Genomic DNA, 52305 nt, shown 5'->3' on the forward strand with positions numbered 1-52305 from the left:
CGGTAGCCTGTAATGTTGCCTTACGGTGAGGTCGCACAAAAAAACAGCCGGTCACAAACCGGCTGTTTTGATGTTGATGCGCGAAACCTGTCAGGATTGGCTGCTTGGCTTGGTGACGCGCCCGCTGCCTGGTTCGTCAGCAGCATTTTTCTTGTCGGGGCACATTTCGGCAAAGTGCGTGGAAGTCTGCTGCAGTATCTGCAAATGGATCGAAGCCCGGTCAACCCCGGTGCGGTCCAGGTAGACGGGCTGCGCAGGCGAAGTGGCAGCGGACGCAGACGCCGACGCAGCGCTCATCGCTTTGCGGCTATCCATCTGCATGGTTTTTTCCGGCATGGTCAGTGCGATCAGGTTGGCGCAAAATGCGCTGCTGACCATCATGGTGGACAACAGGATGCCCAATAAAGCGGATCTCTTTAACATGATTATTCAGTCTTTACATTATTTATAGTAATAATATGCGAATTCTTAGCCGAGTTGCGCAGCTTCTTTGATTTTTACTGCGGAATTCAGCGCCAGCAGGTGATTTGCCGCCGGTTTAGCCAACTGTTCCTGCTTCAGGCTCGCTGATTTTTCCGATGCCGTAAGCCGCTTTGCCACCAGTATCACCGTCTGCACATTGACATCCTGCTCCGCCATGGCCTGTTTCTCTTCAGGCGAAGGCCGTTTTGCCGATATGACAACTGTATGCACAGTGCCATCCGTCATGATAGCAGGTGTTGAGGCAGAATTACGAGCAGTTGATGCCAATCCCAGCGATGCCACCGTGGCAGCAGCAAGCAGCGCGCCGAGCACCAGATTGAAGGTTCTGGCTTGAAACGATGACTGCAGGGTAGGGCTGGCTTTCATGTTCATCTCCGGTGTGATTGTAGTGCCGATGTCAGCACTGTAGGGAAGTCTTCCCCTTGTCGCTAACACAATGCGATGAAATGCCTGAATCACGGGATAAACCCGGCAAAAGCAGGTCTGGAATGCAGACAAAATCCCGGCCTCTGATGGCTTTCCTTATAATGAAAGCCAATTTTTCCAGGGAAGAACATGTTTGGATCCAACCCCGGCCCGTTGCGGGTCATCCCTTTGATAGCGGGCTTGATGGCCGTTGCCCACTTTCAGGCCGCGTTTGCGCAGGCACGGCCTGCGTGGGGCACGCCTCCAGCGACGCCCGTGCACAACATAGTGACCAGCTATTTCGGCAGCAAAGTCAATGATCCTTACCGTTACCTGGAGCAGATGCAGGACCCGGAAGTAAAAGGCTGGATGCAGGCGCAGGCGGACTTTACCAGCGAGGTCTTGTCGCATATATCGGGCCGCGCTGCCTTGCAGCAGAGGCTGACCGAGCTTGGCAATGCATCCGAAACCATTGGTACCGTGGTGGAGGTCCAGGGAGAGCAGTTCTACCTGCTGGCAGAGCCGGGGCGCAACAGCCGCCGCCTGTTTGCACGCAATGCCGCCACCGGAGCGCAGAAACTGGTGCTGGACCCGGATACGCTGGCCCGGCCCGGCGAACACTATGCGATCGATTATTTTTATCCCTCTCCGAACGGCGAAATGGTCGCAGTCGGGCTGTCCCAAGGCGGTTCTGAAAACAGCGTGCTGAGGATAGTCAAATTCAGCGACAGCAGCCTGCTGCCGGAATCGATAGATCGCGCGGGCCTGAATCATCACGGAATGGCATGGCTGCCCGACAGCAGCGGATTTTTTTATAACCGCTTGCCCAAGCCGAATGCAAAAGGAGCGGCTGAACGCTATAACAAAAGCGTCGTGTGGCGCCACATAATTGGCCAGAGCGTGGACAAAGACCAGGCGCTGATCGGCTTCGGCCTGAACAGCCAGCGCCCGTTTGCGATTGCCGACCTGCCGCATCTGCTGACCGACGCGGGTTCCGACTTTGTCATAGCCGAGATCGAGCACGGCGACGCCGTGGACCGCAGCTACTACTTTGCGAGGCTGAGCGACGTCAAGGGCGGCGCCACGCCATGGCAAAAGCTGGCTGACCCCACGGACAGGATACATGCGGCCAGCCTGCAAGGCGATCGCCTGTATCTGCTGTCTTTCCAGAATGCGCCGCGCGGCAAGCTATTGCAGCTGGACATGAAGAAGCCCTTCCTGTCGTCTGCTAAAGTCGCTATTAAACCGGGCGCCGACGTGCTGCGCAATATGGCTGCCGCCAAGGACGCTGTGTATGTGCATGCGCTGGCCGGCGGCAACAGCAAGCTGATACGGCTGGAGCACGTCAGCCTGAAAGCCGAAGTGCTGGACCTGCCTTTTACCGGCAGCATACGCCAGCTGGCGGCAGACACTGCCAATGACGGGGCGCTGCTGGCGCTGGAGGGCTGGACCAGCCCCAAGACAGTGTTCAGGGTCAGCCCGGAGGGCCGTTTCAGCAATGCCGAGATAGCTCGCGCATCGCCGGTCAATTTCAGCGACATCGCCAGCAAGCTGGTGATGATAAAGAGCCACGACGGCGTGCAGGTGCCGGTATCGCTGCTATACCGCACGGGTATGAAGCAGGACAGCAGCAACCCGACGATACTGAGCGGATACGGCGCCTATGGCATCACGATGTCGCCTGGCTTCGACCCCATGCGCCTGGCATGGCTGGAAAAGGGCGGCATTATTGCCATCGCTCACGTGCGCGGCGGCGGTGAATTGGGAGAAGACTGGCACCAGGGCGCGCATATCCTGAACAAGGCCAATACGGCGCTGGACTTTATCGCCGCCGCAGAATACCTGATCAAGAACGGCTATACCTCCAGCACCAGGCTGGCGGGCCAGGGCCGCAGCGCGGGCGGCATCACGATAGGCGGCGCCATCAACCGCAGGCCGGAGCTATTCGCGGCAGCACATAGCGGCGTAGGCTTGTCGGATTTGCTGCGGGCTGAACTGACGCCCAACGGGCCGCCGAACATCGCCGAATTCGGCAGCGTCAAGAACCCCCAGCAGTTCAAGGCCATGCTGGCCAACAGCCCCTACCATAACGTCCGCGACGGGGCGCAGTATCCGGCCGTGATCGTCACTACCGGCGCCAACGATCCGCGTGTGGCGTCGTGGATGGCGTCCAAGTTTGCCGCGCGGCTGCAGGCGGCGTCTGCCAGTAGCAAGCCTGTGCTGTTAAGGGTGGACTACAACACAGGGCACGGCATGGGCTCCGGCAAGGAGCAAGTTGTTGCTGAAACCGCGGACGTATGGTCCTTCTTTTTATGGCAGATGGACGTTCCCGGATTCGCGTATAAATAACAAACGCAGTAGAGCAGCGGGCAGGTGCATGGCCCAATCCTAATCCCGGTGTAATCCATGCAGGCTGGCATATCGGGCCGGCGGACAACCGGCTGTCCGGCTGAAGGCTGTGCTGAACGCACTTACGGACTGGTAGCCGCAATCAAATGCAATCTGGGAGAGGCTGCTGTGGCCGGCGCGCAATGCTTCTTTCGCTTGTGCCATGCGCCATTGGAGAAGATAGTCGATGGGCGGCAACCCGACAATGCGGCCGAAGCGCTCTGCAAATACCGAGCGCGACATACCGGCGACCGCAGCAAGTTGCGCCACTGTCCAACTATGCCGCATATCGGCATGCAGGGCTCGCAGGCTTGCAGCGATCTGGGTGTCGGCAAGGCCTGCCAATAGACCGCTGCGCACTTCGTTGATCTGGTTTGCCGCATATCGGATGGCTTCGACCAGCATGGCCTCCAGCAGCCGTTCCAGCATCAGTGTCCGGCCGGGACGATCGGACAGGGCCTCATCGCCTATCAAATCCAGCAGACCACAGAGCCGCGCAGCAGCGGGGTCGGAGGATCGGACTATCACCTCCGCGGGCAATAGGCCCTTGAGGAGAGCTGCGTTAGCGGTATCGAATGTGAAGTGTCCTCCAAATATCCGCGTGACAGATCCATTCTCGTCAGCAGGGGATGCCGCGCCTTCGGCGAGCGTCCATTCCGGCGGTGCATTGAGAAGCAAAAAGTCACCCTGCTGCAAAGGCTTGGATACTTGCCCCGAAACCTGCAGCCGGCAAGTTCCCTCGGCAATCAGGCAAAATGCGACGCCTTCTGTTTTTTGAAACTGCTTTGTCCAGTTGCCGCTGGCTTCGGCGTGCTTCCAATTGAGCGCTTTGGGGCGCAATAGTGTAATGGCTTGGGTAAGCGGATCCACTTTAAGACGATCTCGAATAAAAATAAGAGTTTTGAGTATAGATCATCCACAGTGCCGTGAGTAAACTGAGGCTGCAGGTATCGGGCCTGCCTACTCACATTTGATGAAGGGATGCCGAGATGTCATTTGACCAGAAGGATGTTTCATTCGTACATGGCCACGCAACGCGCGCGAATTGGCGCACTTCGCCCTTTAGCCAATGGGCCTTCCACAACGTGCGTGACATCATCCCGTCTGTTGATATAGAAAATGACCCCATACGCGTCGTGCCGCTGTTGACGGAGATTTTATCCTTCGACCAGTTCAGCCTTGCTGCAGGCGACGGGCAATTTTGGGGTCTCGATGAATTTTTGCGCAAAACCTGCACCGATGGTTTTGTCGTCCTGCACGATAACCGCGTCGTCTATGAGTTTTACGATAATGGAATGACGCAATGGACGCCGCATATCCTGATGTCGGCGACCAAATCGGTGGTCGGCCTTATTGCAGGCATCCTTCAATCGCGCGGAGTTCTTGACGTCGACGCACTGGTTTCGGATTTTGTGCCAGAAGTTGCAAGAACGGCCTATTCCGGCGCCACCATCCGGCAGCTTTTGGACATGCGGACCAGCATTGTCTTCAACGAGCAGGAATTGCGCGCTTACGATGCCGCAAGCAATTGGAACTCGCCAATTGCCGACGATGCAGAAGCGAGCCTTCATGCTTTTTTTGAAAAGACGACAGGTTCCGCGCATTCCCATGGCGGCCCGTTCCGTTATCTATCGCCGAATACCGATCTTCTTGGTTGGGTACTGGAACGCGCTACAGGAAGGCAATTTGCTGAACTGGCCAGCGAGTTGCTGTGGAAGCCCATGGGAGCGGAAAGCAGCGCCTACATCACGGTGGACGACAGCAACGCTGCCCGATGCACCGGCGGCCTGTGTGCTACCGCGCGCGATTTCGCAAGAATCGGCTGGCTGGTCGCAGCAGACGGATATTGCGGGGCTGCTGAAGTGCTTCCGTCCGCCTGGATTCAAGACATGGCCGACCATGGCGATTGCGAGGCTTGGAACGAGGGCGATTTCGCGCCGCTTTTTTCCGGGACAAATATGCGATATCGCAGCGGCTGGTATGTCATTGATGATGAGCCGAAGACTTTGTTTGCGATGGATATTTACGGACAAAATTTATTCGTCGACCAGAAGAACCGCATCGTGATCGCTAAGATGTCGTCGCAGGCGGCGGCGATCGATCCCTCGGCAATACGGTTGACACATCAGGCAGTGGCGAAAATCCGGCACTGCCTGACAGGGTAAAGTCAAGGTAGTAAATCTCACCCCTCAAATACGCGGGGCACGACCCGCGCGCTTGCTACCGCCTGCTACCTATACGCGCACCAGTAGCTTACCTATGTTCTTGCCTTCAAACAGCATATTCAAGGCTTCCGGCAACTGCTCGAAGCCATCCACGACGGTTTCGTCAAAAACGATTTCCCTGTTCTTGACCCAGGGAGCAACGATGGCGCGCATTTCTTCCATCCGGTAGACGAAATCCCTGGCCAGGATGCCCTGTATCGTCGCGCGCTGGAACAGCATGTGCTGCAATATGCGCGGCGCCAGGTCGGGGTGATCCAGCCCGCCGTCGTACTGGCTGATCGTGCCGCAGATGATGATGCGCGCCCGCAGCTTGATCAGCGGTATTACCGCATCGGTGACCATGCCGCCGACATTGTCGAAATAGATGTCGACGCCGCCGGTCTGCTTCTGGATTTCTGCCGCCAGCGAAGCCGTATCGGCAAACGCCTTGTAGTCAACTGCGGCATCCAGCCCTAGTGTATTGACGAGGTAAGCGCATTTCTCCGCCCCGCCGGCAATACCCACCACGCGGCAGCCTGCGCGCTTGCCGAACTGTGCCACCAGCGAGCCCACCGCGCCTGCTGCGCCGGATACCACCAGCGTTTCGCCCGGGCGCGGGCGGCCTGCATCCATCAGCCCGAACCATGCTGTCCTGCCTGGCATGCCAAGCACACCCAGCGCCGTTGAAACCGGTGCAGCTTCCGCATCCAGCTTTTGCAGGTCGTTTGCATGGCATTTGTCGAACAACTGCCAGCCGTTGTAGCCGAGGACCCAGTCGCCGGGCTGAAAGCGCTCGCTGGCGGAAGCCATCACCTGGGCTACGACACCGGCCCGCTGCACGATGCCCAGCGGATGCGGTACGTCGTAAGTGCGCCGTTCATGCTGCTGGATGCGCATATAAGGATCCACGCTGATATAGCGTGCCTGCACCAGCACCTCATTGTTTGCAAGCACGTCATCGATAACGCTTTCGCGCAGTTCGTAGTGTTCCGCACTGACGCGGGCTTCGGGCCGTTTAGCGTAAAACCACTGCTTGTTCTGGAAAATCCTGGTTTGCATGCCTGCCTCCTGTTGGATGAGTATTGCGGATATTGTTGAGTATCTGCGATATTTATATACTTTTGTTCGATAAAAATTCAATAATTATGTCTTTAAATTCACTTATCTGAATTTTATGATTGATTTGGCCACACTCAAGCATTTTCTGCTGATTGCCCGCCACCAGAATCTGGCGGCGGCATCCGAACAGCTTCATCTTACGCCAGGCGCCTTATCCAAATCCCTGAAACGACTGGAGGATGAATTGCAAGTCCGGCTGTTCGACCGGGACGGACGTTCGCTGAAGCTGAACCTGGAAGGGGAAAAATTAAAATCCCGGGCCGCCGCCTTGCTGGAGGCGGCAGAGCAGCTGCAGTCGGAATTCGCCGGAGATAAGCAAGCCTTCAAATGCCGTATTGCTGCGCCGGCGCTGCTTCAGTTGCGATGGGGGCAGGAAATTGCAACGCGCACCATGGCAGGCTATCCGCGGGCGCAGTTCAACTTCGAGCAAAAGACCGAGCATGCGGCACTGGCGGCGGTGCTGTCAGGAGAGTGCGACGTGGCCGTGGTGACTACTTCCGTTACCGCTAGCCTGGACTCGCGGCTGGCGTCGGCTTCGCTTGGGGAAACGGAATTCAAGGTAGCCATCGGTGCGCAGCATCCGCTGGCGCTGGCAGGCAGGACACAGGTGGCCGTGCAGGAAGTGCTGAAGCACGATTTCGCCGCCTTGCTGACGCCGCCGTTCGTGTCGCTGGAACGCCACGCCGCCACCGATGGCTGGCGCGACGACGTGTTCCAGAGGACGATATGCTACCGCAGCGACGATCTGCTGCTGATCAGCCAGCTGCTGGCAGAAGGGAAGGCGCTGGCCTACCTGCCGGAATATGTGATCCAGCGCCTCGGCATGCAGGTGCTGGCTATTTCCGGATGCCCTTATTTTTGCAGGCAATCCGTAGTGCTGGTGTATAGAGAATCCGGTAGCCAAGGCTGGATAGCGGCACTCGCGGGTATGTACAAAAACTGAATTGTGTTTTGATCGGGGTGTTTGCTGCGGTGCGGTACAATGACAGATACACGCAGCAGGCATCCATTTCGATTTCGGGAACTTGCCGACTCCCGTACCAATTACCGCTACATCTACACTCATGGCCCCATCATGACCCGCCCTCGCTTTTTGCCAGATAACCTGACGCTGATGCTGCTGAGTGTCATCGCCATCGCCAGTATTTTTCCTTGTACCGGCCAGGTCGCCATCGTTTTTGACTGGCTGACAACCCTGATGATAGGCCTGCTGTTTTTTATGCATGGTGCCAAACTGTCACGCGAAGCTGTCATTGCCGGCGCCTCGCACTGGCGGCTGCACCTGACGGTGCTGGCCTTTACCTTTGCCGTCTTTCCTTTGCTTGGGCTGATACTGAAGCCGGCGCTGCTGCTGATCATCACGCCGGATCTGTATCTCGGCATCCTGTTCCTGTGCGTGCTGCCGTCCACCGTGCAATCGTCAATCGCGTTCACCGCTGTCGCTCGCGGCAACGTGCCTGCGGCAATCTGCAGCGCATCGGCGTCCAATCTGCTGGGTATTTTCCTGACGCCGGTATTGGTCGGCATGATCGTGGCGGCGCATGGGGCCAATCATTCTTCGCTGGATTCCATCCTGAAAATCGTCTACCAGTTGCTGGTGCCGTTTGTCGCCGGCCAGATCGTGCGCCCGTGGATAGCCCCGTGGATAGAAAGGCATAAGGACGTGCTGAAGATGGTGGACCAGAGTTCCATCCTGCTCGTGGTCTATGTCGCTTTCAGTGAAGCAGTAGGGCAGGGCTTGTGGAAGCAGTTGCCGCTATACATGCTGGTCAGCCTGATAGTCATCAGCGCCGTGATGCTTGCCATTATCATGGGGCTGGCCACATTCACCAGCCATCGTTTCGGCTTCAGCAAGGAAGATGAAATCACCGTGGTATTCTGCGGCTCCAAGAAAAGTCTTGCCAGCGGTGTACCGATGGCCAAGGTGCTGTTCGCCAGCCAGTCGGTCGGCATGGTGCTGCTGCCGCTGATGCTGTTCCATCAGTTGCAACTGATGGTGTGCGCAGTGATGGCACAAAAGTACGCGGCGCGCGTACAAAAATAGACACTGTTCAGTACGCCGACCCAACAAAAAAGCCGCGCCAGAGTATATCCAGCGCGGCTTTTCTTTCATTTCACGGCGGTTTATTCCTGGCCGACCTGCAAGATCAGCTTGCCGAAGTTTTTACCCTCAAACAGCATCAGCAGCGCATCGGGAAACGTGTCCAGACCCTGAACGATATCTTCGCGGGTATGGAATTTACCTTGCGCCATCCAGGCGCCCATCTCGGCTGCAGCTTCAGGGAAGCGCGCAGTATTGTCAAATACGACAATACCTTCCATGCGGGCGCGGTTGACCAGCAGTGACAGGTAGTTCGCCGGGCCTTTGACAGGGGTAGTGTTGTTGTACTGGGAAATGGCGCCGCAGATAATGATGCGCGCCTTCATGTTGATGCGCGTCAGTACCGTATCCAGGATCTCGCCGCCGACATTGTCGAAGTAGATATCCACGCCGCTAGGGCAATGCTCTTTCAGGCCGTCCTTGACGGAACCTGTCTTGTAGTCGATGCAGGCATCGAAACCGAGTTCATTGACGACGAAATCGCATTTTTCCTTGCCACCCGCGATACCGACCACGCGACAGCCTTTTTGCTTGGCAACCTGGCCCACTGTCTGGCCTACCGCGCCTGCCGCACCGGAGACAACAACGGTTTCACCAGCCTTCGGCATGCCCACGTCCAGCAAGCCGAAGTAGGCGGTCATGCCGGGCATGCCCAACGCGTTCATGTACTTCGGCAACGGCGCCAGCTTGGGATCAACCTTATAGAAGGCCGCAGTCTTGTCGTCGGCAGCGCCTACCCAGTAATTTTGCACGCCGGTGGCGCCGGAGACATAGTCGCCTACTGCAAATTTGGAGGACTTGGATGCAATCACCTTGCCTATGCCACCCGCGCGCATTACTTCGCCGATGGCGACTGGGCGGATATACGATTTGCCTTCATTCATCCAGCCGCGCATTGCCGGGTCCAGCGACAGGTAGATGCTTTCAACGGCGATCTCGCCATCGGTGATTTCGCGCACGGGTTCGGTCGTGACCGACCAGTCGCTAGGTTTGGGCAGGCCTACAGGACGGGCTGCGAGGCGGAATTGCTTGTTGATGAGGGCGCTTGTCATGGTGTCTCCTGAGTGGTTTTAATGTGCAGCGTTTCATTTACAGCGGGTAGGCAATACGCCCGCAACGGACTCTATGTGCGCAACTATACATTATTAAGAACGGTCGTGCTTTTTAATTGAACTTATATTTTTGCTCTCAGTGTCGATGCACTGCCTGCGGACTAGGATAAGCGCTTCCGACATGAGATAATTGGAAGTTAAGTATTTTCTTCATTCCGCAAAATAATATTCGCTTTCAGAAACAAATCAGCCAATGATTTGTGTATAGAACACCATTATGCATCCAGAATACATACTTACTCTTTCGTGCCCCGACCAGCGCGGCATCGTCCACAAGGTTTCCGGCTTTTTGGCGCAGCACGGCTGCAACATCATTGACTCAGCCCAGTTTGGGGATGCGCAGTCACAGCTGTTTTTCATGCGCGTGCATTTTTCTGCCGAAGACGCGCAGATCGGCGATCAGGCGCTGCGTGCGGAATTTACGGCCTTGGGCGCGGATATGCGCATGCAGTGGCAACTGCACGACGCGCACCACAAGCCGCGGGTCATGCTGATGGTGTCCAAGATAGGTCATTGTTTGAACGACCTGCTGTTCCGCTACAAGAGCGGCCTGCTGCCGGTGGAAATCCGCGCCATCGTCTCCAACCATACTGACTTTTACCAGCTGGCTGCCAGCTACAATATCCCTTTCCACCATCTGCCGCTGGCTGCCGGCGCAACGGCCGAAGCAAAGCAGGTGCAGGAACGCAAGGTGCTGGAAATAGTCGCCGACAATGACATTGAGCTCGTCGTGCTGGCGCGTTACATGCAGATACTGTCGCCCGACATGTGCGCCGCGCTGACAGGCAAGGCCATCAACATCCACCACTCCTTCCTGCCCAGCTTCAAAGGCGCCAAGCCTTACTACCAGGCGCATGAACGCGGCGTCAAGCTGATCGGGGCAACTGCCCATTTTGTGACCGGCGACCTGGACGAGGGACCGATCATTGAGCAAGACGTGGAGCGCGTGGACCATTCGATGGGGCCGGATACCTTGACGGCAATCGGCCGCGACGTCGAATGCGTGGTACTGGCGCGCGCGGTGAAGTGGTTTGTCGAACACAGGATACTGCTGAACGGCCACAAGACCGTGGTGTTTAAATAAGCGGACGACGTCCGCAACAATCCATTCAGTTACCTATTTTCCGGCCCTTGCGGCCGGGCAGAGCATTAAGAACATGGCATTAAAATCGATCATTTACAAAGCAGACCTGAGCATTGCCGACATGGATCGCGGCTATTACGCAGAACACAGCCTGACCATTGCCCGCCACCCGTCTGAGACCGACGAGCGCATGATGGTGCGCGTGCTGGCATTTGCCATCCACGCCAGCGAAAGCCTCAGCTTCGCCAAAGGTCTGTCGGACGTTGAAGAGCCGGATCTGTGGCAAAAAGACTATACCGAAGCGATACAGCTGTGGGTGGAAGCCGGCCAGCCCGATGACAGGCGTTTGCTGAAAGCCTGCGGCAGATCGGAAAAAGTGGTGGTCTACAGCTATTCCAGCACCAGCGATATCTGGTGGAAGCAAATGAACAGCCGCCTGGACCGTGCAAAAAATCTGAAGGTCATGAACGTGCCCGCGGCAACCAGCGAAGCGCTGACCAAGCTGGCGCAGCGTAATATGCAGCTGCAATGCACGATACAGGACGGGCAGATCTGGCTGACGGCAGGAGAAACTTCGGTGCAGGTAGACCTGGAAACCTTCAAGGCAGAAGCCTAGGCGGCCAGACATTCCGCTGTCCGGATTTGCCGGGGCTTTACTAACGCATTGCCTGGATGCGCTCCAGCAGCAGGTCAGCGACCTGCCAGCTGGATGGCTGCCATGCATGAATGACCGGCACGTGCACGGTCTCTTCCGCCCAGTCCGCTTTTACTTCAGAAAAAGAGACGATGCTGTCATTGCCTTCATCGCCAAAGGGCGTGAAGCGGCCGTTGATGCCTCTGTTGCCTATCATGGCCGTGGTCGGCACTGTCACTGCCGGGATTGCCTGCATGCGCTCATACGACGCCAGCAATTGGCCGCAATCGCCGGTAAGCAGCTTGTAGACAAAGAAGTTGCGTAATTTTCTGGCGATGCGGGAGGAGCTGGTGGGGGAACCCAGCAGGAACAGCCGACGCGGCATGCGCGTGCCCGGCGGCAGCGCGGAGATGACAGCCCGCAGCAATACGCCTCCCAGTGAATGGCCCAGCACCACATAATCGCCCCGCGCTGCAAGTTCCTGCAGCTTGCCGCTCAGGCGAACGACGATCTGGTCAAAGCTCTCCATCGACACCGAATAATGGAAACCTTCGAAGACATGGCCATTCTTCCGCATCCGCTTGCGGATGGGAAATCCCGAGATGGGCGAACGCCCCATGCCGTGTACGTAGAGGACGTGCATCTTTTATCCTTTTCTTAATACTCGGCCCGGTTTTTTGGCGCCGGCAGGCGCGTCGAACGGCGCTTTGCATGCATAACCCGGCAGGGGGGCGCGCATGCCGTCAGCAAAAATTATGCAGCCAAGACGCGGCGCAGCCAGGGGCCGATGTCGTCGATTTCTTCCTGGCAGACTGAGTGCTGCATCATGTATTCATGCCACTCGACTTTGTAGCCCATCGCTGCCAGCAGGTCGCGCGACTGTTCAGCGCGCTGGATCTGGATCATCTGGTCGCCGCGGCCGTGGGCCAGAAATATAGGCGTATCCTGGTTGGCCGCGCTGCGTTCCGCAGCAACCAGGTCTCGCAGCGGCAGGTAGCCGGACAGGCACAGCAGGCCGCCCAGTTTCTGCGGATAGCGCAGGCCGGTCTGCAAGGTCATCGCACAGCCTTGCGAAAAGCCGGCGAGGATGATGCGTTCCGTGGGAATGCCGCGGGATATTTCGCGCGCGACCAGTTGCTCCACGGATGCCTGCGACGCGCGCAAACCGGCTTCATCTTCGCGCCTGGCAAGATCCGTTCCCAGAATGTCGTACCAGGAGCGCATGACGTAACCATTATTGATGGTGACCGGCATCGTCGGCGCATTCGGGAACACGAAGCGGATGTCTGGGCAGCCGCTCAGGTCCAGCTCCTTGGCAATGGGGACGAAGTCGTTGGCGTCGGCGCCCAGGCCGTGCATCCAGATAATCGCCGCGGAAGGGTTGGGGCCGCTTTCCAGTTCTATGGTGTCGAGTAGTTTGGTCATGGTTTGTCTGGGTAGTTCAGTTGATGACTGTTGATGGCTGTTTTCTACATGCAGGCATTGCACAAGATGCGCAGGCAGCCGCGAGCGCCCTGAACAACAGGCGTCTCTTATTTTGCTGCCGCGCCACGGATCGCAGATTTCGGCCGGAAAGCCTTGCATACAGCGTCGTGGGTCTCGATGTAAGGCCCGCCTATCAGGTCTATGCAATAAGGGACTGCAGCGAAGATACCGGACACAAGCTGCTTACCGTCGGGATCTTTTAAACCTTCCAGCGTTTCCTTGATGGATTTCGGCTGGCCGGGCAGGTTCAGAATCAGCGCGGCATGTTCCGCCGTTTCACGTATCACCGCAACCTGCCGCGACAGGATGGCCGTGGGAACGAATTGCAGGCTGATTTGTCGCATCTGTTCACCGAAACCCGGCATTTCCTTGGTGGCCACCGCCAGTGTCGCTTCGGGCGTAACATCCCGCCGCGAAGGGCCGGTGCCCCCGGTCGTGATGACCAGGTCGCAGCGGCTGACGTCGACCAGGTCCTTCAGTGCCTGTTCTATCGCCGGGCGCTCGTCAGGAATCAGTCGGGTTTCCATGGTCCAGGCGCTGCTGAGCGCCTGGCCGAACCACTCCTGCAATGCCGGCAGACCCTGGTCCTGGTAGACCCCGCTGGAGGCGCGGTCGGAGATGGATACCAGTCCTATCTTCAAGGTATCCGGAGCTAAGGTGCTGCTGACAGGCTCACTCGTCATCTTGTTCGTCGTCCTCTTCTTCATCCGCGTCTGCATTGCCTCCATTCCTGGCGGCGGCAATCTGCTTCAGTATCTGGAAGATCTCGCGGTAGGCTTTCGGCGGCTTGTTCTCTGCCTGTTCCTTGCGCGCGTTACGGATCAGCGTGCGCAGGTGCTGCACATCCAGTTCAGGATTTTCTGCCAGCAACTCGGTCAATGCCTCGCCATCGGTCAGCAATTTCTCGCGGCGACGCTCCAGCGCGTGCATGGCTGCCGTATCGGACTTGGACAGACCTTTCCAGCTATCCAGGGTCTTCTGGATGGCTGCGATTTCGTCCTCGTCCAGTGTGCGCATTTTTTTGCCCACATACTGCATCTGGCGGCGACGGCCTTCATGGTCCTTGATCTGCTGGCAGATGAGGATAGCCTCGCGGACGTCTTCCGGCATGGGTACCCGTTTGACACGGTCGCGGGGCTGCTCCACCAGTTCCTGCCCCAATTTTTGCAGGGCGGTCATTTCGCGTTTTAACTGCGATTTGGAAGGGCGATCGTATTCTTGCTCGAACTCGTTGGATTGGAAGCCGACTGAGCCTCTATTCGGATTTGGCATATTTCTGGCGCCTTTATTCTATAAACTTATTGAAACGACTGCTATGATACCCTCTTTATCCGTACACCCCAAATTACACAGCCCATGAGCCAACCCGTTTTTACCCATACCCAGGACCAATTGAAGCAAATTGCGCAGGATATGCTGCGATTTGCGCGCGAAAAAGGCGCTTCTGACGCCGCTGTGGAAGTCAGCGAAGGCGGAGGTTTGTCCGTGAGCGTACGCAAGGGTAAAGTCGAGACCATAGAACAAAACAAGGACAAGGGCATAGGCGTCACCGTTTATATCGGACAAAAGCGCGGCAACGCCAGTACATCCGATTTTTCGCAGGCCTCACTGCAGGCTACGGTAGAAGCCGCCTACAACATCGCCCGTTTTACGGCGGAAGACGACTGCGCAGGTCTGCCGGAGGCAGAGTTGCTTGAAATGCATCCTAAAGACTTGAAATTATGCTATCCGTGGCTGATTTCTGCGGAAGAAGCGATAGAACTCGCTACCCGCACCGAAGCGGCTGCATTTTCCGTGGATAAACGCATTACCAACAGCGAGGGAGCCGGTGTCCATGTGCAGCAATCGCATTTTGTGTCAGCCAATTCGCGCGGTTTTATCGGCGGCTATCCGTTTTCGCGCCACACGATATCGGTAGCGCCTATCGCCGGCAAGGGCTCGCGCATGCAGCGCGACGACTGGTATTCTTCAGTGCGCAACGCAAAAAACCTGGCAAAACCAGAAGAGATCGGCATCTATGCGGCGCAAAGGGCGCTTGCACGCCTGAACGCGCGCAAGCTGGATACACGTAAGTGCCCGGTACTGTTTGAGGCGCCGCTGGCGGCAGGCCTGCTGGGCGCCTTCGTGCAGGCAGTATCCGGCGGCGCGCTGTACCGCAAATCGACTTTCCTGCTGGATACACTGGGCAGCCGCATCTTCCCGTCGCATGTGCAGGTCACGGAAGACCCGCATGTAGTCGGCGCGGTTGGATCTTCTCCTTTCGATGACGAAGGTGTCAAGACCCATCGCCGCAATGTCGTGGACAACGGCGTGCTGCAGGGGTATTTCCTGTCCTGCTATTCCGCGCGCAAACTGGGTATGCAAACCACCGGCAATGCCGGCGGTTCGCATAACCTGGCAATGACGTCATCACTGACCAAACGCACGGACAACTTCAAGGCCATGCTGAAAAAACTGGATACCGGCCTGCTGGTAACGGAACTGATGGGGCAGGGCGTGAACTACGTTACCGGCGATTACTCGCGCGGTGCATCCGGCTATTGGGTGGAAAGAGGCGAAATTCAGTACCCGGTGGAAGAGATCACTATCGCCGGCAACATGAAGGAAATGTTTCAGCAGATAGCCGCCATCGGCGCCGATTCTCTGATACGGGGCACCAAGGAAACCGGCTCCATCCTGCTTGAGAGCATGACCATCGCCGGAAGCTGATCCGGACCAGCCGGACTTAAACAAAATCCCCGTTATATGCAAGCGGGGATTTTTTTCAGGCAGGCAGCGGTTGCAGTTGCGCCAGCCTGGAAAGGCGCAGGGATATTGCGACGGCGGCAATCAGCAGGGTGGCGAGCACCATGACTACGCCGTTCCAGTCGTCGAATTTCCACACCAGGCCAGAGCAGGAGCCGATCAGGCTGGATCCCAGATAATAGGCGAACAGATACAGGGCCGAAGCCAGCGCCTGCGGAGGCCGGGCGCGACGGCCTACCCAGCTGCTGGTGATTGAATGCCCGCCGAAGAAACCGAAGGTGAACAAGGCAATGCCACCGACAATCAGCGCCAGGCCATGCGCCAGCGTCAGCAGCAAGCCCGACAGCATGGCCACAATCAACATCCACAATACGCGTCGGCGGCCGAATTTATCCGCCATCTTGCCGGACCATACCGAACTGAAAATGCCGAGCAGGTACAGTGACGAGATCGCGCCGACCGCGCTCTGGCTCAGGCCGAATTCCGGCCCCAGCAAGCGATAGCTGATGTAGTTGTACAAGCTGACAAAGCACCCCATCAGCAAGAATCCGATCAGGAAAAACCATGGCAAGCCCTCATCGCTGAAATGCTTGATGACGGAGGCCGGCATCGCAGCAAAACTTAGGGGGCGCTTGCTGAAATTTCTGGAGGCCGGCAGGCTGCGTAGAAATTCGGCAGCCGCTGCCAGTCCAGCTACGCCAACGATCAGCAGCGCAATGCGCCAGCTCAGGTGATCGCTGAGGACCGAAGAGACGACGCGGCCCATCATGCCGCCAAAAGCGCTGCCGCCTATATACAAACCCATCGCATAACCGAGCGACTTCGGTTCTATTTCCTCACTCAGGTAAGCCATGGCCACTGCAGGCAGTCCGGCCAGCACGATGCCCAGCAGCGCACGGCAGACCAGCAGTTGCGCATAATTCTGCGCAAACGCGCAGCATACCGTCATGGCAGCGGAGGCAAACAAGGCGAAGCACATCAAGGGCTTGCGTCCCAGCGCGTCGGATACCGCGCTGGCAAACAGCAGACAGATCGCCAGCGCCGCGGTCGATATGGAAAGCGACCAGCTGCTTTCCGATGGGCTCAGGTGGAACTCATGCGAAAACAGCGGCATCAGCGGCTGGACGCAATACAGCAGCGCAAATGTGGAAAATCCGCCGAAGAACAGCGCGCGCTTGACTCGCTGGAATTCGGGCGTGCCTATCTGTATCTGTGCCGGCGCGGTTTCCTGCGCGTCGGAAAAGCCGGGTAAGGCTGGGGTATGCATATCAAACTCTCGGTATTCAGGCGGACAATGGTCAGGAGACAAAATCCAGGCCAGTCCACCATGGATAGCATGTTAGTTTCGTGCTTTAATACAGTCAAATATATATTTATGCATTTTTTAATACTTTAAACAGATAACAGGCCATGGAACTGCGCCATCTCCGCTATTTTGTCACGGTCGCCGAAGAACTGCACTTTACCAGGGCAGCGGAGCGGCTGCACATCGGCCAGCCTCCGCTGAGCCAGCAAATCCAGGCGCTGGAAGAAGAAATAGGGGTACGCCTGCTGGAGCGCAGCAAGCGCTGGGTGAGGCTGACGCCGGCCGGCAAGTCTTTCCTGGACGACGCCAGGAAAATATTGGCGCTGTCCGAGCAAGCCGGACAAACCGCGCGCCGCATGGACAAGGGGGAAATAGGGGAGCTGCGGATAGGGTTTACGCCGTCCACGCCTTTCACCGAAATTTTCCCTACCGTGATCAATTTATTCAGGAAACAATTTCCGCAGGTGACTCTCAGTTTGCGTGAAATGCCGACCATGCGCCAACTGGAGGCCGTGGCGGAGCGCCAACTGGATTTGGGCTTCATCCGTCCCACGGAGATGGAGATTGCAAAAAATATCGCACTGACGGTGCTTAGCGTAGACCCGCTGCTGCTCGTCATGCCTGCGGGGCACCGGCTGTCGAAGCTGAAGTCGATTCCGTTCAGGGAGCTGGCCGAGGAATCCTTCATCATGTACCCGCACCGCGCGGGCACGGGGTTGTCGCGTCAGGTCGAGCACCTGTGCAGGGAAGCAGGATTTGAGCCGAAGATCGTGCAGGAGGCGCAGGAAGCTTCTACGATCATAGGCCTGGTGGCGGCCGGATTCGGCGTTTCCATCCTGCCGGAATCCTATAAGAACATACAGCTGAGCGGCGTCAGCTACCGCCCTATGGCCGGGGCGGCATCCAAAACGACGCTGATGCTGGCCCATCTGGCCGATGACGATAATCCGCTGAAGACGGCCTTCCTGCAAATGGCTGGAGGCGCAAAGGGGAAGAACTTGGTCAGGCTCCCAGATACGCCTCTATGACACGTGGGTTGTGCAGCAGGTTCTGCCCACTGTCAGCCAGCACGATCTTGCCGTTTTCCAGCACGTAGCCGCGTTGCGCGATCTTCAGTGCCTGGCGTACGTTCTGCTCCACCAGTAGGATGGTCAGGCCGGTCTGGTTGATTTCTTTCAGTACGCGGAAAATTTCCTGCACCATCAGCGGCGCCAGCCCCATGGACGGCTCATCCAGCAGCAGCACTCGGGGCTTGGCCATCAGCGCGCGGGCAATCGCCAGCATCTGCTGCTCGCCACCGGACAAATTTCCTGCCAGGCCGGCTTCGCGGGTTTTCAGTACAGGGAACAGCGCAAACACCCAGGCCAGGTCTTTCAGCACCTGCAGCCTGTCCTTACGGGTATAGGCGCCTAGCTCCAGGTTTTCACGCACGGTCAGCGTGGTCAGGATGGCACGGCCCTCGGCCACTTGCACGACACCGTTCCGGACAATGCGGTGTGGCGGCAGTTTGGTCAGATCTTTACCATCCAGCATGACGTGGCCGCTATCGGGTTTCAGCAAACCTGAAACCGCCAGCAGCGAGGTACTTTTTCCCGCGCCGTTGGCGCCAACCAGCGCAGTGATCTCGCCTTCATGCAATTCCAGGCTGATGCCTTTGACGGCCTCGATGTGGCCGTAGGAAACGGCAAGGTCTTTTATCTGGAGGATTATGCCCATGCTTCATCCTCCTTGCCCAGGTAGGCTTCGATGACGGCAGGATTGCTGCGGATTTCCGCCGGTGCGCCCTCGGCAATGATCTTGCCGAAGTTGAGCACCGCGATTTTTTCGCAGAGTTCCATCACGAATCGCATGTCGTGCTCGATCATGAAGATGGTAAAGCCTCTTTGCTTGATGTTGACGATCTCTGTCATCAATTCCGTTTTCTCTGCCGGGTTCATGCCGGCCACCGGCTCATCCAGCAACAATAGTTTAGGCTCGGTCGCCAGCGCGCGGGCGAATTCCAGCTTCCTCTGCTCGCCATAGGACAAGTTATCCGCCAGCATCTGCGCCTTATGGTCCAGCCGTACCCAGGACAACAGTTCCATGGCGCGCTCGCGCGCCTTGCTTTCTGCGGCCCGGAAGCCGCCGAGATTGAACAGGATGCCGGCCACACCGTAATCAAGATGATCATGCATGCCGACCACGACGTTTTCCAGCAGTGTCATTTCCTTGAAAATGCGGATGTTCTGGAAGGTGCGGGCGATGCCGAGTTTGGTAATGCGATGCGGCTGTACTGTCGTCAGATCCTGGCCGTTGAAACTGATACCGCCGCTGGAGGGGCGCAGCAGGCCGGTGATCAGGTTGATGATCGTGGTCTTGCCGGCGCCGTTGGGGCCGATCAGCCCAAAAATGCTGCCTTGCGCGACGCTGAAATTCACGTCCTGCAGCACGTGCAGGCCGCCGAAATTCTTACTGATGGCATTAAGTTGCAGCATTAGCCGGCCTTTCCAGTTTTACTCGCCATGTTTTTCTTTTGTGCGCGGCGTTCCCAGAAAGCACGTATGCGCAGCGGATCCCAGATGCCCTTGGGCAGGTACAGCACCACCAGGATCAGGATCAGGCCATTGGCCGCAAGGCGGAAGTCTTTCAGATAGCGCATCAACTCCGGCAGCAACGTCAAGGCCGTGCTGCCAATGACCGGTCCGATGAGGTTGCCGGTGCCGCCGAAAACGGCCATGGTCAGTATGTCCACCGCATTCTCAAATGCATAATTGCCGGGGCCTATCGTGAAGGTGTAATGTGCATTCAGGCCTCCGGCCACGCCTGCAATGACTGCGCCCAGTACAAAAGCCAGCAGTTTGTACGCCGACACATTGACACCCATCAGCCGCGCCGCGGTCTCATCCTGCTTGATCGCTTCAAACGCGCGGCCCACCTTGGAGCGGCGCAGCCTGGCCAATGCGTACAGTGTGACAGCAAGCAGCAGCACGATATGCCACCATTCTGTCTTCAGCGGAATGCCGTTCAAGCCCATCGGGCCGCCGGTAATGTCCAGGTTCAGCACAACCACCCTGACGACTTCGCCGAAACCTAATGTGGCCATGGCGAGGTACACGCCCGACAGCCGCAGCGTGGGAATGCCGATAATCAGCGCCACCAGCGCCGGTAGTGCAGCCGCTGCCAGCAAGGCAAGCGGGAAGGGCAGCGAGGTTTGCATGCTGATCATTGACGCCGCATAGGCGCCTATGCCCATGAACGCCGCATTGGCCAGCGACAGCAGGCCACAGGACAGCGTTAAGTAAATTGACAGCGCCAGCATCGCATTGATGCCCAGGCTGAAAATGACCGTGCTATAGATAGCCCAGAATCCGTCCCACCATTCGAGCATGATCTTAAGCCTTTCTTTCCAAAATCTTGCCAAACATGCCGGAAGGACGGACTAACAAGATCAAAAACAGCAAACCGAAAGCAACCGCATCGCGGAAATCGCTGGACAGGTAAGCCACGCTCAGCACTTCGGCAAAACCGAGGAACAGCCCGCCTATCATGGCGCCGCGGATATCGCCCATGCCCCCCAGGATGATCACTGCAATGCCTTTATGCAGCATGGGCTGGCCCATGAAGGGTGAAATCGCATTGAAGGACAATCCCACCAGTACGCCGGCTGCCCCGCCCAGCGCTGCGGCGGCAAATGAAGTCAGGAAGAATAGGCCCTCCACGTTGATGCCCAACAGGTAGGCAGCTTTGGGCGACTCGGCAATCGCGCGCAAGGCGCGGCCCAGCTGGGTACGCCGCATTATGGCCAGCAGGATGATCATCAGCACGAATGAAATAAGCACAATCGCCAGCTGAACCGCAGTCAGGTGCAGGTTGCCCACGGTGAAGCTGTCTTCAGGAATGGTGCCAAACGGGAAACGCTTGTTTTCTGCGCCGAATACGCCCTGCGCGATATTGGTGATCATGATGGCCACGCCTATTGTCGCAATCATCGGTATCAGGTGGGGCGCATTGCGCTTGCGCAGTGGCCGCAATACAAGGAAATCGACAATCAGGCCTATCAGGCCGGTAACCAGCATCGCCAGCAGCATGGCCAGCCATAAAGACATCGCGAACTTGTTGACAAGCAGTAGCGCAATATAGCTGCCCAGCATGAAAATCGCGCCGTGCGACAGGTTGATAACCCCCAGCACGCCGAACACCAGCGTAAAACCGAGCGCAAACAGCGCGTACACGCTGCCTAGCGAAAGGGCATTGATCAGTTGTTGTTCTAACATGGCACCTGCTGAAGAAAAAAATGCGAAGACTTTGCTATGAGCAATGGCGGTGCGCTGTATCCATCTGATGGGAGGGAATGGCTCACCCCCTAAGTTTGCTACCAGGACGTGAAGGCTGCCGCCATCCCCGGAGGACAGCGGCGCACTTGTTTTTTACTTCAACAAAATGAACTTGCCGCCCTTGGCGATGTTCACGATAGCATCTTGCTGGGCGTCGTAACCGACTTCCTTGCCACCTTGCGCAGCTGCGCGGCGGAAGGCAAATTTGCCGGTTGCTCCGTCATATTTCACCGCAGGCAGTGCATCGCGCAATGCCAGGCGGTCTTTTTCCAGGTTGCCGCTCAATTTCACTTTTGCCAGCGCTTCGGCCACGATCTGCATCGCATCGAAGGCCTGTGCAGCAAACTGGTCAGGGTCGCCGCCGAACTTGGCTTTGTAGTCCATCATGAACTTCTTGTTGGCGGAGGCCGGATTTTCTGCCGACCAGGGGCTGCCCATCAGCGTATTGTCGGCGCCATCCTTGGCGATCTCAAACAGCTTGGGCGAGTTGAAGCCGTTGCCGCCGACAAATGGCTGCTTCATGCCCAGGGAGCGGGTCTGCAGGATGATATTGGCGGCTTCTTCCGCCAGGCAGGAACAGATGATGGCATCCGGATTGGTGGCCTTGATCTTGGTCAGCTGCGCCTTGAAATCCACATCGCCCTTGGCATAGGTTTCGGTATCGGTAACGGCTATTTTTTGCGCTTCCAGCGCCGCCTTGAAGACGTCGTAGCCGCTCTTCGTGAATGCATCGTCGTTACCGTACAGGACGGCGACTTTCTTGATGCCGAACTGCTTGACCGCCGCACGCGTAGTAACCGGCAAAACGTCGGCTTCCATTACGGAGTTACGGAAAGTGAACGGGCCCATATTGGTGATGCCGTCTGCCGTGTTGCTGGTGCCGAACACGACCGTTTTGGATGCATTGGCAATAGGATCGGCGGCAAAGGCCGAGTTGGACAAGGTAGGGCCGAATACCATCAGCACCTTATCCTGGAAAATCAGTTTTTTGAAAACGTTGATGGCTTCTTCTTTTTTGCCCTGTTCATCTTCTATGACCAGCACAATTTTATTGCCGTTGACGCCGCCTTTGGCGTTCAGTTCATCGGCAGCCAGTGTGAAACCGTTTTTGATGGCGACGCCGTATTTCGCGGCAGGGCCGGTCAACGCTTCGGCAACACCGATCTTGATATCTGCAGCAACGCTGGCGGCTGACCAGGCAAGCATGGTGCTCGCAACCAGAGCTTTCATCCGATATGACATTGTTTTCTCTCCTGTTATAAGTTTTATTAAAAAGTTTTTATTAATAACTTTTTATCAAGTTCACTCTTTTTCTTTATTTATTATCGCCGGAAATTGTATGTTTGGTCAGAAAATGCGGCAATAAAACATCATGCGGCAATGCAGCATAACTACTTAAGTGAAAATACGAAGCCAAGGGCAGGGTGGAAATGGCAAAGCCGGGGCAGCCTCTGAGGCTGGCCCGGCATATCGTCTCATGCCGATATCAGCCCAGCTTTGCGCGGGCGCGGGCGATTGCCGCCTTGACCTGGTTCGGTGCTGTGCCGCCGATATGGTCGCGCGCGGCGACAGAGCCTTCCAGCGTCAGCACGGCGAAGACGTCATCGCCGATCAGCGTGGAAAATTTCTGCAAATCAGCCAGGCTCATGTCGCTCAGGTCGCAGCCTTTGTCCACACAGGTACGCACGGCGAGCGCCACTGCCTCATGGGCATCGCGGAAAGGCAGGCCCTTTTTGACCAGGTAATCGGCCAGGTCGGTCGCAGTAGCGTAGCCCTGCAGCGCGGCGGCGCGCATTGCATCCGCCTTTACGGTGATGCCGGTGGCCATGTCCGCAAAAATACGCAGCGTATCGACAACAGTGTCTACCGTGTCGAACAATGGTTCCTTGTCTTCCTGGTTGTCCTTGTTATAGGCCAGCGGCTGGCCCTTCATCAAAGTCAGCAGCGCGATCAGGTGCCCGTTGACGCGGCCGGTCTTGCCGCGTGCCAGTTCCGGCACGTCGGGATTTTTCTTTTGCGGCATGATGGATGAGCCGGTGCAGAAACGGTCGGCGATATCGATGAAACCTACCCTCGGGCTCATCCAGATCACCAGCTCTTCCGACATGCGGGAGACATGGGTCATGACCAGTGCCGCGGCAGCGCAGAACTCAATTGCGAAATCGCGGTCCGACACTGCATCCAGCGAGTTGTGGCACACATCCTCAAATCCCAGCGTCCTGGCAACCCGTTCGCGGTCGATAGGAAATGTCGTGCCGGCCAGCGCAGCGGCGCCCAGCGGCAGGCGGTTGACGCGCTTGCGGCAATCCAGCATGCGTTCCGCATCGCGGCTGAACATCTCCACATAGGCCAGCATGTGGTGGCCGAAGGTAATCGGCTGCGCAACCTGCATGTGCGTAAAACCAGGCAGAATGGTTTCAGCATGCTGTTCCGCAAGGTTCAGCAGGGCCAGGCGCAGGTCGCCCAACAGGCCGACGATGATGTCGATGGAAGAACGCACATACAGGCGAATGTCAGTCGCCACCTGGTCGTTGCGCGAGCGGCCGGTATGCAGGCGCTTGCCGGCATCGCCGACCAGTTCGGTCAGGCGTTTTTCTATGTTCAGGTGCACATCTTCCAGATCCAGCAGCCACTCAAATTTGCCGGCATCGATTTCGGCCTTAATCTGCGCCATGCCGCGCTGGATATCGGCATAGTCCTGTGCATTGATGATATTTTGAGCAGCCAGCATTTCGGCGTGGGCCAGCGAGCCCTCGATATCAAAGGCAGCCATGCGGTTATCAAAAAATACCGAGGCGGTGTAGCGTTTGACCAGATCGGAGACGGGTTCGGAGAAACGGGCAGACCATGCCTCGCTTTTTTTAGAGAATTGTGATGTCATAGTGGTTTCCAGTGTTATCCCTTAATTATAAGGCACTAGTGAACTGTCATCGTCAATTTGGAAACGAAGGCCATGCATGGCCGGCTGGAACAGGTCGTTCTTATCATGCGATCTGAAGAAAAAAGTCCGATAACGGCGGGCCGTAATACGTCCCTGATTCCGGACTGCTGCAATATTGGCATTGTTTTTCGAATATTGATCGCCGCCAACGTCATGGTGCTGCTGGCGCTGATGTCGCGCGGACAGGGCAACTCGGATGCGTTGCAGGATTTTATTGAAATGGCGATGCTGGTCGAAACCATCAGCCTGTTTTCTTTGCTATTGCTCTGCGGAGCAAGGAGACTGTCGCTACTGTATTCCTTTCCCGGCTGGCTGCAGCGTGTGGCGTGCGGCGCCATTCCCGCGGCTATTTGCGGCTTGCTGCTCATCTATTTTTCGAGATTCGACTGGTTCGGCAACAGTTACCCGCATCTGCACCTGGGTTATGCGACGCTGATCTGTTTTGTCGTCGGCCTCGCGCTGCAACACTATTTTGAACTGCGCACCAAGGCATTTTCGCCTGCGCTCGGCGAAGCCCAATTGCAGGCATTGCAGGCCAGGATACGCCCGCATTTTCTGTTCAACAGCCTCAATGCAGTGCTATCGATGATACGTACGGAGCCGCGCCGTGCTGAGACGACACTGGAAGACCTCGCAGACCTGTTCAGGATATTGATGCGCGATACCCGCGATATGAGCACACTGAAAGAGGAGATTCATCTGTGCAAGCAGTACCTTTCAATCGAAAAAATCCGCCTTGGCGAACGGCTGGCGGTGGAGTGGAGCGTTGCCAACCTCACTGAGTCTGAACTGCAAAATAGCCGTATCGCCACCTTATTGCTGCAACCCTTGCTGGAAAATGCGGTGCACTATGGTGTGGAGCCATCGACCCAGCCCGCGTGTATCGAGGTGGACATACAGCGCAAACTGGATAAAATTGATATACGCATCGTCAACCCTTACCATGGCGCCGTTGCTATGCCGGGAAGCAATCACATGGCCTTGAATAATATCCGCGAACGGCTGCGCCTGCTTTACGATATGGAGGCTGGCCTGAGCCATGGGGTTGTCGGCGACAGGTTTGAAGTGAAACTGTATTTTCCTTACAAAAAATAAGCAGATGCACAAGCATAGAATTTTCATTGTCGACGACGAGGCTCCTGCCAGGCAAAGGCTGGCAACGCTGCTGTCTGACATTCAGGACACTTGTTCCTGCGAACTGGCAGGCGAGGCCGGCAATGCCCAGGAAGCACTGGATGCCATCATGTCGTCCAGGCCGGATATCGTGTTGCTGGATGTGCAGATGCCCGGCATGACGGGGCTGGAGCTGGCGCGGCATCTGACCGACAATATGGATGCAGCGGCCCCGGCCATCATATTTATTACAGCCTATGACGAGTACGCTGTGAAAGCCTTTGACGTCCACGCGCTGGACTATTTGTTGAAGCCGGTGCGCGCCGCGCGGCTGGAAGAGGCCATCCTGCGTGCCAGCCGCATCCGCGCAGGCTCCCGGCAAGCGGATGCCGCTATTGCCACGGCACCGGAACGGCGCCGGAATTTTTCAGTACTGGAGCGGGGCAGGGTATTGCTGGTGCCGGTGGCAGACGTGCTGTTCCTGAAGGCAGAGCAAAAATACGTCACACTGCACACCCGCGAGCGCAGCTACTTGCTGGAAGAAGCGCTGGTGTCGATAGAGGAAGAAATGGCCGACGTGCTGGTGCGCGTGCACCGGAACGCGCTGATCGCGCGCAATGCCATCCGGGGCGTTGAACGGGTCAGCCATCTGGCGCATCAGGGTAGTGACAAAAATGCCCCGCAGTCGATGGGCGCTGATGGTGTTCTTGAAAAAATCAGCGAGTCGTGGCAAGTCATCCTGCGTGATACGGATGAGCGGCTGCCTGTTTCCCGCCGCCAGTGGCCGGTCATCAAATCACTTGTGCGCTGACATTGTCCAGCGCCGCCCCATCCTATCCAAACTCTCCAATTCAATGAACAACACCAGCGCACAACGCCAGCAGCTCCGCAATCAATGCACACTCGTGTTTCCCGGCTTTCGGAGCCTCAGCCCGGCCGAGGAATTCCGGGCCCTTGCAGACTGGTGCGAAGCCAATAACGTCGAACACGATGTCTATGGGGAAGGTGAGTTGCTGAGCAAATTTGAGCAGAAAATAGCCCAGTTGCTAGGCAAACCTGCCGCGGTGTTCATGCCCAGCGGCGTGATGGCGCAGCTGATCGCTGTGCAAATTTGGGCGGAACGCAGCGGTTTGCCGCGCTTCGGCCTGCACCCAACTTCCCACCTGATAGGCCATGAAGAGCAGGCGTACGAAGCCCTGCTGAAGCTGCATGGTGCGCCGGTGGGCGACCGCCTGCGGCCAATGCTGGCGTCCGACCTGGATGCCGTCAAACAAAGGCTTGCCTGCCTGCTGGTGGAATTGCCCATCCGTTGCGCCGGAGGCCAGCTTCCTGCGTGGGATGAATTGCAGGCACTGAAAGAGAAAGCGAAGGAACGCGGTATTCCCTTGCACATGGATGGCGCGCGGCTATGGGAAAGCCGGGCCTTTTATGGAAAGACCCATGCAGAGATCGTCGAGGGCTTTGATTCCGTCTACGTGTCCATGTACAAGGGCATAGGCGGGATTGCGGGTGCTGTCTTGCTCGGCGATGAAGAACTGGTTGCCACCGCCCGTATCTGGCAGCGGCGCATGGGCGGCACGCTGGTGCACCAGAGCCCGATGGTGGCGTCTGCGGCAATGCGATTCGACCAGCGTCTGACCCAGATGGATGATTGCCTGGAACGGGCAGTCGTGCTGGCGGAGGGGCTGAATGCCTTGCCCGGGGTGCGGGTCAATCCGCGCATGCCGCAAGCAAACATGATGCATCTCTATTTTGACGCCCATGAAGATCGCGTGATGGCGGCACGGGACCGCATTGCCGAGGAAGACAGGTGCTGGGTAGTCGGCGCGGTTCGGGCTGCCGAGGTCCCAGGCTGGAGCTTTACCGAACTCTATGTCGGAGATGGATTGCTTGGGCTTTCGAACGACACGGTATTGCCTTATTTTCAGAAATTGCTTGAACTGAGCCGCACCCCTGCTTGAGACCAGCTCACTGCCGGCGTGCCCCCGATAAAAACAGTGATACGGCAAGCTCCGCGCGCTCGCGGATTTCCTGGTTGCTCATGTCCCTGACGACCATCACCAGGCGCACAAATATGTCTCCTGAAAGGCAACCGAGGAAATGGCCCGTCAAGGTATCGACAGACAAATCCTCCCTCAGCTGCGCGCGTACGTCTTCGCGCGCAAAGTAGCGGGTCAGCATCTGCCTGGTCTGGATGGGACCTGCATTATAAAATGCAGTTGCCATGTCGGGGCTGCGCTTGGCCTCCGCAAACACTATCCTTTGCAGGTGGCCAGCGCGTTCAGTCATGACTATGCCCAGAAAGCGCTTGCCAAAATCTAGCAGCACTTCCGGCAGAGGGCGGTCGTCGTCCTCCATGTTCAGCAGGCCGGCAAAAGCCTGCTCACGGTTCATGGTGATGGCGGCACTCAGCAAGCCGATTTTGCCGCCGAATTTCACATAGATGGTGCGCACTGCCACATGGGCTGCCTTGGCGATAGTTTCCAGGCTGACATTGCCGTAGCCGTGCTCCAGGAACAGCTTGAGCGCCGTATTCATCAGATTCTCCAGGCGGTCTTCGACGTCATCCTGGCGCGGGCGTCCCACGCCATGAGCCTTCGTTTTTGCTGCTTTTTTCGGATTGGCGCTATCTTTGGCCGCGCCACCGGATTTCATTGTCGATTCATCCATCAAGAACTCCTGCATGATGCCATTTTGACGCAGTATATCTCAATTTAATGAAATGAAATCGTTTCATTTCTTGACTTTGGAAAAGTTAACGCCAATAATGAACATGCTTCGTTTCATTTATCGCTTGATTTCCCAGGATCACACCATGGCCACTCCACCCAACACGCATGACCAGGCTGCCATCGCGCCGGTTACTCCTCTCAATCCCGCACCGATCCCGCAGGCGGCCAAACCGGCGCCCAAGCGCCGCGTGCTGATCATCGCCGGCCTGGTCGTGCTGCTGGCCTTGGGCGCCGGCGGGCGCATCTGGTGGCGCAGCAACCACCTGGTCGAAACGGACAATGCCTATCTCACGGGCCATGTGCATCCGGTATCGGCACGGGTGGCGGGGGTTGTCACCAAGGTGCTGGTCGACGACAACCAGGCCGTGCATGCGGGCGATGTGCTGGCGGAGCTGGACCCGACCGACCAGCGGCTGCGCATAGAGCAGATACAGGCGCAGATTGTCTCGGTACAGCAGCAGGTACTCCAGTCCGAGGCGCAGATTGCACAGGCCAAGGCGCAGGCCAGCACTGCCGTTGCGCAACTGGCCCAGGCCGACGCGCAGGCGCTGAAAGCGCGCCAGGATGCAGAGCGCTATTCTCAGCTTTACAACACGCAGATGAAAGCAGTCTCCAAGGCAGAGGTGGACGCTGTGAATGCCGGACTAACCGGCGCCCAGGCCGATGTAGCGGCCAAACGCAGCTCGGTCGGCGCGGCGAACGCGCAGGCCAGCGCAGTGGCAACAGCGCGCGAGGTTGCGCGCGCACAGGTCAAGGTGCTGGAATCTCAATTAAAAGACGCACAACAGCAAATGGCCTACAACCGCATCCTGGCGCCGGTTTCCGGCCGCGTAGGAAAGCGCTCCCTGGAAGTCGGTGCGCGGGTTCAGGCCGGCCAGCAGTTGCTGGCACTCGTGGAAGATCAGGTCTGGGTTACCGCCAACTTCAAGGAAACGCAATTGCATGGCTTGCAAACGGGCCAGCGCGCCGACATCCGCGTGGATGCGCTGCCGGATCATGTATTCCATGGCCGTGTGGATAGTATTGCGCCAGCATCCGGCGCGCAATTTGCGCTGCTACCGGCCGACAACGCCACCGGCAATTTCACCAAGATAGTACAGCGCATCCCCGTAAAAATCCTGCTGGCCGACGAAGATTTGCGCTCCTTTCATGATCGCCTGGCGCCTGGCATGTCAGTGGTTGTAGAAGTGGAACTGGACCAGGCCGGTGTGCCGCAAAAAACTGCGGCAGGCAAACCTGAAGCAGCCGTAGCAGCACGCTAGGAACCGACATGAGCGCCAACTCCGTCGCCGTATCGCTACCGACCGTGCCTGCCCAGCCGGCGCAGCCCGTGTTTCCAGCCGCGCCTACCGAAATGAATACGCGCAGCTGGATTGCCTTATGCGCCGGCATGCTGGGCGCCTTTATGGCCATCCTCGATATCCAGATCACCAACTCGTCCCTGAAAGATATTCTGGGCAGCCTGTCCGCGACTCAGGAAGAGGGCTCCTGGATTTCCACAGCCTACCTGATTGCCGAGATCATCGTCATCCCGCTAACCGGCTTGCTGAGCCGCGCCTTCGGCATGCGTACTTACCTGCTAGGCACCACGGCAATCTTCCTGGCCGCATCCGCCATGTGCGGCAACGCCTGGAACCTGAACAGCATGATCGCTTTCCGCATGGTGCAAGGCTTCAGCGGCGGTGCGCTCATTCCCATGGCAATGACACTGGTGCTGACGCGGCTGCCGCAGTCCAAGCGCACGATCGGCATGGCGCTGTTCGGCCTGACGGCAACGCTGGCCCCATCGCTGGGGCCTACGGTGGGCGGCTATTTAAGCGAAATCTACGGCTGGCCATCGATTTTTTACGTCAACCTGGTGCCCGGCATGCTGATGCTGTCCGGCATTGCCTATGGTCTCAGTGACGAGGGCAAGCAGTTGCACCTGTTCCGTGATGCAGACTGGATAGGTATCGCCTGCATGGCGGTTGGCCTGGGTGCACTGACCGTGATGCTGGAAGAGGGCAATTCCAAGGACTGGTTTGATTCCAGCTATATCCTGATCAGCGCCGGCGCGGCCATCGTCGGCCTGGTGGGCTGGGTCGTTTCCAGCCTGCTGCGGCAAAATTCCTTTGTCAATTTGCGCTTGTACGGGAAAGGCAGTTTCCGCATCGCCACTGTGATGGCGCTGGTTACCGGCATGGGCCTGTACGGCTCCACCTTCGTGCTGCCGCTGTACCTCGCGCAAATTGCCGGTTACAGCCCCATGCAGATAGGCGAAGTCATCATGCTGATGGGCCTGCCTCAGCTGCTGGTAACTCCTGTCGCCGCCAGGCTGACGAGCAAGGTCGACAACCGTATCCTGGCCTCTTTCGGACTCAGCCTGTTCGGCATTTCCTGCCTGATTAACGCTTACATGGACTCCACGGTGGGCTACGACCAATTGATCCTTCCGCAGGTGGTGCGTGCACTGGGCCAGCCTTTCCTGATGCTGACCTTGCAGAACTTCGTCATGCAGGGTGTCGCGCCACGCGATGTCGGCTCCGCCTCCGGCCTGTTCAATATGTCGCGCAACCTGGGCGGCTCCATCGGCATTGCCATGCTGGCTACGATGCTGACGCAGCGTACCCAGTTCCACTGGCAACGCATAGGCGAGTCGGCATCGGCCTATTCGCTGGCAACCCAGGTCAGGCTGGACCAGTTGACGCAAAATTTCATTGCCAGCGGTATAGAGCCATCCACTGCCGGGCAGCAGGCAACGCAGATGATCAACAACCTCATCACGAGAGACGCCACAGTCATGGCATTCAACGACTGCTTCTGGATCATGGGCATCCTGCTGATAGCCTGCGTGCCGCTGGTGTGGATGTTTGACCGCGTGATCACACAGACAGGCGCCGGAGGAGGGCATTGATGTTTGATCTGATCGCACTTGCGCTGGCCGCCAGGCCTTTTTTTAGCAGAATTTTTATTGAGGTAACCGCCATGTTAAAACGCATCGCCATCACCGGCATGTTATCTGCCATTGCGGCGGTGACCGCCGGATGCGCCGCAGTAGGGCCAGATTTTCACGCACCGCAGGCATCGCTGCCAGCCGCTTTCAAACGCGTGCAGCCAGACCCTGCAGGACAGCAATCATTGCGGGAGCAGGCGCATTTGCCGCAGCGCTGGTGGAAAATCTACCGAGATCCGGGACTGAATATGCTGGAAGATGCAGCGCTGCGTGACAATAGCAATGTCAAAGCGGCAGCGGCACGGCTGCTGCAGGCCGAAGCGCAATTGGGCAGCGTGCGCGCCAACCGGGCGCCGCAATTGAATGCCAGCGCGGGCATTTCCAATTCGCATACGTCTGCGCAAACCTCGCAAGGTCTTGCCTTCGGTGGCCAGTCCATCAGCGGCAACCAGTATCAGGTGGGCCTTGGTTTGTCCTATGAGCTTGACCTTTGGGGGAAACTGCACCGCGCCGTCGAATCCACCGATGCACAGGCACTGGCCGCTGTATATGACAGGGACGGCGTATTGCTGCTGCTGAGCTCACAGGTTGCTACGACCTATTGGCAATGGCGCGGCTTGCAGGGCGAGCTGCATATCCTGCAGGATGCGCTGGCCAGCCGCCGCGAAACCCAGCAACTGGTACAGGCGCGATTCGACAACGGCTTTACCAATGAACTTGACGTTGCCCGCGCCAAAGTGGAAACGGCAAATGCCGAAGCCGACCTGCATGAAACCCAGCGCCAGTCCAATCTGCTGGAACACAGCCTGGCCGTGCTGACCGGCAGGCCACCGGAAGACGGCTTGCCGTTGAACGCTTCGGCAGGATTGCCGGATGCACCGGCCGTGCAAGCCGGCCTGCCGGCCAGCCTGCTGGCCCAGCGCCCGGACTTGCAGCAAAGTGTCGCCTTGCTGCGTTCCGCCAACGCGCAGATCGGCGTGGCGGAAGCCGCGTTCTATCCTTCGATACACTTGACCAGCGATTTGGGCTATGCGTCGGAAAGCCTGCGGCATCTGGGTGAATCAGGCTCGCGTCAGTTCAGCATCGGGCCATTGGCCTTGTCGCTACCGATCTTCGATGGCGACCGCAACCGGTCCGGGCTTGACCTGGCCCGCGCACGCTACGATGAAGCGCTGGCAAACCACGAAGGCAAACTGCTGACGGCGCTGCGTGAAGTAGAAGATGCCTTGTCGGATACGGCCGAAAGGCAGCAGCAGGAACAGGTGCAACAGCAGGCACAGCTGGCCGCCGCTCGCGCCTATACGGTTGCCCGTTTCCGTTATGAGCGCGGCTTGTCCAATTTCCTGGAAGTCACCGACGCGCAAAGAAGTTCACTGGCGGCAGACCGCGCGGCAGTGCAAATCCATACACAACGCTTGCTGGCAGCGGCTGCCGTCGCCCGTTCGCTGGGCGGTGGATGGAAAGCTGATGCGCCCGTGCTGGCGAAGCTGGAGCGGTAAGTCTTTGACGTTGCTTTTGCCAGCAATGCCGGGTCGCTGTATTACTCAGCGACCGGCTAACTACATTTAGCTTCCTAGACCCGGTGCCGGTTTAGTAGGCAGTCCGCCGCGCCCACTGCTAACTTGGTACCAATCGATTTTGCGTGTAACTACCATGATTGCAGCCAGAATGGCAAATAGCAGTAAAGAGCCGAGCACCAGTGCGTTGTCCTCTGATGCCAGCAGACCATACAAGGCAGCATATAAGGCCGTTAGCATGGCTCCAAATCCTACGCCCCGCCTTTTACTGCGCAGGACATGGCTGAGATAAAACGCCAGCAGCCCGATACAGGCGGCACTGGCAACCAGATAAGCATATAAAAAAGGAATGTGCTCCGACAGGCTGAGTAGGAGCAGGAAGAAAATTGTCAGCCCCAAACCTACCAGCATGTACTGCACTGGATGGATCGCCAGTTGTTTGATCAGCTCGAACATAAAAAAACCGACGAAAGTCAGTAATACGAACAGCAGGCCGTATTTGCTGGCACGATCTGTCTGGCTGTAGATATTAATCGGCTCCACGAGATTGACACTGAGGACATCCACGTTACCGTGATGCAAATTGGTGTCTATTACGCCTGGTGTGGGTGTGTTATTGCCTGCTAAATACTGGCGCTGCGTATTGGCTGCTAGTGCAGATATTTCCCAGCTTGCGTCAAATCCCTTGGCGGTGACGTTCCGACTGCGAGGCAAGAATGCGCCGGCAAACTGTGGGTGCGGCCAGTGGGAATTCATTGTGAACTTATTGTTATCTCCTATCGGGACCAGTGAAAAACTTTCGGTTCCAGCCAGATTAAGTTGCAGGCTGATCTGGCCGCTCCACCTATTATCGGTGGGTACCAGCCCGAGCACCGCATGAATGCCATCTGAACCGACCAAGCCGGAACCGTTTTTGACTTCCAGTGGCTGCTTGTCCAGCGAAAGGCGGGGTGAGCCGACAATACCGCGGACATCCTTGATTTCCACTCCCAGCAAAGGCGCGCCATACGTACGGCCTTGCTTGGCCGGCAAGGTATCGTCAAAACGGGCGTTGATGTTTCCTTGCCACTCATAGACCCTTACTTCATGCAAGCCGCGATAGCGCGTCTGGGGCTCCAGTTTTCCGTCTATCTGCAACTCTTTGGGAAACAGATACGTTGTACCTCTGGTGCTGCTGCTACGCACGATTTCTTTGCTGGTCAAAGGATCAACCTCTTTGACCTGCTCAACATCTACGTAGGGAATGATCAGTACCGGTCCAGTAATCGATTGTTCTCCCGCGTAGCTGCCTGCGATGTTGGCAATCGCTTCCTGCCGGTGAGTGACTCGTTCACTGATGACACCGCGTATCATTTCCAGCGGAAACAAGATCGCAAATGTCATCAGGCTCACTAATACTATTTTTCCCCAAAATGCACGACTCATGGCTTTCTCCATTTGACTTGAAGAATGCACTGTAGATTGCTACGGTGTTAATAAGATGAAGGCGCGGACAGGTTGTGTGAAGTGAATGTGAAGCAACGCTTACGAAGGGAGTAGCGGTAGTTCCAGGATGGCAGTTACGCCGCCACCTTCCGCATTGTTCAAACTGATCTGCCCTTTGTGCAGATGGGCAATCTCGCGCACAAAACAAAGACCCAGGCCTGTGCTTTTAGCTTTTCCATTGGGGCGGGGCAGGGAGTAGAAACGTTCGAATATTCTCGGCAATGCATATTCCGGGATGCCGGCGCCCTGATCGCGAACGCAGATATTCAGTCGTTGACGTGAGGTGTTCAACGCCATGCTGATACGGCTCCCGGCGGCAGAAAATGAGATGGCATTGTCAACCAGGTTGACGCAAGCCTGTTTCAACAGCAGTCTGTCCCCACGAATAAATAGTCGTGCTTCACCCTCTATCAGATTCAGCTCTACGTGAGCATCTTGGGCAGTTGCCTCCATCAGAAGCATCACTTCCTGTACCAAGACCTGCATATCGATTGCCTCCGGATTTTCCAGCGCCCGGCGATTTTCCAACGCAGCGAGGGCCAGCATCTTCTCCACCAGTTGAGACAGGCGCTGTGTCTGCTCCCGGATATTACTCAGAAAGCGTTGCTGCATTTCGAACGGCACACTGTCTTTTCGTTCGTCCGTCAGAAGTTCGGCTGCGCCGCGGATGGCGGCAAGTGGGCTCTTCAATTCATGGGTGAGCGCGTGCATGGTATTTTCCACATACTGCTTGCCTTCCAACTGCTGCCGCATGCCTTCCAACCGGCGCCCCAGTTCTATGATTTCTTGCGGTCCCCTCGTAGGAGGCTCAGCGCGTTCACCGGCAGTCACGGCACGCGCGTAACTTTGGAGGCGGCTAAGGGTATTGCTAACCCACCATGTCATCAATCCACCTATCAGAAGGGAAACAATAATCAGTCCGGTGCTCCAGCTCAGGATGATGCCTGCGCTTTTGCTCAATGCCGGTTGCAGGCTGTTGTTTGGCTTGGCCACCGTCAACACACCCAACAGGTGCTTTCCATCCATGATAGCCGCAGCAACATGCATTACCGAACTGGATTCGTCCGCAGCATTTTCCCGCGTGGAACGGGCGCCATATTTTCCTCTTAAGGTCTCGTATACATTGTTCCAACGGGAATAGTCCTTACCCACAGCAGCGCCGGTAGAGTCGAAAACCACAATTCCTTTTTTGTCCGTAACATAGACACGATAGTCAAGCTGGCTTTTATTCAAACCCCAAATCCTGGCATTGATGCTGCGCTGACTATATTCCCGGATATGCGCAGCAAATTCGCCATCGGCGATATGCCCATTTTTCATATCGTTTGCCGCCAGTTCTGCCAGGATATTAGCGGTGTCAACCAGCGTTGCCTCCATTGCCTGTCTGACGGCTGGCTTGACTTCTTTCAGGAATACTTGTTGTACTACCAGTGTCGCAAGACCCACGATCAGGAAATATCCGAGAAAGACACGCAGGCCGAGTTTCATGCCGGACTCATGGTGTGATGGAGTAACCAAGTCCGCGATGCGTGCGGATAGGGTCGAGCTCTGGCGCAGCCTCGCGCAGTTTGGCTCTTAAAGTCTTGATGTGGGTATCGACGGTGCGGTCAGAGCTGTCCAGTGCATCCTGCCAGACTTTTTCCATCAGTTGCGTCCGTGACAGGATCGCTTGCGGTCGTTCCAGCATTGCCTTCAGCAGCAAGTATTCATAGCGGGTCAGATCCAATGTTTTGCCCGCGCAGCTTATGCGCATTCTGGATATGTCCAGTTCGAATACCCCCCGTTTATTCCCTGCAAAGGCAACCGAGCTCATCTCAGCTAGATTAGCTTCGGCGTTTCCCTGCCGTACGGTGCGACGCAGCACCACACGCACTCGCGCAGTCAGTTCGCGAGGAGAAAATGGTTTGACGATGTAATCATCGGCGCCCATTTCCAGGCCTGCGACCCTGTCTATCTCATGGTTGCGCGCAGTTAGAAAAATAATCGGCGCATCCGTATACTCACGTAGTTGCCGATATAAATCAAAGCCGTTGGTGTCGGGTAGCCCCATATCGAGCAGGATCAAATCCGGGATTTTTTGCTGTAGAGAGGCCAGCGCATCACGCCCAAGACTGCAATGGCGGGCGAAAAAACCCTCGCTGGACAACGCATAAATAACGGTATCGGCAATCGCAGCTTCATCTTCCACCAGCAATATATAAGGAGCGCCATCGGCATTGGCTGTATTGGACAAGCGCTCAGTCATCCTAAAGCCATCATTTTTTTGAGTTCAGTGGACGAGCTGCGATTCAGCAGTATCTGCGGGGTGCCATGCCATGCGGCAAAGCTGCGCAGTGCGCCGGCAATATCGTCAGCCAGTGCCTGGCTGACACGGACGTCCGGTTCCAGGTGCAGGTTTTTGACTTCAAACAGCCCATCCTTGCGATGGGCCTTCGCATCCAGGCGACCAACCAGCGCGCCTCGACGCAGGATGGGCAGGGTGAAGTAACCGTAACGTCGCTTTGCCTCGGGTGTGTAACATTCCAGCTTATAGTCAAAACCAAATAATTCTATGGCCCGCTTTCTGTCCCAGACCACGGGGTCGAAAGGGGAAAGTATCCGGGTTGCCGTCGCTTTCAGGCGGCCTTGTTGGGCTTGTTCCAGCAGGGCCGCGTGATCCGGGTGCACATAGGCCGGGTGCTCCCAGCCATTGACGCCTGTCTTTAGCAGTAAACCTTGCTCTGCCAGTGCCGCGGGGTGGATCGCCGCAGGCAGTTTGCCCATGCGGAAATAATCCGCTACCCAGCCGGCCTTGGCAATGCCTAGTGCGCGCACCGCTTTCAGCACCTGCTCGCGCTGCCCATCCAGCTGGGGTCGCAGGTCGCGCTTGTCTTTCCAGGCAGTGTGGACACGTTCGCGCAGATCATAGACCCGCTGGAACTGATGGCGGCGGGCCACCATCAGTTCGCCAGTGGTAAATAGCACCTCCAGCGAACGCTTTTCCGGTTTCCATTCCCACCAGCCGCCTCCTTTGCCATCCTTGCGTTCAAAGTCGGCAGACCGTGCCGGGCCGTTCTGCTTGATGTGCCGGCGTATCTGGTCTACCGAATCAGCATTTCCGGCCAGCCATTTGTGATTGTATTTCCAGCCCAGGCCCTGCGGAGAAATCATCTGGTGCCGGTACAGTCCGTAATCTTCAATGGGAAGGAAACAGGCTTCATGCGACCAGTACTCAAAGAGCTTGCCTTCCTCTAGCAGCTCGTCCAGCCATTCCTGCGGGTAAGGCCCCAGGCGGCTCCACAGTACCAGGTAGGGGCTGCGCGCGACGACGTTGATGGTGTCTATCTGCAGCGCCGACATATTTCGTATGCTGGCGAGTACATGTTCTTTGGCGGCTTTGCCGCGTGGAGGATTCAACAAACCCTGCGCTGCAAGATGGAGGGCGCGGGCAGAGAGGAGGGACAGCTGTGTCATACGAGGCAAATTAAGAATGATTTTTTACATCATACACGGGACAGTTCTTTGCATAGGACAGGGCAGCGTATTACCCTGTTGTTGCAACCTACGACGGGCGAACCGGCCAGGACGAGCGCAGCAGACCCATGATCAGTGAATCCGACACTTCCCCGTTGACGAGCCAGCGCTCTTTCAGCAAGCCTTCCCGCTGGAAGCCCAGCTTGCCCAGCGAAGCAACGGAAGCGGTATTACGCGGATCGATGTCTGCTTCAACACGGCGCAGGCTCAGCACTTCGAAACCGTAGTCCAGCACCGCGGTCAACGCTTCCTGCATGTATCCCTGACCCCAGGCACCGCGGTTCAATATATAACCGATATCGGCGCGCAGATTACTGGAATCAATGGCGTACATGCTGCACACGCCGATCAGTGTGCCGTCTTCGCGGCGTACAAGCCCCCAGCGCAGTTGCGAACGGTCTTCGAACGCCTGCTGGGTTTTATCAAAATACGATTGCAACTCCTCCAGGGAAGAATAGGGGCCGCGCGACCAGTAGCGCATCGTCTGCGCGTCACTGAAAATCGCAAACAGTGCCTCCAGGTCCTCAGGGACGATGGCGCGCAGTTCCAGTCGCGCCGTTTGCAATACGGGAAGTACGAACGGAAATGTCCGCATAGGTATTTTTCCAGTCAGGAGGAGGGCTGCACGGCACTGAGGCCATGCAGCCGCTCCGTTGCGATCCGGCTTAAAAGTGCTTCAAGCCTATCGCTGCTTTTACTTCATCGGTGGTTTTGGCGGCGATTTCGCGCGCTCGTTCCGTGCCTTGCTTCAGCATCTGCAATACCTGGCCGCGGTCTTTTTCGTATTCCTGGCGGCGCTCGCGTATCGGCGCCAGCATATCCTGCAAGATGCCTTCCAGGCGCTTCTTGACAGTGCCGTCACCCAGTCCGCCGCGCACATAATGGTCCTTCATTTCCTGCAAGCCGTCTTTGTCGGCATCGAAGGCATCAAGATAGATGAACGCCACGTTGCCTTCCAGGTGACCTGGGTCTTCCACGCGCAAATGCAGCGGGTCGGTATAAATCATCTTCACTGCCGCCTTGATTTCGGCCGAAGTGGCGCCCAGGTTAATGGTGTTGCCCAACGACTTGCTCATCTTGGCCTTGCCATCTATGCCCACCAGGCGGCCAATTTCAGGCACCAGCGCCTGCGCTTCCACCAGGATGTCCCGCTTTGCCAGACGGTTGAACCGGCGTACGATCTCGTTGGTCTGTTCTATCATCGGGATTTGGTCTTCACCCACCGGCACCAGGCTGGCCTTGAAGGCGGTGATGTCGGCAGCCTGGCTGACCGGATAGGTCAGGAACCCGGCCGGGATATCGCGCTCAAAATTGCGCAGCAGGATCTCCTGTTTGATGGTGGGGTTGCGCTCCAGGCGTGCTACCGTCACCAGGTTCAGGTAATAGAAGGTCAGCTCGGTCAGCTCCGGGATTTGCGACTGGATGAAAATGGTGGACTGGGCCGGGTCGATACCCACCGCCAGGTAATCCAATGCGACTTCCAGTACATTATTGTGTACCTTGGCAGGATCGTCCATATTGTCTGTCAGCGCCTGCGCATCGGCCAGCATGATGAACTGCTTGTACTGGCTTTGATACTTGACGCGATTGCGCAGGCTGCCGACATAATGGCCCAAGTGCAGTGGGCCTGTAGGCCGGTCGCCGGTCAGGATCAGGTGGTTTTTGTCGCTGGGAACGGTAATGGAGGCGCGATTGGTTTCAGCGCCTGCTTGCGTGGTGTGCTCACTCATGTCTTTTCCTATAGTGCTGCTGATGCTGCGGTGTTCAATATTCAGTAGTAGCCTGCCAATGGCCTGTATTTGCACATAAAAAATGCCGCTGGGAGCGGCATTGAATATGGAGTGAAATCTGGAGAAATCGAGATTCGCTTGCCGCTCCGGCCTATCCCGGGCGCCAATAAGTCAAGGCAAAGCTGGAAATCTTGCCTCTGGTCGCGGAATTCATGCCGTCATCATGCCTTTTTGCTTGCTCCGTTGTCAAGTTGAATGCCCGTTTGAGATCAGCCTTCCCCTCGGGCTTGTCAATCCCCTCCATCCTAGCAGGCTGGTACGCATGATAAAATCATCATTTATCGGACCTATGCTGTTTTAGCGGGTCTTTATACTAATATAGTAGAGAGAAAGTTTTGAAAGTATCCGCTCCAAGCAAACTCATCATCGCCTCCCGTGAAAGCCGCCTGGCCATGTGGCAGGCTGAACATGTCCGCGACAAGCTCGCGGCGCTTTATCCTGATTGCACGATAGAAATCCTGGGGATGACCACCCGTGGCGACCAGATACTGGACAAGGCCTTGTCCAAGGTTGGGGGCAAGGGCCTGTTCGTCAAGGAGCTGGAAATAGCCATGGCGGAAGGGCGCGCCGACCTCGCGGTGCACTCCCTCAAAGACGTTCCCATGGATCTGCCCGAAGGATTTGAATTGGCGGCGGTGCTGGAGCGCGAAGATCCGCGCGATGCTTTTGTGTCTAATGACTACGCCAGCCTGGACCAGTTGCCGGATGGCGCCGTGGTAGGAACCAGCAGCCTGCGCAGGCAGGCGCTGATTGCCGCGCGCTACCCTAAGCTGGTGGTGCGGCCTTTGCGCGGCAACCTGGACACACGGCTCAGGAAGCTGGACCAGGGCGATTATGCTGCCATTATCCTCGCTGCAGCCGGCCTGAAGCGCCTGGGTCTTCCTGAACGGATACGCGCCTGTCTCGACCCGGAAGACAGCATGCCGGCCGCAGGGCAGGGTGCAATGGCTATCGAAATTCCATCCGGCCGCCCGGAATTGCTGGACTGGCTGGCGCCGTTGAATCACGTGGAGACTGCCAATGCAGTCACTGCGGAGCGCACGGTCTCCAAGGCTTTTGGCGGCAGCTGCCAGATTCCGCTCGCGGCTTTTGCAACTATTGAAAACGGCCACATGCATTTGCGCGCGATGGTTGCCACGCCAGACGGTACACGAATCGCCCGGGCTGAAGTGCAAGGCGCAGCAGGCGCCCCCCGGGAACTGGGCGCGCGCGTTGCAGCTGCGTTGTCGGCGCAAGGTGCAGAATCGATTCTGGAAGCATGCAAGGCAGACGTTGCCGACGCCGGTGAATGACAAACGCAGCAACTAATCACTCTGCGCCGGCTGGCAATACCGGTGGAATAAAAGGCGCGGTAGTTATTACGCGTCCGGCGGCCCAGGCGCAGGGACTGGCAACGAGAGTAGCCGCTATCGGCCGCAAGCCCCTTGTCTTTCCGCTGCTGGAAATTCTCGCATTGGACGATGCCACGGAATTGCAAGCTGTGCTGGCAGACTTAACTACCTATTCGCTGGTGGCTTTCGTCAGCCCCAACGCTATTGACGCCGCCTTTGCGTATCTGGCCGAATGGCCTGCCGGCATCAGCATAGGCGTGATGGGCGAGGGGAGCCGCGCGGCGCTGGCGGCTCACGGCGTAACAGAAGCCAATGCGACGATACTGAGTCCTGTGGATGCCAGGAAAACCGATTCCGAGACCCTGCTCGCGGTATTGGACTTGAATGCATTAAAAACAGGCAAAGTGCTGATCGTGCGTGGGGAAACCGGGCGGGAATTGCTGGCGGACGCATTAAGGGCTGAAGGCATTGCAGTTACCCAGGTCGCAGCCTACCGCCGGCGGGCACCGGAATTCACCGCTGCCCGCCGGCAGCAATTCTGCGCCATGCTCAAACAGGGAAACGACTGGATAGTGACCAGTTCGGAAGCCTTGCGTACCTTGCTGAACTGGGCGGGGCAACTGGGGGATGGCGACGGCACTGCACCCGGCAGCGCTGATGCCGTGGCAGAAATGCAACAGCAACATTTGATCGTACCTCATGTCCGCATTGCGGAAACCGCTACATTATTGGGTTTTCAATCGATTACATTGACAGGTTCCGGCGACGAACACCTGCTTGTCGCGTTACAATCTTGCCTATGAATGAACAGCAATCATCCCCCGGCGCCGTACCGACGGCAGTTTCAACAGAAACCCCTGTCAATCAGGCAATTCCTCCCCTGTATTCTGAACCGCCCCGGCGCGCGCGTCTGGTGCAGCCAGCGTATGTAATATCGGGCTTGCTCGCTGTGCTGCTGGCCGCGAACTGGTGGTATTCGCATACGCAGATCAGCGGCTTGCGGGAAGAGGTGGCTCGCCGCCTGCAGAGCGCTGACACCAATAGCAGCGAAACCAAGATTCTCGCCAAGACGGTGCAGGAAACTTCCAAAGAAATCCAGGCCAAGGTGATCCTGCTGGAAAGCAAGCAGCAGGAAGCGTCCAGCCAGCAACTGGCGCTGGAGCAGCTGTACCAGGAGTTGTCGCGCAACCGTGACGACTGGGCGCTGGCGGAAATTGAACAGGTACTGTCCACCGCCAGCCAGCAACTCCAACTGGCCGGCAATGTGCAGGGTGCGCTGATTGCCTTGCAAAACGCCGATAGCCGCCTGGCGAAATCGGATAAGCCGCAATTCATCACAATCCGCCGTGCGATCGCCAAGGATATTGAGCGCCTGAAAGCACTGCCGGCACTGGACCTGATCGGCATTGCGCTGCGCCTGGACAGTGTGATCGCACAGGTAGACCATATACCGCTGTGGTCCGATGAAAAAGCCATCATCAGCGCGACGCCGCCCAAGGCACCTTTGCGCGTTTTGCCAAGATCCAACCTGAACGCCAAGAACGCGAAAAAAGCAGAGCCCGACGAAATTCCTGAAAATACCTGGTCGATGCGTGTGCAAGATGCATGGCAAAGTTTTTCCAGCGAAATGTGGGGCGAAGTGCGGCAACTGGTGCGCGTGCGCAATGTAGAAACACCGGATGCGCTGCTGCTGACGCCGAGCCAGGGCTATTTTGCGCGTGAGAACCTGAAATTGCGCCTGCTGAATGCCCGCCTGGCGCTGCTGTCACGCAATGAAAGCACCTTCCGCAGCGACATGATTGCAGCGCAGGATGCCATCAGCAAATATTTCGACACGCGGGCCAAGCAGACGCAGACGGTGCAGGCCTTGCTGAGGCAGGTACAGAGCAGCAACCTGTCGATAGAGATGCCGACGCTGTCCGACAGCCTGAACGCGGTCCGCAACTATAAAGTGAAGCCATAAGTATGCGTGTATTTATCCGGCTTCTGATCATATTTGCGCTGGCGGTGGGCCTGGCAATGGGCGCCCGCTATAATCCGGGCAATGTCGTGCTGTTTTATCCGCCTTACAGGCTGGACCTGTCGCTGAATTTTTTCCTGTTCCTGGCGCTGCTGCTGTTCGTGCTGGCTTACCTGTTCATCAGGGCGATCGCTACCACGCAGAGCATGCCGCGCAAGGTAGCGGAGTATAGACAGAACAAGCGCGAGCGCGATGGCAACAAGGCATTGCGCGAAGCATTGAAATCTCTTTTTGAAGGCCGTTTCGGCCATGCGGAAAAGGCGGCATTGCGCGCCTCCGAGCTCCCTGACAATGCGGGTATAGCGTCGTTGATAGGCGCCCGCGCCGCACATCACATGAGCCAGTTTGAGCGCCGCGATTCCTGGTTCTCCAGCATAGAGCATGATCCGCAGCACAAGACCGCGCGCCTGGTCAGCATGACCGAATTGCTGGTTGACGAGCACAAGTCGGATCAGGCGCTGGAGGCGGTCAAGGAATTGAACGCCAGCGGCACCCGCCATATCCAGGTACTGCGCTGGGCGCTGAAAGCCAACCAGCAGGCAAAAAGATGGCCGGAAGTATTGAAGCTGGTGCGCACGCTGGACAAGCACCGCGCGCTGCATCCGGCTTTGTCGAACCGTTTGCGTGAGCTGGCTTACGAAGACCTGCTGAAAGAGCATGGGCACGATGCGGAATCCATACGCCGAGTCTGGTATGAAATCCCGGCTGCCGACCGTAAGATTCCTTTTGTTGCCTATTGCGCCGCCTCAGCTTTCAATAGCCGCGGCCTGCATGATGACGCCCGCAGCGTGGCAGAAAAAGCGTTGTCGGAAGAATGGGATACCAGGCTGCTGCGCGCCTACCGCGACGCGGCTGCCCCTGAAGGTTCAGCTGCCTTGCTGGCGCAAATAGAAAATTGCGAACAATGGGCGCAGAACAGGCCAACTGATCCAGAATTGGCCCTGACCCTGGGCGTGCTGTGCTTCCGGCAAAAGCTGTGGGGCAAAGCGCAGCGGCACATGGAACAGGCGCTGTCGGATGCCATGGAGCCCCGTACCGTGCGTGAAGCCAACCTGAAACTGGCCCAGATGCATGAAGCATTGGGTCAGGCAGAGGAAGCCGCCTTCCATTACCGCCAGTGCGCAATTGCCACTACGCTATAAAACTTGTTTCACCGGAGCCCATGGCAAAACCGGTGAAATAAGCAAACCACCTCCTTCCGCAACGCACAATAGCCGCTTGAAAACGGCTATAATTTAGCCCACTGAAATCCTGATTTCCCTTTTGAAAGAGCAACATGAGCTTGAATAACGTTCCTGCCGGCCGCGACCTGCCTGTTGATTTCAATGTCATCATTGAAATCCCTATGAATGCCGATCCGATCAAATACGAAGTTGACAAGGAAACAGGCGCGATTTTTGTTGACCGTTTCATGGGCACTGCCATGCATTACCCATGCAACTACGGCTACGTGCCGCAAACTATCGCCGGCGATGGCGACCCTGTTGACGTGCTGGTGATTACACCTTTCCCGCTGATTCCTGGCGTGGTGGTGCGCTGCCGTCCTATCGGCGTGCTGAAGATGACAGATGAAGCAGGCAATGATGCCAAAGTGCTGGCAGTGCCGGTCGACAAGATATTGCCTATCTATACTCACTGGCAAAAGCCTGAAGACATGAATGAACTGCGCCTGAGGCAGATCCAGCATTTCTTTGAACATTACAAAGATCTGGAAAAAGGCAAGTGGGTCAAGATAGAAGGCTGGGGCGGGCCTGAGGACGCGAAAGCAGAAATATTGGCAGGCGTAGAAGCTTACAAAACATCGCTGGCATAAAAGCGGCTGGAATTAAAAAAAGGCACAAGAAATTGTGCCTTTTTTTTTATCTGGACCGCGTTTTAATGCGGTATCACCTTCAACCAGAAATTGGCGGCTACCGCCAGCAGTGCAGCTGCCACGGCAGCGCAACTCAGCCAGAACAGGGTGCTTCTTTCGGGGACTTGCTCTTGCGGGCCGCGCGCACTAGCCGTTGCACCACCACGCTTCCTTTTCAGGCGCTTGTCCCGTTCCAGGAATTTTTCCAATGCCTGTTCCATTTCCGCGGCACTGCCATAGCGGTCTGCCGGATTTTTCTGCATGGCTTTCATCACGATATTGGATAACGTGGCAGGAATGGTGGATATCACTTCCGCAGGCGGCTTGGGCGTCTTGTGCGCGATCTGTTGCAGTAGCTTATCGATATTCTGCCCCTGAAACGGCTTTTGCTGCGTCAGCATCTCGTACATCACGGCACCCAGCGAATACACATCCGTTGTCGCATCGACTTGCTGGCCCATCGCCTGTTCCGGCGACATGTAGTTGGGGGTACCGAGAATATTATTATTAAACAGCGTGTGCTCAGGATTGGCCTGGTCCGACAGGATACGGTTGGGCGCGCGCGCGATGCCGAAATCCACTACCTTGGGCTGGTTGCTGGGCAGGATGAAGATATTGGCCGGCTTGATATCCCGGTGGATAACGCCGTTCTCATGCGCGTATGCCAGGGCAGACGCCACCTTGATAATAATATTGGCGGTTTCTATACTGTCAAACCGTTTGCCGGCAGCAAGGGCTTCACGCAAATCCTGTCCTTGCAGGAACTCCATGGCAATAAAGGTTGTGCCGCCTTCGCTGGACGCATCGTAGATGGTCACAATGTTCGGATGCGACAGCCGCCCGGCAGCACGTGCCTCGTTGATGAATTGCTGCTCCCTTTGCTTTTTATCTGCCAGTCCCGGCGTGGTAGCCAGGGTTTTGATGGCGACATCGCGGTCGATGACCGGATCATGTCCCAGGAATACGGCGCCGTTTGATCCTTTGCCAAGCTCGCTTGTCAGGTAGAACCTGCCGACCCGGCGTTTGGACAATCCGGGAGAAGTAGACGGGTTAGGCGGGGTGGTATTTAGCATATCGTGACAGGATGCCTTGCCTTGATGATAATTTCAAGTTTTTCCGTGTATCAGGGCAGGGCCTATCTATAACAAATGTAAGCAGATATGTCGGGCTTGCCTGCAAGCCCGCGCTCAGGCAATAAACTATTTATTGCTTATTCCGGTAAGGGGCTCTTTCGTTGAGCTCGCTGATATAGTCTTCCATTCCGCCCGCTTCGCGCTGCAGAAAAACCGCCACGGCATCCGAAAACTCCGGTTGCGCCAGCCAGTGCGCAGAAAAAGTTTTCTGCGGCAGGAAGCCGCGTGCCATTTTGTGTTCGCCCTGCGCACCGCCTTCAAATACCTGCATACCTTCCGCGATGCAAAATTCCAACGGCTGGTAATACGCAGTTTCAAAATGCAGGCAGGGGACGTATTCAAGGGCACCCCAGTATCTGCCGTACACCGTTTTTTGCGTATGGATCAGCAGCGACGACGCAATCGGCTTGCCATTTTTTTGCGCAAAAATCAGGTGGATGTTTTGCGGCATCGACTGGCCTATGCGCAGAAAAAAATCCAGGTTCAGATAGGGCGTGGAGTGATGGTCGGAATACGTATGGTCGTAGCAGCGTTTAAAAAAATGCCAGTCGTCTTCAGTCATGTCCGCGCCCGCGACATGTCGGAAACTGACCTCGGCATCGAATACCTTGCGCCGCTCGGCTCGGATATTTTTACGCTTCTTCTGTTCCAGCGTGGACAGGAAATGTTCGAAATCCTGGTAACCCTGGTTCAGCCAATGGAATTGCACGCCGGTGCGCAGCAGGAAGCCGGCCTCACCCAGCTGCCTGGCCTCTATATCGGTAGGGAACAGGATATGCGTCGATGAAATGCCGCTGGACTCCTGCAACTTGCACAGGGTCTGCAGCAGAATATCCCTGGCGCTCTGGTCGCTCGCCAGCAAACGCACGCCGCTGACGGGGGTAAACGGAATGGCTGAAAGCAGTTTGGGATAATAATTCAAACCGTGGCGCTGATAGGCATCGGCCCAGGCCCAGTCGAAAACATACTCGCCGTAGGAATGTGATTTTTCATAGAGAGGCATTGCCGCCGCGAGGCGATCCTGATCCCATAGCGTAAGGAAGACCGGCCGCCAGCCTGTTTTTTTACTTGCCGAGCCGGATTCATGCAAGGCATCCAGAAACGCATAAGACAAAAAAGGATTGGCTTCCTGCTGGGTTGCGAGCAGTCCGTCCCATTGTTTTTGACCTATGTCGGACATGGAGGACAGGATGCGCATGCGATAATGAAGTGTGTCAGAGTTATCGGTCACCGTAGAATTCGAAGTAAGATTCATTATAATTTGCGTGAAATGCCATTGGAATTGCGCCGCGCGCCCGATTGACGGAGGCGCGCTGACCGGCTCTTGCCGTTTTCGCTTTTCAATACTTGTCCATTCTACGCAAAAATCGGCATGAGGACGGCAAAGCGGCGGTTTTCGGCAAAGGGGCAATTCATCGAGTGGGAAAGCCGATGCATTTTGCAGCTAAAGCATTTTCGATATTTACCGGCGTAGGCCCTGTGTAAAGTATAAAAGAGTAAAAAAAGTACGAAAGAGATTGATGAAGAATTTATTTAATAACCTTTATACGCACGATTTCGCGCGTGTCGCCGTGGCGATACCTCGATGCCGCATCGCTGATCCGGAATTCAACGCAGCGGAAACCATCGTACTCGCCAGGCAGGCTGAGCAGCAGGGCGCGGCCCTGGTGGCGTTCCCAGAGCTTGGATTGTCCGCCTATACCTGCGATGATCTGTTTCATCAGCAGGCTTTGCTGGATGCTTGCGAAGCCGCCTTGCAATCAATCGTCACTGCCTCGGCGCAACTGTCAATTGCAATGGTAGTCGGCTTGCCGCTGCGAGTGGAGCATCAACTGTTCAATTGTGCAGCGGTGATCGCTGGCGGCCGTATTCAGGGCGTAGTCCCCAAAAGCTATCTGCCGAACTACGGCGAATTCTATGAGGCCCGCCAGTTCAGTGCTGGCGACTGCACCGCTGTGCAAGAAATTCGGCTACTTGGCCAGACAGTGCCGTTTGGAACTGCGCTGCTGTTCGAGGTGGCTGATATGCCCCTGATGCGCTTTCATGTCGAAATTTGCGAAGATGTCTGGGTCCCCATCCCGCCATCTTCTTTCGCTGCACTCGCGGGCGCCAGCGTGCTGGTCAATCTTTCCGCATCCAATGTCGTTGTCGGCAAAGCCGGCTACCGGCACCAATTGGTCAGCCAGCAATCCGCACGCTGCCTTTCCGCCTATCTATATACCTCCGCCGGCAGAGGTGAATCCTCCACCGATATGGCATGGGACGGGCAGGGCCTGATTTATGAAAACGGCGAGCTGCTGGCAGAGTCCGAGCGCTTCCTTGACGACTCCCACATCATCTATGCGGATGTGGACCTGGAACGGCTGTCGCGGGAAAGGATGCGTCAGACGACATTTGGCCAATCCGTGCGCCGCCATGCCGGCGAAGTCGCCGCATTCAAAACGCTACGCTTTGAGCTTGCGCTGCCGCTGGACCAGCCCCTGCCACTGGCCAGGTCAGTCGCGCGCTTTCCGTATGTACCATCCGACGTCAAGCGTCGCGATGAACGCTGCACTGAAGTCTATAACATCCAGGTCCAGGCACTGGTGCAACGCATGTCCGCCAGTGCAATATCAAAGCTGGTCATCGGCATCTCTGGTGGCCTGGACTCTACACATGCCTTGTTGGTGTGCGTCAAAGCGATGGACAGGCTGGGGCTGCCGCGCACCAATATCCTCGCCTACACCATGCCGGGATTTGCTACCAGCGAACGTACGCTGGCCCAGGCTAGGCAGTTGATGGACTTGGTTGGTTGCACTGCTGGAGAAATAGATATTCGCCCCAGTTGCCTGCAAATGCTGAAAGACCTGGGCCATCCGTATGCCGACGGCGAGGAAAAGTTCGATATCACGTTTGAAAACGTGCAGGCAGGCGAACGCACCAGCCATTTATTCCGGCTGGCAAACTTCAATCACGCGATCGTGATCGGCACCGGCGACTTGAGCGAACTGGCGCTGGGCTGGTGCACCTACGGCGTCGGCGACCACATGTCGCATTACAACGTGAATGCCAGCGTCCCGAAAACCCTGATTTCCCATCTGGTCCGGTGGGTTGCCGAATCGGGAATCGTTGCAGGCAAGGATTCGGACAACGGCTCCAATGTGCTGTTGAATATTCTGGACACCGACATCAGTCCCGAGCTGGTTCCTGGAAAAGCCAATGGCAAGCCCGAGCAAAAAACGGAAGACGTGATCGGCCCGTATGAATTGCAGGACTTCAATCTGTATTACGTGCTGCGCTACGGTTTTGCTCCTTCAAAGGTCGCCTTCCTCGCGCACGCCGCCTGGAGAGACAAGGATGCCGGTCAGTGGCCTGACGCGTCGCACGCATCGCGCAACCAGTATGCGCTGCCCGCCATCAAGCGTAATTTAAGTATTTTTCTTAAACGGTTTTTTGGAAATAGCCAATTCAAGCGTTCATGCGTGCCAAACTCGCCCAAAGTCGGAACAGGCGGTTCCCTGTCACCCCGTGGCGACTGGCGCGCGCCCAGCGACTCTGAATCCATTGTCTGGATCAAGGATCTCGACAATATTCCCGACTAAAAGCTAAACCAGCGGCAAAACTACTGATGCATAAGTATTTCCCCGTATTAACATTAAAAAAATATCAATAAAACCTATTTTTATCAGAATAAAATGGCAATGGGCGTTAAAATATTAAAAAGGGAGTTACCATGAAGCAAATTACTGCTGTTATCAAACCATTCAAGCTGGATGAAGTACGCGAAGCATTGGCGGATGTCGGTGTGACCGGACTTACCGTTACGGAAGTGAAAGGTTTTGGCCGTCAGAAGGGCCATACCGAGCTGTATCGCGGCGCCGAGTACGTGGTGGACTTCCTGCCCAAGATTAAAGTCGAGGTGGTCGTTGCCGACAATATCAGCGAGCATGTGGTAGACGCGATTATCAAAGCTGCTCACACCGGGAAAATCGGCGACGGCAAAATCTTTGTACAGAACGTCGAACAGGTTATACGTATCCGCACCGGGGAGACCGGCGAAGACGCGGTCTGATTCAGCGGTCTTTTTTCAAACAGGTCTTCGCGATTTCCCGAGCCGGCATACTGACCGTATTTGCCGGCTCAAATTTGCCGCGAGCCTATTGCAAATTTGAAGTGTATTTCAACTCTATCCCGTCATCCAATTTCAGGTAAGCCCATGTGGAATCGTCGATTGTCTCTCTCTTCCCTACTGGCTGCATGCATTTATGCGGCTTCAATGTCTTCCGTCTGGGCTGAATCCGGCATTACCGACCAGAAGATCACATTGGGCCAGTCGGCTGCCTTTACCGGGCCGGCCGCGCAATTGGGGATACAACTCAACGCCGGCGCCAAGGCTTACTTTGACCAGGTCAATGCGCAGGGCGGGGTGTTCGGCCGCAAGATAGAAATTGTGAAGCTGGACGACAAATACGAAGCAGACCTGGCAGCGGCCAACACTAAAAAGCTGGTGGAGGGCGATGATGTGTTTGCGCTGTTCGGCTATGTCGGTACGCCGACCAGTAACGCGGCGCTGCCTATCTTTACCAAAGCAAAAGTGCCTTTCTTTGCGCCATTCACCGGCGCGCAATCGCTGCGCGAACCGTTCAACCGCCAGATTTTCAATATCCGCGGCAGCTATTTTGACGAGACCGAACACCTGGTAGAGCGCCTGGTGCGTACCGGCATGAAAAACATCGCCGTGTTCTACCAGAATGACGCCTACGGCAAAGCAGGTCTGGAAGGCGTGGAGCGTGCCCTGAAAAAAATGAATGTGCAGATGGTGGATACTGCCACTGTCGAGAGGAATAGCACCGATGTTGCCAAGGCCGTGGACAAGCTGTTGCCGAAACGCCCGGATGCCATCATACAGATCAGCGCCTACGCCTCTTGTGCGGCGTATATCAAGGAAATGCGCAAGGCCGGCTACAACGGCCAATTTTACAATGTGTCTTTCGTCGGCAGTCAGGCGTTGGCGGATACGCTGGGCAAAGATGGTCCGGGTATCGTCATTTCACAAGTAGTGCCGTTTCCATGGCATGGCGCTGTCCCGGTTGTCAGTGAATACACCAAGGTCATGCAAAAAGCGGGCATTCAGGACCTGAATTTTTCCAGCCTGGAAGGCTTTATCGCAGCAAAAATATTTACGGAAGGCCTGAAACGCTCTGGCCGCAACCTGACACGCGAGCGGCTGATTTCTTCATTGGAATCGATCAACCCATCCAATTACGATGTGGGCGGTTTTGATGTCAGTTTTTCGCCCACCAATCACAATGGGTCGAAATACGTGGACATGACGATGATCTCGAAGGATGCGAAGTTCCGCAACTGAGCCCGTAAAAATGAGGGGGCGAGTCAGGCCAGGCTGCTTTTCAGCAGGACGATCAGCGCACCTGAACCGCCGTCTGCAGCGGTAGCCTGGCTGAAGGCCAGCACTTCGTCTTTTTGTATCAGCCAGTTTTTGACTTTTTGCTTCAGCACCGGTTCCTTGTTGACCGAGCCCAGGCCTTTGCCGTGAATGATACGTACGCAGCGCACGCCGTTACGATTGCATTTGCGCAGGAACTCTCCCAGGCTTTCCCTGGCTTCATCGCGGCGCAAGCCGTGTAAATCCAGCTGGGCCTGGATGACCCAGCTTCCCTTGCGCAATTTGCGCACGACATCTGCGCCCACGCCGGGGCGCGTGTAGCTCAGATTGCCGTCGGTATCCAGCAGGGAATCCGCATCGAATTCATCCGACAGGGATTCCTTCAAGGCAGCGCGCTCGTCGGCCAGATGCTGATAGGCGATAGGCTGGGGACGAGGGATATCCGCAACATGCTTGTGCGCCGTTTTCAGCGGTTCGACCTGGCCTATGCTTTGCCTGAAAATGTCGGCTTCCAGCTTTGCCTGCTTGTCGCGCCTGGCTTGCTCAGCCTGCTCCAACAGCCGCGCCTCTTCCTGCTGCTTGAGCTGCTGGCCCAACTGCTTCAGGTCAGCGAGGCTCTTCAATGAAGACATGATGGATCAGGAATGCGTCAGATCACTCTTCCAGGAAACGCTGTGCATCCAATGCCGCCATACACCCGGTACCCGCACTGGTAATCGCCTGGCGGTAGATATGGTCCTGCACGTCGCCGGCGGCAAACACGCCGGGGATGCTGGTGGCGGTGGCCATGCCTTCGAGGCCGGTTTTGGTCTTGATGTAGCCGTTGTGCATGTCGAGCTGGCCGTCAAAGATGCTGGTGTTGGGCTTGTGGCCTATGGCAATGAACAGGCCGTGCAGCGTGACGTCGGTGACGGCATTGTCGGCGGACTTGATCCTGATGCCGGTGACGCCGGTTTCGTCGCCGATGACTTCATCCAGGGTGTGGTTCCATTTGACCTCGATCTTGCCTTCGGCGACCTTTGCCATCAGGCGGTCGATGAGGATGGCTTCGGCGCGAAATTTGTCGCGGCGGTGGATGACTGTGACCTTGCTGGCAATATTGGACAGGTACAGCGCTTCTTCGACGGCGGTGTTGCCGCCGCCGACTACGGCGACTTCCTTGCCGCGGTAGAAGAAGCCGTCGC

The 52305-nt window shown here is 56.8% G+C and carries 49 protein-coding genes; 22 read left to right on the top strand and 27 right to left on the bottom strand.

What is annotated here, in order from left to right; translation table 11 throughout:
* Nucleotides 1-90: 90 nt before the first annotated feature.
* Together ACO0LO_RS06755 and ACO0LO_RS06760 are read right to left on the bottom strand one after the other, a co-directional pair.
* On the bottom strand, nucleotides 91-423 hold the full coding sequence (locus tag ACO0LO_RS06755; RefSeq protein ID WP_422963427.1) for a hypothetical protein: 333 nt from the start codon (nucleotides 421-423) through the stop codon (nucleotides 91-93).
* 45 nt (nucleotides 424-468) lie between these two features.
* Nucleotides 469-981, bottom strand: a complete 513-nt coding sequence (locus tag ACO0LO_RS06760; protein WP_422963428.1) for a hypothetical protein — start codon at nucleotides 979-981, stop codon at nucleotides 469-471.
* Nucleotides 982-1038: 57 nt separating this feature from the next.
* Between ACO0LO_RS06760 and ACO0LO_RS06765 the strand changes: the two genes are divergently transcribed.
* Complete coding sequence (locus ACO0LO_RS06765) at nucleotides 1039-3237, top strand: prolyl oligopeptidase family serine peptidase (RefSeq protein ID WP_422963429.1); 2199 nt, start codon at nucleotides 1039-1041, stop codon at nucleotides 3235-3237.
* Between the two features lie 39 nt (nucleotides 3238-3276).
* On the opposite strand, the gene ACO0LO_RS06770 is transcribed toward ACO0LO_RS06765, so the two are convergent.
* Entirely contained in the window at nucleotides 3277-4146 is an 870-nt protein-coding gene (locus tag ACO0LO_RS06770; protein WP_422963430.1) for an AraC family transcriptional regulator, read from the bottom strand.
* A 119-nt stretch (nucleotides 4147-4265) separates the two neighbouring features.
* Between ACO0LO_RS06770 and ACO0LO_RS06775 the strand changes: the two genes are divergently transcribed.
* Nucleotides 4266-5441 (top strand): serine hydrolase domain-containing protein, encoded by a 1176-nt coding sequence (locus ACO0LO_RS06775; RefSeq protein ID WP_422963431.1) that lies wholly within the window; start codon nucleotides 4266-4268, stop codon nucleotides 5439-5441.
* Nucleotides 5442-5510: 69 nt separating this feature from the next.
* Here the strand turns inward: ACO0LO_RS06775 and ACO0LO_RS06780 are convergent, their stop codons facing one another.
* Complete coding sequence (locus tag ACO0LO_RS06780; protein ID WP_422963432.1) at nucleotides 5511-6539, bottom strand: NADP-dependent oxidoreductase; 1029 nt, start codon at nucleotides 6537-6539, stop codon at nucleotides 5511-5513.
* 124 nt (nucleotides 6540-6663) lie between these two features.
* Between ACO0LO_RS06780 and ACO0LO_RS06785 the strand changes: the two genes are divergently transcribed.
* Nucleotides 6664-7542: a LysR family transcriptional regulator gene (locus ACO0LO_RS06785; RefSeq protein WP_422963433.1), complete on the top strand. Its 879-nt coding sequence runs from the start codon at nucleotides 6664-6666 to the stop codon at nucleotides 7540-7542.
* A gap of 132 nt (nucleotides 7543-7674) precedes the next feature.
* Nucleotides 7675-8643, top strand: coding sequence for a bile acid:sodium symporter family protein (locus tag ACO0LO_RS06790; RefSeq protein ID WP_422963434.1), 969 nt, complete (start codon nucleotides 7675-7677; stop codon nucleotides 8641-8643).
* Nucleotides 8644-8723: 80 nt separating this feature from the next.
* Here ACO0LO_RS06790 and ACO0LO_RS06795 read toward each other — a convergent pair whose 3' ends face one another.
* Complete coding sequence (locus ACO0LO_RS06795) at nucleotides 8724-9752, bottom strand: NADP-dependent oxidoreductase (protein ID WP_422963435.1); 1029 nt, start codon at nucleotides 9750-9752, stop codon at nucleotides 8724-8726.
* A gap of 274 nt (nucleotides 9753-10026) precedes the next feature.
* Here ACO0LO_RS06795 and purU point away from each other — a divergent pair, with 274 nt between their 5' ends.
* Nucleotides 10027-10896, top strand: coding sequence for a formyltetrahydrofolate deformylase (gene purU / locus ACO0LO_RS06800; RefSeq protein WP_422963492.1), 870 nt, complete (start codon nucleotides 10027-10029; stop codon nucleotides 10894-10896).
* Between the two features lie 73 nt (nucleotides 10897-10969).
* Nucleotides 10970-11512 carry a YaeQ family protein gene (locus tag ACO0LO_RS06805; protein ID WP_422963436.1) on the top strand — a complete coding sequence of 181 codons (543 nt, stop codon included), beginning with the start codon at nucleotides 10970-10972 and terminating at the stop codon, nucleotides 11510-11512.
* Nucleotides 11513-11552: 40 nt separating this feature from the next.
* On the opposite strand, the gene ACO0LO_RS06810 is transcribed toward ACO0LO_RS06805, so the two are convergent.
* The 4 genes from ACO0LO_RS06810 to yjgA all read right to left on the bottom strand — a co-directional run bounded on the left by ACO0LO_RS06810 (nucleotide 11553) and on the right by yjgA (nucleotide 14287).
* A complete protein-coding gene (locus ACO0LO_RS06810; protein WP_422963437.1) occupies nucleotides 11553-12173 on the bottom strand; it encodes an esterase/lipase family protein in 621 nt (206 codons plus the stop codon).
* Nucleotides 12174-12283: 110 nt separating this feature from the next.
* Complete coding sequence (locus ACO0LO_RS06815) at nucleotides 12284-12955, bottom strand: alpha/beta hydrolase (RefSeq protein ID WP_422963438.1); 672 nt, start codon at nucleotides 12953-12955, stop codon at nucleotides 12284-12286.
* A 107-nt stretch (nucleotides 12956-13062) separates the two neighbouring features.
* Nucleotides 13063-13698 carry a molybdopterin adenylyltransferase gene (mog, locus tag ACO0LO_RS06820; RefSeq protein ID WP_422963493.1) on the bottom strand — a complete coding sequence of 212 codons (636 nt, stop codon included), beginning with the start codon at nucleotides 13696-13698 and terminating at the stop codon, nucleotides 13063-13065.
* A complete protein-coding gene (gene yjgA, locus ACO0LO_RS06825; protein ID WP_422963439.1) occupies nucleotides 13688-14287 on the bottom strand; it encodes a ribosome biogenesis factor YjgA in 600 nt (199 codons plus the stop codon). The genes mog and yjgA overlap by 11 nt, the downstream gene beginning before the upstream one ends.
* Nucleotides 14288-14371: 84 nt before the next feature.
* Here yjgA and pmbA point away from each other — a divergent pair, with 84 nt between their 5' ends.
* Nucleotides 14372-15724: a metalloprotease PmbA gene (gene pmbA, locus ACO0LO_RS06830; protein WP_422963440.1), complete on the top strand. Its 1353-nt coding sequence runs from the start codon at nucleotides 14372-14374 to the stop codon at nucleotides 15722-15724.
* A 55-nt stretch (nucleotides 15725-15779) separates the two neighbouring features.
* On the opposite strand, the gene ACO0LO_RS06835 is transcribed toward pmbA, so the two are convergent.
* Complete coding sequence (locus ACO0LO_RS06835; protein WP_422963441.1) at nucleotides 15780-17027, bottom strand: MFS transporter; 1248 nt, start codon at nucleotides 17025-17027, stop codon at nucleotides 15780-15782.
* Between the two features lie 143 nt (nucleotides 17028-17170).
* On the opposite strand from ACO0LO_RS06835, the gene ACO0LO_RS06840 reads away from it, so the two are divergent.
* Entirely contained in the window at nucleotides 17171-18094 is a 924-nt protein-coding gene (locus ACO0LO_RS06840) for a LysR family transcriptional regulator (protein WP_422963442.1), read from the top strand.
* Here ACO0LO_RS06840 and ACO0LO_RS06845 read toward each other — a convergent pair.
* The 6 genes from ACO0LO_RS06845 to argH all read right to left on the bottom strand — a co-directional run bounded on the left by ACO0LO_RS06845 (nucleotide 18069) and on the right by argH (nucleotide 24260).
* Nucleotides 18069-18782 carry an ABC transporter ATP-binding protein gene (locus ACO0LO_RS06845; RefSeq protein WP_422963443.1) on the bottom strand — a complete coding sequence of 238 codons (714 nt, stop codon included), beginning with the start codon at nucleotides 18780-18782 and terminating at the stop codon, nucleotides 18069-18071. The two genes, ACO0LO_RS06840 and ACO0LO_RS06845, sit on opposite strands and share 26 nt — an antisense overlap.
* Nucleotides 18773-19540 carry an ABC transporter ATP-binding protein gene (locus ACO0LO_RS06850; RefSeq protein ID WP_422963444.1) on the bottom strand — a complete coding sequence of 256 codons (768 nt, stop codon included), beginning with the start codon at nucleotides 19538-19540 and terminating at the stop codon, nucleotides 18773-18775. Before ACO0LO_RS06850 ends, ACO0LO_RS06845 begins: the two co-directional genes overlap by 10 nt.
* Nucleotides 19540-20433: a branched-chain amino acid ABC transporter permease gene (locus ACO0LO_RS06855; RefSeq protein ID WP_422963445.1), complete on the bottom strand. Its 894-nt coding sequence runs from the start codon at nucleotides 20431-20433 to the stop codon at nucleotides 19540-19542. Before ACO0LO_RS06855 ends, ACO0LO_RS06850 begins: the two co-directional genes overlap by 1 nt.
* Before the next feature lie 4 nt (nucleotides 20434-20437).
* Nucleotides 20438-21319 carry a branched-chain amino acid ABC transporter permease gene (locus ACO0LO_RS06860; protein WP_422963446.1) on the bottom strand — a complete coding sequence of 294 codons (882 nt, stop codon included), beginning with the start codon at nucleotides 21317-21319 and terminating at the stop codon, nucleotides 20438-20440.
* Nucleotides 21320-21472: 153 nt separating this feature from the next.
* Entirely contained in the window at nucleotides 21473-22621 is a 1149-nt protein-coding gene (locus tag ACO0LO_RS06865; RefSeq protein ID WP_422963447.1) for an ABC transporter substrate-binding protein, read from the bottom strand.
* Nucleotides 22622-22865: 244 nt separating this feature from the next.
* Nucleotides 22866-24260 (bottom strand): argininosuccinate lyase, encoded by a 1395-nt coding sequence (gene argH / locus ACO0LO_RS06870; protein ID WP_422963448.1) that lies wholly within the window; start codon nucleotides 24258-24260, stop codon nucleotides 22866-22868.
* 195 nt (nucleotides 24261-24455) lie between these two features.
* Here argH and ACO0LO_RS06875 point away from each other — a divergent pair, with 195 nt between their 5' ends.
* The 3 genes from ACO0LO_RS06875 to ACO0LO_RS06885 are packed head-to-tail and all read left to right on the top strand — an operon-like array spanning nucleotide 24456 to nucleotide 27394.
* Nucleotides 24456-25415, top strand: coding sequence for a sensor histidine kinase (locus ACO0LO_RS06875; protein ID WP_422963449.1), 960 nt, complete (start codon nucleotides 24456-24458; stop codon nucleotides 25413-25415).
* A gap of 4 nt (nucleotides 25416-25419) precedes the next feature.
* The gene (locus ACO0LO_RS06880; protein ID WP_422963450.1) at nucleotides 25420-26244 is read left to right on the top strand and encodes a LytR/AlgR family response regulator transcription factor; all 825 of its coding nucleotides are present in this window, start codon (nucleotides 25420-25422) and stop codon (nucleotides 26242-26244) included.
* 43 nt (nucleotides 26245-26287) lie between these two features.
* Nucleotides 26288-27394: a threonine aldolase family protein gene (locus ACO0LO_RS06885; RefSeq protein ID WP_422963451.1), complete on the top strand. Its 1107-nt coding sequence runs from the start codon at nucleotides 26288-26290 to the stop codon at nucleotides 27392-27394.
* Between the two features lie 7 nt (nucleotides 27395-27401).
* Here the strand turns inward: ACO0LO_RS06885 and ACO0LO_RS06890 are convergent, their stop codons facing one another.
* On the bottom strand, nucleotides 27402-28103 hold the full coding sequence (locus ACO0LO_RS06890) for a TetR/AcrR family transcriptional regulator (RefSeq protein ID WP_422963452.1): 702 nt from the start codon (nucleotides 28101-28103) through the stop codon (nucleotides 27402-27404).
* A 145-nt stretch (nucleotides 28104-28248) separates the two neighbouring features.
* Here ACO0LO_RS06890 and ACO0LO_RS06895 point away from each other — a divergent pair, with 145 nt between their 5' ends.
* The 3 genes from ACO0LO_RS06895 (at nucleotide 28249) to ACO0LO_RS06905 (ending at nucleotide 32596) form a co-directional block, all read left to right on the top strand.
* On the top strand, nucleotides 28249-29427 hold the full coding sequence (locus ACO0LO_RS06895) for an HlyD family secretion protein (RefSeq protein ID WP_422963453.1): 1179 nt from the start codon (nucleotides 28249-28251) through the stop codon (nucleotides 29425-29427).
* Between the two features lie 8 nt (nucleotides 29428-29435).
* Nucleotides 29436-31058, top strand: a complete 1623-nt coding sequence (locus ACO0LO_RS06900) for a DHA2 family efflux MFS transporter permease subunit (RefSeq protein ID WP_422963454.1) — start codon at nucleotides 29436-29438, stop codon at nucleotides 31056-31058.
* 71 nt (nucleotides 31059-31129) lie between these two features.
* On the top strand, nucleotides 31130-32596 hold the full coding sequence (locus ACO0LO_RS06905) for an efflux transporter outer membrane subunit (RefSeq protein ID WP_422963455.1): 1467 nt from the start codon (nucleotides 31130-31132) through the stop codon (nucleotides 32594-32596).
* A gap of 66 nt (nucleotides 32597-32662) precedes the next feature.
* Here the strand turns inward: ACO0LO_RS06905 and creD are convergent, their stop codons facing one another.
* The 6 genes from creD to trpS form a co-directional block, all read right to left on the bottom strand.
* Nucleotides 32663-34039 (bottom strand): cell envelope integrity protein CreD, encoded by a 1377-nt coding sequence (gene creD / locus ACO0LO_RS06910; RefSeq protein ID WP_422963456.1) that lies wholly within the window; start codon nucleotides 34037-34039, stop codon nucleotides 32663-32665.
* A gap of 99 nt (nucleotides 34040-34138) precedes the next feature.
* Nucleotides 34139-35587 carry a two-component system sensor histidine kinase CreC gene (creC, locus tag ACO0LO_RS06915; protein WP_422963457.1) on the bottom strand — a complete coding sequence of 483 codons (1449 nt, stop codon included), beginning with the start codon at nucleotides 35585-35587 and terminating at the stop codon, nucleotides 34139-34141.
* Nucleotides 35588-35594: 7 nt separating this feature from the next.
* Entirely contained in the window at nucleotides 35595-36332 is a 738-nt protein-coding gene (gene creB, locus ACO0LO_RS06920) for a two-component system response regulator CreB (protein WP_422963458.1), read from the bottom strand.
* 8 nt (nucleotides 36333-36340) lie between these two features.
* Nucleotides 36341-37552, bottom strand: coding sequence for a winged helix-turn-helix domain-containing protein (locus ACO0LO_RS06925; RefSeq protein ID WP_422963459.1), 1212 nt, complete (start codon nucleotides 37550-37552; stop codon nucleotides 36341-36343).
* Between the two features lie 88 nt (nucleotides 37553-37640).
* The gene (locus tag ACO0LO_RS06930) at nucleotides 37641-38207 is read right to left on the bottom strand and encodes a GNAT family N-acetyltransferase (protein WP_422963460.1); all 567 of its coding nucleotides are present in this window, start codon (nucleotides 38205-38207) and stop codon (nucleotides 37641-37643) included.
* Nucleotides 38208-38277: 70 nt separating this feature from the next.
* Nucleotides 38278-39342, bottom strand: a complete 1065-nt coding sequence (trpS, locus tag ACO0LO_RS06935; RefSeq protein WP_422963461.1) for a tryptophan--tRNA ligase — start codon at nucleotides 39340-39342, stop codon at nucleotides 38278-38280.
* A gap of 395 nt (nucleotides 39343-39737) precedes the next feature.
* Between trpS and hemC the strand changes: the two genes are divergently transcribed.
* The 5 genes from hemC to ppa all read left to right on the top strand — a co-directional run bounded on the left by hemC (nucleotide 39738) and on the right by ppa (nucleotide 44566).
* Nucleotides 39738-40694: a hydroxymethylbilane synthase gene (gene hemC, locus ACO0LO_RS06940; protein ID WP_422963462.1), complete on the top strand. Its 957-nt coding sequence runs from the start codon at nucleotides 39738-39740 to the stop codon at nucleotides 40692-40694.
* Nucleotides 40691-41536: a uroporphyrinogen-III synthase gene (locus ACO0LO_RS06945; RefSeq protein WP_422963463.1), complete on the top strand. Its 846-nt coding sequence runs from the start codon at nucleotides 40691-40693 to the stop codon at nucleotides 41534-41536. Before hemC ends, ACO0LO_RS06945 begins: the two co-directional genes overlap by 4 nt.
* Entirely contained in the window at nucleotides 41533-42696 is a 1164-nt protein-coding gene (locus ACO0LO_RS06950; RefSeq protein ID WP_422963464.1) for a uroporphyrinogen-III C-methyltransferase, read from the top strand. The genes ACO0LO_RS06945 and ACO0LO_RS06950 overlap by 4 nt, the downstream gene beginning before the upstream one ends.
* A gap of 2 nt (nucleotides 42697-42698) precedes the next feature.
* Nucleotides 42699-43895 carry a heme biosynthesis HemY N-terminal domain-containing protein gene (locus ACO0LO_RS06955; RefSeq protein ID WP_422963465.1) on the top strand — a complete coding sequence of 399 codons (1197 nt, stop codon included), beginning with the start codon at nucleotides 42699-42701 and terminating at the stop codon, nucleotides 43893-43895.
* A gap of 134 nt (nucleotides 43896-44029) precedes the next feature.
* A complete protein-coding gene (ppa, locus tag ACO0LO_RS06960) occupies nucleotides 44030-44566 on the top strand; it encodes an inorganic diphosphatase (protein ID WP_394782126.1) in 537 nt (178 codons plus the stop codon).
* 62 nt (nucleotides 44567-44628) lie between these two features.
* Here ppa and ACO0LO_RS06965 read toward each other — a convergent pair whose 3' ends face one another.
* Nucleotides 44629-45678, bottom strand: a complete 1050-nt coding sequence (locus ACO0LO_RS06965) for a serine/threonine protein kinase (RefSeq protein WP_422963466.1) — start codon at nucleotides 45676-45678, stop codon at nucleotides 44629-44631.
* Nucleotides 45679-45808: 130 nt separating this feature from the next.
* Nucleotides 45809-46993, bottom strand: coding sequence for a GNAT family N-acetyltransferase (locus ACO0LO_RS06970; RefSeq protein WP_422963467.1), 1185 nt, complete (start codon nucleotides 46991-46993; stop codon nucleotides 45809-45811).
* A 265-nt stretch (nucleotides 46994-47258) separates the two neighbouring features.
* Between ACO0LO_RS06970 and ACO0LO_RS06975 the strand changes: the two genes are divergently transcribed.
* The 3 genes from ACO0LO_RS06975 (at nucleotide 47259) to ACO0LO_RS06985 (ending at nucleotide 51085) form a co-directional block, all read left to right on the top strand.
* The gene (locus ACO0LO_RS06975) at nucleotides 47259-49319 is read left to right on the top strand and encodes an NAD(+) synthase (RefSeq protein WP_422963468.1); all 2061 of its coding nucleotides are present in this window, start codon (nucleotides 47259-47261) and stop codon (nucleotides 49317-49319) included.
* A gap of 131 nt (nucleotides 49320-49450) precedes the next feature.
* On the top strand, nucleotides 49451-49789 hold the full coding sequence (locus ACO0LO_RS06980; RefSeq protein ID WP_422963469.1) for a P-II family nitrogen regulator: 339 nt from the start codon (nucleotides 49451-49453) through the stop codon (nucleotides 49787-49789).
* Between the two features lie 144 nt (nucleotides 49790-49933).
* Nucleotides 49934-51085: an ABC transporter substrate-binding protein gene (locus tag ACO0LO_RS06985; RefSeq protein ID WP_422963470.1), complete on the top strand. Its 1152-nt coding sequence runs from the start codon at nucleotides 49934-49936 to the stop codon at nucleotides 51083-51085.
* 23 nt (nucleotides 51086-51108) lie between these two features.
* Here the strand turns inward: ACO0LO_RS06985 and ACO0LO_RS06990 are convergent, their stop codons facing one another.
* Together ACO0LO_RS06990 and ACO0LO_RS06995 are read right to left on the bottom strand one after the other, a co-directional pair.
* Entirely contained in the window at nucleotides 51109-51753 is a 645-nt protein-coding gene (locus ACO0LO_RS06990; protein ID WP_422963471.1) for a Smr/MutS family protein, read from the bottom strand.
* Nucleotides 51754-51775: 22 nt separating this feature from the next.
* The coding region (locus tag ACO0LO_RS06995; RefSeq protein ID WP_422963472.1) for an FAD-dependent oxidoreductase at nucleotides 51776-52305 on the bottom strand (530 nt) is incomplete at its 5' end.

The sequence above is a fragment of the Undibacterium sp. TJN25 genome (assembly GCF_049339885.1).
GTDB lineage: Bacteria > Pseudomonadota > Gammaproteobacteria > Burkholderiales > Burkholderiaceae_D > Undibacterium.

Bases quoted from the DNA above. Each gene is read 5' to 3' on its own strand.
- ACO0LO_RS06755 (WP_422963427.1), bottom strand. From the start codon at position 423: ATGTTAAAGAGATCCGCTTTATTGGGCATCCTGTTGTCCACCATGATG.
- ACO0LO_RS06765 (WP_422963429.1), top strand. From the start codon at position 1,039: ATGTTTGGATCCAACCCCGGCCCGTTGCGGGTCATCCCTTTGATAGCG.
- ACO0LO_RS06775 (WP_422963431.1), top strand. From the start codon at position 4,266: ATGTCATTTGACCAGAAGGATGTTTCATTCGTACATGGCCACGCAACG.
- ACO0LO_RS06780 (WP_422963432.1), bottom strand. From the start codon at position 6,539: ATGCAAACCAGGATTTTCCAGAACAAGCAGTGGTTTTACGCTAAACGG.
- ACO0LO_RS06790 (WP_422963434.1), top strand. From the start codon at position 7,675: ATGACCCGCCCTCGCTTTTTGCCAGATAACCTGACGCTGATGCTGCTG.
- ACO0LO_RS06795 (WP_422963435.1), bottom strand. From the start codon at position 9,752: ATGACAAGCGCCCTCATCAACAAGCAATTCCGCCTCGCAGCCCGTCCT.
- ACO0LO_RS06805 (WP_422963436.1), top strand. From the start codon at position 10,970: ATGGCATTAAAATCGATCATTTACAAAGCAGACCTGAGCATTGCCGAC.
- ACO0LO_RS06810 (WP_422963437.1), bottom strand. From the start codon at position 12,173: ATGCACGTCCTCTACGTACACGGCATGGGGCGTTCGCCCATCTCGGGA.
- ACO0LO_RS06815 (WP_422963438.1), bottom strand. From the start codon at position 12,955: ATGACCAAACTACTCGACACCATAGAACTGGAAAGCGGCCCCAACCCT.
- mog (WP_422963493.1), bottom strand. From the start codon at position 13,698: ATGACGAGTGAGCCTGTCAGCAGCACCTTAGCTCCGGATACCTTGAAG.
- yjgA (WP_422963439.1), bottom strand. From the start codon at position 14,287: ATGCCAAATCCGAATAGAGGCTCAGTCGGCTTCCAATCCAACGAGTTC.
- pmbA (WP_422963440.1), top strand. From the start codon at position 14,372: ATGAGCCAACCCGTTTTTACCCATACCCAGGACCAATTGAAGCAAATT.
- ACO0LO_RS06835 (WP_422963441.1), bottom strand. From the start codon at position 17,027: ATGCATACCCCAGCCTTACCCGGCTTTTCCGACGCGCAGGAAACCGCG.
- ACO0LO_RS06840 (WP_422963442.1), top strand. From the start codon at position 17,171: ATGGAACTGCGCCATCTCCGCTATTTTGTCACGGTCGCCGAAGAACTG.
- ACO0LO_RS06845 (WP_422963443.1), bottom strand. From the start codon at position 18,782: ATGGGCATAATCCTCCAGATAAAAGACCTTGCCGTTTCCTACGGCCAC.
- ACO0LO_RS06850 (WP_422963444.1), bottom strand. From the start codon at position 19,540: ATGCTGCAACTTAATGCCATCAGTAAGAATTTCGGCGGCCTGCACGTG.
- ACO0LO_RS06855 (WP_422963445.1), bottom strand. From the start codon at position 20,433: ATGCTCGAATGGTGGGACGGATTCTGGGCTATCTATAGCACGGTCATT.
- ACO0LO_RS06860 (WP_422963446.1), bottom strand. From the start codon at position 21,319: ATGTTAGAACAACAACTGATCAATGCCCTTTCGCTAGGCAGCGTGTAC.
- ACO0LO_RS06865 (WP_422963447.1), bottom strand. From the start codon at position 22,621: ATGTCATATCGGATGAAAGCTCTGGTTGCGAGCACCATGCTTGCCTGG.
- argH (WP_422963448.1), bottom strand. From the start codon at position 24,260: ATGACATCACAATTCTCTAAAAAAAGCGAGGCATGGTCTGCCCGTTTC.
- ACO0LO_RS06880 (WP_422963450.1), top strand. From the start codon at position 25,420: ATGCACAAGCATAGAATTTTCATTGTCGACGACGAGGCTCCTGCCAGG.
- ACO0LO_RS06885 (WP_422963451.1), top strand. From the start codon at position 26,288: ATGAACAACACCAGCGCACAACGCCAGCAGCTCCGCAATCAATGCACA.
- ACO0LO_RS06890 (WP_422963452.1), bottom strand. From the start codon at position 28,103: ATGGATGAATCGACAATGAAATCCGGTGGCGCGGCCAAAGATAGCGCC.
- ACO0LO_RS06895 (WP_422963453.1), top strand. From the start codon at position 28,249: ATGGCCACTCCACCCAACACGCATGACCAGGCTGCCATCGCGCCGGTT.
- ACO0LO_RS06900 (WP_422963454.1), top strand. From the start codon at position 29,436: ATGAGCGCCAACTCCGTCGCCGTATCGCTACCGACCGTGCCTGCCCAG.
- ACO0LO_RS06905 (WP_422963455.1), top strand. From the start codon at position 31,130: ATGTTAAAACGCATCGCCATCACCGGCATGTTATCTGCCATTGCGGCG.
- creD (WP_422963456.1), bottom strand. From the start codon at position 34,039: ATGAGTCGTGCATTTTGGGGAAAAATAGTATTAGTGAGCCTGATGACA.
- creC (WP_422963457.1), bottom strand. From the start codon at position 35,587: ATGAAACTCGGCCTGCGTGTCTTTCTCGGATATTTCCTGATCGTGGGT.
- ACO0LO_RS06925 (WP_422963459.1), bottom strand. From the start codon at position 37,552: ATGACACAGCTGTCCCTCCTCTCTGCCCGCGCCCTCCATCTTGCAGCG.
- ACO0LO_RS06930 (WP_422963460.1), bottom strand. From the start codon at position 38,207: ATGCGGACATTTCCGTTCGTACTTCCCGTATTGCAAACGGCGCGACTG.
- trpS (WP_422963461.1), bottom strand. From the start codon at position 39,342: ATGAGTGAGCACACCACGCAAGCAGGCGCTGAAACCAATCGCGCCTCC.
- ACO0LO_RS06945 (WP_422963463.1), top strand. From the start codon at position 40,691: ATGACAAACGCAGCAACTAATCACTCTGCGCCGGCTGGCAATACCGGT.
- ACO0LO_RS06950 (WP_422963464.1), top strand. From the start codon at position 41,533: ATGAATGAACAGCAATCATCCCCCGGCGCCGTACCGACGGCAGTTTCA.
- ACO0LO_RS06955 (WP_422963465.1), top strand. From the start codon at position 42,699: ATGCGTGTATTTATCCGGCTTCTGATCATATTTGCGCTGGCGGTGGGC.
- ppa (WP_394782126.1), top strand. From the start codon at position 44,030: ATGAGCTTGAATAACGTTCCTGCCGGCCGCGACCTGCCTGTTGATTTC.
- ACO0LO_RS06965 (WP_422963466.1), bottom strand. From the start codon at position 45,678: ATGCTAAATACCACCCCGCCTAACCCGTCTACTTCTCCCGGATTGTCC.
- ACO0LO_RS06970 (WP_422963467.1), bottom strand. From the start codon at position 46,993: ATGAATCTTACTTCGAATTCTACGGTGACCGATAACTCTGACACACTT.
- ACO0LO_RS06975 (WP_422963468.1), top strand. From the start codon at position 47,259: ATGAAGAATTTATTTAATAACCTTTATACGCACGATTTCGCGCGTGTC.
- ACO0LO_RS06980 (WP_422963469.1), top strand. From the start codon at position 49,451: ATGAAGCAAATTACTGCTGTTATCAAACCATTCAAGCTGGATGAAGTA.
- ACO0LO_RS06985 (WP_422963470.1), top strand. From the start codon at position 49,934: ATGTGGAATCGTCGATTGTCTCTCTCTTCCCTACTGGCTGCATGCATT.
- ACO0LO_RS06990 (WP_422963471.1), bottom strand. From the start codon at position 51,753: ATGTCTTCATTGAAGAGCCTCGCTGACCTGAAGCAGTTGGGCCAGCAG.